Raw genomic sequence first — 55,979 nt, 5'->3', positions numbered from 1 at the left:
CGCAATTGCCATCGGCAACGATGCCCAAGCAAACGCTATAGATGCGCTGGCCAATGGTAAAAACAGCCGCGCGCTCGGCGAACGCGCCACCGCAGTAGGCAATTCCGCACAGGCGCAAAAAGCTGACAGCATTGCCGTAGGTAATGGCGCACAAGCCGCCGCCACATTCGCTCTGGCTGCCGGAACAGGCTCCCGCGCCACTGCCGAAGGTACAGTAGCACTAGGTAACGATGCCCAAGCCAGTCAGGATGGTGCAGTTGCGCTGGGCAGGGCTTCTACAACCGATGCCGCCGTTGCCACCACCAGCGCCACCGTCGGCGGCATCACTTACAACGGCTTTGCCGGCACTACTCCCGATTCCACCGTCAGCGTCGGCAACGGCAGCCTGAAACGCACGATTACCAATGTTGCCGCCGGTCGCATTACCGCCACCAGCACCGATGCCATCAACGGCAGCCAGCTTTATGCCGTTGCCGACAAAATCGGGCAGCTGCAAGCTGGGCAAACCCATTACTACAGCGTGAAATCCGGACAAGCCGGCGTAGGCACCAACTACGCCAACGACGGCGCAACGGGCTCAGATTCATTGGCAGCAGGCGTGAAAGCCGTTGCCAGCGGCAATAACGCTGTGGCAGTAGGTAGCGATGTTACCGCTGCGGGTAACGAATCATTGGCTGTCGGCAACAATGTGAATATATCTGCTGGCGCTACTGGCGCAACCGCCATCGGCAACAACAGCAAAGCCACCGCCCAAGGTGCACAAGCATTTGGTCAAAGCTCCGAAGCCAAAGGTGTAAACTCTGCTGCTATTGGTCGTCTTTCTATTGCCGAGGCTGAGCGCTCAGCCGCATTCGGCGTAGGCAATACTGCTTCTGGCATCTCATCGCTATCTGTGGGCGATAGAAGCATCGCCAAAGAAGCCTATTCGGTTGCTATTGGTACGCAAGCCAATGCTACTGGCAAAAATTCCATTGCGGCAGGCTACAAAGCCAATGCCACTAATGACGGTGCGGTTGCCGTTGGTGCAAACAGCAGTGCCACCAACGCTTCTACCGCTCTGGGCGATGGTTCCAAAGCCACAGGTCTGAATGCCACCGCCTTGGGTTGGAACGCCAACGCCGCTGGTCGTGCCGATGTGTTTATCGGTAAGCAAGCGGGTGCAGGCACGGCTAACACCAGCAATTTCAGCAATATCGGTATTGGCGAAGGCGCGGTACGCAATGCGGGCAGCGCCACAAAAGATGTCAACAACATCATCGGCATTGGCACCGGCGCAGCAGAGGGCATTCAGGCCAACCACAATATCGCCATGGGCGCACACGCCAACGGCACAGGTGCAGGCGCGGCTGCCGTTAACACCACCAACAACGTTGCCATTGGCGAGCGCACCCGCGCCAGCGGCGGCAACTCCATTGCCGTCGGCAACCGCACCAAAGCCGAAGGCGTGGCAGCGATTGCCTTGGGCGTAGCCGCGAATGCCGCAGGACAAAACGGCTTTGCCGCAGGGCAAAATACCGTGGCAAGTGAGTCTGGCACGATTGCCATCGGCGGCGCACCCCAAGCAGCGAGTGCTGCCCAAGCAACAGGCGTTCAAGGTGTTGCCATCGGTCAGCAAAGCCAAGCCAGCCACACCGCATCGCTGGCCTTGGGCAAAGGCGCCAAAGCCAAGCACAACAACGCCGTAGCGCTTGGAGCGGATTCTGAAACCGAAACCGCCGTCGGCACCACCAGTGCCACCGTAAACGGCATTACTTACAGCGGTTTCGCGGGAACTGCTCCGACTTCAACCGTCAGCGTTGGCAACGGCAGCCTGAAACGCACCGTAACCAACGTTGCCGCCGGTCGTATCAACAAAACCAGCACCGATGCGATTAACGGCAGCCAGCTGTATCTCACCCAAGAGAAAATCGGCAACATCGGCAATACCACCAAAAACATCCTTGGCGGCAACGCGGCGATGGATGCCGATGGCAATCTGACCATGACCAATATCGGCGGTACCGGCAAAAACACCATCCACGAAGCGATTCAGGCTGCCAATAACAACGCCAATGCGGCTAATGCAGGCTTCAAAATCGCCGCCAACGGCGACGCTGCCGGCATCACCGCCGACAACAAAACCATCAAGCCCGATGAAACGCTGACCATTAAAGGCACCGGCACCGGCACGTTTAGCGATTACGACAGCGGCAATATCCAAACCCAAGTAAGCGCAGACGGCACCGTTACCGTCGGCTTGAAAAAGGATTTGACCGTCAACAGCGTTACCGCAGGCGACAGCAAACTGGACACCAACGGTCTGACCATCACAGGCGGCCCGAGCGTAACCAAAGCGGGTATTGACGCAGGCAGCAAGAAAATCACCAACGTGGCAGACGGCACCATCGGCGCCGGCAGCAAAGATGCGATTAACGGCGGACAACTGCACACCGCGTTGAGCAATATCAACAACAACATCGCCGCCGCCAAAACCGAAGTCAAATCCAGCGACGGCAGCGTGAGCGTAACTCCGGGCACCAACGCCGCGGGCGCAACCGTGTATGACTTGGCAGTCAAAACCGACGGCACCACCATCACCAAAGCCGCCGACGGCAGCCTGAAAGCCAATACCACCACGCTTGCCCCCGCCACCAACGGCAGCATCGCCGCGCCGGCCGCCACCGATGCAGGCAAACTGGTTACCGCTGGCGACATCGCCAACGCCATCAATGGTTCCGGCTTTACCCTGACCACCAGCGCTTCGGCCGGCGGCGCCGTTTCCGGCACCGCCAACGAGCTGGTCAATCCCGGCAAAACCGTTACCATCGACGCCGGCAAAAACATCAGCATCACCCAAAGCGGCGGCAAAGTCAGCATCGCCACCAAAGACCAGGTTGAGTTCAGCCAGGTAACGGTGAAAGACGCTGCCGGCAACCAAACCGTTACCAAGGGCAACGGCGTTACCATCACGCCGGCAAACGGCGGCAACGCGGTCAGCCTTACCGATAAAGGCCTGAACAACGGCGGCAACAAAATCACCAACGTCGCCGCCGGCACCGATGCCGACGATGCCGTCAATGTCAGCCAGCTGCAGGCGCTGGAAAACCGGCTCGGCAATATCAACCAGGCCAACAACCAGTACATCCAGCAGCTGGACGACAAAATCGGTAAAGTCGGCGACAAAGCCAATGCCGGCGTAGCGGGCGCCATCGCCCAGGGCTCGATTCCGCAGGTTACCCGCCCCAGCGCCTTCGGTCTGGGTGTCGGCACCGGCTATTACGGCGGCCAATCGGCGATTGCCGTTGGCGCCTCGGCGATGACCGACGGCGGCAACTGGATTTTCAAAGGCAACTTCTCAGTCAATACCAAAGGCCGCGTCGGTGCCGGCGCCGGTGCGCTGTATCAGTGGTAAACGCCGCTTAAAGCCGCCTGCGGCAGCCTGAAAACCGTTTCAGGCTGCCTGCAAAGAGCAAAAAGGCAGGCTTGAACGACAGGCAGCCTGAAACGCAGATCCCACCGTGTTTCAGACTGCTTTTTTACTTTGGCGCGCGGCAAAAAGCGCGGCCGCTGGGTTACAATACCGTCTTTTTTCAGGCTGCTTTCAGGCTGCCCGAATGCTTTGATACCAAGGAAACCGCGATGACTTCCCCGATTACCCGTTTGGGCGCCGGTGCGCGCCTGTCTGAAGCCGTATGCGCCAAAGGTTTGGTGTTTCTCTCCGGCATGGTGCCGGAAAACGAAACCGCCGGCGCGCAAGCGCAAACCGCCGACGTGCTGCGCCAAATCGACCACTGGCTCGCCCAATGCGGCTCGGACAAACGGCATATTCTCGAAGCCACCATCTATCTGGCCGATATGGCCGACTACGCGGCAATGAACGCGGCGTGGGACGCATGGGTCGATCCCGCCGCCACGCCCGCCCGCGCCTGCGTCGAAGCGCGTTTGGCCAAGAGCGAATGGAAGGTGGAAATCAAAGTATCGGCGCTGCAAACCGAAGCGGCAGCCTGAAAATTCCCAGCCCGATAGTGCCCCCAAACAACCGCCCGCGCCGCTGGCGGCGCGCGGCAACAAAAACCGCTGCCGATTCAAAGGCGGCGCATCAAAACCATACCCGCCGCATAAGGCTTAAGCTACAATCGCCGCCTTTTGCGCTCGCGTTCGCGCCAGGGCAAAAAGCAGCCTGAAAACGGCGCGGCGCTGCCCTGATGCGCCAGGCATCCGCCGCCGGATAGGCAGCCTGAAAACTCCAATAACACACCCCGCCGCAGGCAGTCTGCACGAGCGCCGCTCTTTTCAGGCTGCCTGCCGCACCCAACCGATTACCGCATCCATCATGCCCTTTTTATCTATCGAATTTGCGCTGTTTTTTCTGCTGTTTCTGCCGCTTTATTGGCTGTGCCGGCCGTCGCCGCGCCTGCAAAACCTGCTGCTGCTGGCCGCCGGCTTGGGCTGGCTGGTTTATATCGCCCCGCTGGCGGCGCTGGCGCTGGCGGCGTTTTCGCTGGCCGTTTCGCTGCTGGCGCAGCTGCTGACCCGCAGCCGCTCGACCGCCGCCCGCCGCTGGTGGCTGGGCACGGGCGTGGTGCTGGCGCTGGCCAATCTGGTATTTTTCAAATTCTCCGACTTTTTCCGCCCGCTGCTGCAGCAGCACAGCGGCAGCACGCTGCCGGACATCCTGATGCCGCTGGGCATCTCTTACTACACCTTTCAGGGCATCGCCTATCTCGTCGCACTCTATCGCGGCGAGAGTCCGCGGCTGGGCACCCTGCAGCAGCTGCTGCACTTCGGCTTCTTTCCCACCATCACTTCCGGCCCGATTATCCGCGCCGCCGCCTTCAAAGGCAGCGGCGGCCGCCTGGAAGCGGGCATGGCCGAGCAAATCTGCACCGCCGCGCCGCGCGATATGGTGAAACCGGCGCTGGCGGTATCGCTGATTGTGCTGGGCATTGCCAAAAAATGGTGGCTGGCCGGCACGCTGGGCGAAAGCTGGGTCGATCCGGTTTTTGAAAACCCGCTGCAATACGACGCGCCCTCGGTGCTGGCGGCGGTGTACGGCTACACCGTGCAGCTGTTTATGGACTTTTCCGGCTACAGCGACCTGGTAATCGGCATGGCGATGCTGCTCGGTTTCAGGCTGCCTGAAAACTTCAATATGCCGCTGCGCGCCTACAATATCCGCGATTTTTGGGACCGCTGGCACATCACCCTGTCCACCTGGATACGCGACTACATCTACATTCCGCTGGGCGGCAGCCGCCACGGCTTCACCCGCACCCAGATCAACCTGATGCTGGCGATGCTGCTCTCGGGCATCTGGCACGGCCAGGGCTGGAACTTTTTGCTGTGGGGCGCGCTGCACGGCGCGGCGCTGGTGCTGCTCAATATCGGCGACAAAATCGGCGGCCGCCGCGAAATCCTTGCCGCCAGCCGCATCGCTCGTCTGATCGGCATCCTGTTTACCCTGCATTTCGTCTGCTTCAGCTTTGTGGTGTTCCGCACCGCCAGCCTTAGCGATGCCGCGCTGGTATTCCAATCGCTGGCCGGACAAGGCGCCGGCTGGCGGATGCCCGAGCTGCCGGTGGCGGCGCTGCTGGTGCTGTTTGCCGCAGCGCTTGCCGCCTACGGCCTACTGGCACGCGTTTTCCGATGCGCCGCCGCCGCGCTGGAAAAACTGCCGGTATGGCTGTGGTGGCTGCCGCTGACCGCGGCGATGGTCTTACTGATGGTGCTGGCGCCGTCCGGCATTCCGGGATTTATTTATGCAAACTTCTGATCCGCAAAACGGCAAGCAGCCTGAAAACCAAAAGCAGCCTGAACAGCAGCCCGAAAAGCAGCCTGAACAAGCCGCGGCGCCCGCCGGCTTTCAGGCTGCCCGCCGCTTCCGTTTCCTACCGCTTTACTGCAGCCTGCTGGCCGCCGCCGTGCTGACCCTGTGGTTCAGCCAACAGTCGGTCAATGCCTACTGGCAGCAGACTTTCCACCGCAGCAGCCCGCTGGAAAAACTCGACGCCTACCCGTGGTGGCAGCGCGGCGCGCAGCTGCAGAACGAAGCCAACGACGGCTACCGCGGCATGCTCGAATGGATCGACAGCCAAAACGGCCGCTGGCAGCAGCAGTTCCCCGCCGCCGACAACACGCCCCTTGCCGATGCCGGCAGCGACGCGCCGCCGCAGTATCCGTCCGCCTTCCCGCCGCTTGACGACGATGCCGCCTCCGGCCTGCCCGCGGTCATACGCAAAACCGAAACGGCCGGACAGTCTGCTTCTGCCCCGCAGGCGCAAGAGCAGAAGCAAAGCGAAAAGCAGCCTGAAGACCCGCAGTCCGCCACCGTAACCCTCAAGCCCGGCGACAAAGTCTTTTTCGCCGGCGACTCGCTGATGCAGGGCGTGGCACCGCATGTGCGCAAATCGCTGCACGCGCGCTACGGCGTCGAGTCGATCGACTTGAGCAAACAAAGCACCGGCCTCTCCTACCCCGGCTTTTTCGATTGGCCGGCGGTAATCGAAAAGAATTTAAAAGAACAGCCGGACATCCGCCTGTTGGTGGTATTCTTGGGCCCCAACGACCCGTGGGACTTCCCCGACCCCGAGAAAAAACGCAGCGGCTACCTGCGTTTCAAAAGCCCCGAATGGGAAGCCGTGTACCGCAGCCGCATCCGCCGCATCGCCGATGCTGCCGAAGAACGCCACGTGCGCCTGATTTGGCTGGGCATTCCGCTGATGAAGCCCAACAAGCTCAACGACCAGACCCGCTATCTCGACCGCGTGCTGGCCAGCGAACTCTCCGGCCGCGCCCTGTGGCTGCCCACCGACGAGCTGCTCGGCGGGCGCAGCGCCTACCGCGACAGCATCAGCCTCGACGGACGCAACGTGCGCATGCGCAGCAAAGACGGCATCCACTTCACCATTCCCGGCCAACAGCGTCTGGCCGCCTACATCGAGCGCCACATCGCCTTTACCGGCAACAACGGCGCCCAACCCTGACCCGCAATGTTTTCAGGCAGCCTGAAAGCCTTTCAGGCTGCCTGAAAACAGCGGCAGTATCCGATTATGAAAGCATCGAAAAACCTTTTCCCGCACTCCTCGCTCTTTTTGCTGCTGGCCGCGCTGCAGCTGAGCGCCTGCCACAAAGGCGAAGCCGCCGCCCAAGCGGCCGACACCCCCGCCACCATCGTCAATTACCATCCCGCCGCCCGCGCCAAAAAACCGCAGGATGCCGCGGCCAAATCCGCCGCACCCGCGCGCAGCAAAAGCGCCCCCGCCTACAGCGACCGCCAGCACTGGCTGGAAAAATGGCACAAGCTCGACCAGGGCGCCAAAGTCAAATTCCGCATCATCCAGCTGGGCGACTCCCACACCGCCGGCGACTACTTCAGCCACGAAGTCCGCAGCCGCCTGCAGCAGCGCTGGGGCGACGGCGGCATCGGCTGGGTGTTCCCCAATAATCTCAACGGCCAGCGCAGCGCCCTGGTCAGCTATCAGGGCGGCGGCTGGCAAACGCTCAGCAGCCGCAAAGAACAGGCCGACTTCCCGCTCGGCGGCGCCTTGGTGCGCTCCAACGGCCAGGGCAGCCTGACCCTGTCCGAACGCACCCCGAGCGGCGGCGAACAGGACATTACCCTGATGATCAAACCGCTACTGGCCGACAACCCGCTGTCGGTTACCACCGGCAGCGGCCGCACCGAAGCCGTTTCCCCGCTTTCAGGCAGCCCGATCTGGCAATACAGCAACTTCAGCGCCAGCCTGCCGCTCACCCTCAGCGCCGGCGGCAGCGATTTGTGGGAAATCGGCCTGATCGGCATCGAAAACCGCCAGCCGGGCATCGTCTATTCCGCGCTCGGCATCAACGGCTCGCAGCTGGCACAAAGCAGCCGCTGGCGCGCCGGCTGGGAGCAGGATCTCGCCGCCACCCGCGCCGATCTGGTGGTTCTCGCCTACGGCACCAACGAAGCCTTCAACCCCAAACTCGATCTCGCCCAAACCGAGCAGCAGTGGCACGACATCATTGCCCGCATCCGCAAAACCCTGCCCAATGCCGGCATTATGGTGATCGGCGCGCCCGAATCGCTCAAAAGCACCGCCGGCAGCTGCGGCCAGCGCCCGGCCATGCTCGACCAGGTGCAGCAGATGCAGCAGCGCATTGCCGAAAGCGAAGGCCTGCTGTATTGGTCGTGGCAGACCGCAATGGGCGGCAACTGCAGCATGAAAAACTGGATGGGGCAGAATCTCGGCGCACGCGACGGCGTCCACTTCTCCGCCCAGGGCTACCGCCAAGCCGGCGCCGCGCTGGCCGACGACATCATCCGCATGGTTCAGGAACGCTGAATCCCTTTTCAGGCTGCTTTGGAAACCCGTTTTCAGGCAGCCTGAAAACTTTTCCGCGCCCCAAACCGCCTATCCCGCCCCTTTCGCTTTCAGGCTGCCTGCCGCGTCCGGCCGGCAGCCGTGCTAGAATCGCCGCCTTTTCCCAACTTCCGTCCAAGCACCATGAACAGCCGTCTTAACCTGCTCCAAGCCTATCCCTTCGCCCGCCTGCGCCAGGCGGTGGCCGGCATCACGCCGCCGGCAGATCTCAGCGAAATCCCGCTGTATATCGGCGAACCCAAACATCCCGCACCACCCTTTGTGCTCGAAGCGCTCAGCCGCTCGCTCGACGGGCTGTCCAAATACCCGCTTACCGCCGGCCTGCCCGAGCTGCGCCAGGCCTGCGCCGACTGGCTCGCGCGCCGCTACGACGGCTTGGCCGTCAGCCCCGACAGCGAAATCCTGCCGGTACTCGGCAGCCGCGAAGCGCTGTTTTCCTTTGTGCAGTCGCTGCTCGAGCCGGCGGCGGACGAAAAACCGGTGGTGGTGTCGCCCAATCCCTTCTATCAGATTTACGAAGGGGCGACGCTCTTGGCCGGCGGCGAAATCGTTTACGCCAACAACCGCGCGCCCGATTTTCTGCCCGACTGGGACAGCGTATCGGAAGAGCAATGGCGCCGCTGCAAGCTGGTGTTCGTCTGCTCGCCCGACAACCCCAGCGGCAGCGTGATGCAGCACGAAGACTGGCTCGCACTCTTTGAGCGGCAGGCGCGCTACGGCTTTGTAATCGCCGCCGACGAGTGTTATTCGGAAATCTATTTCGACGGCAAAAAACCCGTCGGCTGCCTGCAGGCCGCCGCCGAAGCGGGGCGCGGTTTCGACAACTTAATAACCTTTACCAGCCTGTCCAAACGCTCCAACCTGCCCGGCCTGCGCTCGGGTTTCGTTGCCGGTGACGCCAAACTGATCGCGCCCTTTCTGCTCTACCGCACCTACCACGGCAGCGCCATGAGCCTGCCGGTGCAGCACGCCAGCATCGTCGCGTGGAGCGACGAAGAACACGTTGCCGCCAACCGCCGTCTGTACCGCGAAAAATTCGACCGCGTGCTGCCGGTGCTGCGCCGGCAGTTTGAAGTTTCCCTGCCGCAGGCTTCGTTTTACATCTGGCTGCGCATCCCCGGCGGCGACGATTTGGCCTTCACGCAAAACCTGTACCGTGACACCGGCGTGCTGGTGCTACCCGGTCGCTTTTTCGCCCGCGACACGCCGCAGGGCAACCCGGGTGCCGGCTATGTGCGCATCGCGCTGGTTGATGAAATCGAGCGCTGCGTCGAAGCCGCCGAGCGCATCGTTGCCTGGTACGGCAGTCAAAAACACCCGGCCTGAAGCAGGCAGCCTGAAAGCGTGCTGCTCCCCAAAAAAACCACAAAGGCAGCCTGAAAACGTTTTTCAGGCTGCTTTGCCGGCAATCCGATGAAAATTCTGAAAGACAGCCTGATTTATCTGGCGGGCGAGCTGTTTGCCAAAGCGCTGCCCTTTATGCTGATTCCCTACCTGACCCGACGTCTCGGGCCGGCGGGTTTCGGCGAGCTGTCGTATTGGCTGACGATATTCTCGCTGCTGCTGATTGCTTCCAGCATGAGCCAGGACGGCGCGGTTACCCGTTATTTCTACCTTTACGGCCGTCGCAACCTGCCCAATGTGGTGGCGGCCGGCTACTGCTACACCGCCGCCGCCACGCTGGTCGGGCTGGCGGCGGCATGGCTGTGGCATTCGCCGATACTGGCCTTTACCGTGCTGGCCGCCGGCGCGCAAACCCTGCTCTCCACCCAGATGAGCCTGCGCCAGTGCCGCAAGCAGCCTTTGGCCTATACCGCGCTGCAGCTGGCTGCCGGCGTGCTGGTGGCGGCGCTGACGGTGCTGTTGCTCGAAATCTCCACCGCCTTTGCGGTGGAAAAACGCTTTGCCGCCATCGCGCTGGGCTGCTCAATAGTATCGCTGTCCGGCTGGCTGCTGTTTCGCCGCGACAACCGTCGCCGTTTCAGCCTGCGCCGGCTGCGGCAGGGCTTGGGCTATATTTTGTCCTTCGGCCTGCCGCTGGTGCTGCACCACGCCGGCAACTACATCAAAGGCCAGGCCGACCGCTTTTGGATCTACCAAAGCCATCCGGCGGCGCTGCTGGGCGTGTATTCCGCCGGCTACCAAACCGCATCGGTGCTGGGGCTGCTGTTGATGGCGCTCAACAAAGCCACCGTGCCCTACTACTATCAGGCGCTCAAAAGCGGCCGCATCAGCGCTGCCGACGTCTGCCGTTGGGCGCTGTGGACGCTGCCCGCCGCCGCGCTGCCGGCGCTGGCCGCCTACTGTGTGCCTGAGACGTGGTTTGTCTGGCTGCTGGGTGCCGGCTACGAAGGCATTCGCCGCTATGTGTGCCTGTTTTTAGTCGGTTTTGCGCTCACCCTGCCCTATTACCTGCTGGTCAATTATCTGTTTTACCACGCGCAAAACCGCCGCATCGCCACCGTTTCCCTGCTTTCGGCCGGCGTGTATCTGCTGGTGCTGCTCGCCGCCGATACCCGCGGCATCCAATGGATGCCGCTGGCGATGATCAGCGGCAACGCCGCCGTATTGCCCATCCTTTATTACTGCGTGAAAAAACACGCCCAAGGCAGCCTGAAATGAATCCGGCCAAGCTGATAATCTGCATGACCCCGCTGCAGGCACTGATTGCCCGCCACCTGATCCGCCGGCGGCCGCACGAGTCTTTCGATCTCTTGATGCTCTGCTACAAAGAAGCCGACAACGCCAAATTCCACCATTATTTTCAGGCTGCCGCCGCCCATTGCCGCCGCGCCCGCTATGTGCTGATTCCCCCGCAAAAATGGCGGCGCGAGTTGGCCATGCCGCGCCTGACCGACGGTTTTGACAAACACTACCGCACCGTTTTCGCCGCCAGCATCGACAACCCCCACGTCCAATACCCGCTGAACAAACTCGCCTTCGATACGCTCGAAACCTTCGACGACGGCAGCGGCAACCTGATCCCCAGCAGCATTCTCTACCACAACAGCCGCAACCCGCAGCGGCGCCTGTTCAACTTCCTGCGCCGCATCCGCCTGCAAACCGAAGAGCTGCGCCGTCTCTCCTGCCGCCACCACACTCTCTACCCCGGCCTGCCCAATATCGCCGCCCCCACCGTGCCCCTTGATTTGTGGCAAAGCGCCGACGGCTTCAGGCAGCCTGAAACCCCCGCCGGCAGCAGCCAAACCATCCGCATCCTGCTCGGCCAGCCCACCTTTGCCGACGCCGCTGCCAATATCACTCTCGCCGACACCCTGCTGCGCCGCTTTAATATCGGCCGCTACTTCCCCCACCCGCGCGAACACTACCGCGTCAGCGGCGCCGACTACATCGACAGCCCGCTGATTTTCGAAGACTACCTGCTGCAGGAATTGGCCGCGCAACCCGAAAACCGTTTTGAAATCTACCACCTGGCCAGCAGCGCCGCGCTTAACGTCCACGCCTTCCCGCGCACCCGCATCACCGCCATCCGCCCCACCCTGCCCCCCTTTGACGGCGAAAACTACCGCACCCTCTACCGGCTGATGGCACAGATGGGCATGGAAATCGCCGAACTGCCGGCCGAAAGTATCAAAGCAGCCTGAAAGCCCAAAGCAGCCTGAAAGCCCAAAGCAGCCTGAAAGCCCAAAGCAGCCTGAAAGCCCAAAGCAGCCTGAAAGCCCAAAGCAGCCTGAAAGTCCAAAGCAGCCTGAAAACCAAAGCAGCCTGAAAACCAAAGCAGCCTGAAAACCAAAGCAGCCTGAAAACCAAAGCAGCCTGAAAACCAAAGCAGCCTGAAAATATTTTCAGGCTGCCTTGCGCTATAATCGCGCGGTTTTTGCGGCGGTTTGAACGTTTTGCAAACCGCCGTTTTCCCGTCCGCCGCCGTTTTCAGGCTGCTTTTTTCTGCCAAGGCAGTCTGAAAGCCCGGCCGGACTGTTTTCCACCGGACGGCTTCCGGCCGTCCACCGATACTAAGGAACGATTATGTGCGGTATCGTCGGCGCCCTGCGCGCCCATCACAATGTCGTCGATTTTCTTACCGACGGCCTCAAACGCCTCGAATACCGGGGTTACGATTCATCCGGCATCGCTGTCAACGACGGCGGCAAAATCCGGCGCGTGCGCCGCGTCGGCCGCGTGCAGCAGATGGAAAACGCGGCGCGCGAAAAGGGCGTCTGCGGCCATATCGGCATCGGCCACACCCGCTGGGCGACCCACGGCGGCGTAACCGAGCCGAACGCCCATCCGCATATTTCCGGCGGCCGCATCGCTGTGGTGCACAACGGCATTATCGAAAACTTCGAAACCGAGCGCGAGCGTCTGCAGGGTTTGGGCTATGCTTTTGAATCGCAAACCGATACCGAAGTCATCGCCCACAGCGTCAATCACGAATACGCGCAAAACGGCGGCAGTCTGTTCGACGCCGTTCAGGCCGCCTGCCGCCGCCTGCACGGGGCGTATGCGATTGCGGTGATGGCGCAGGACAACGAGCGCGAAATGGTGGTCGCCCGCATGGGCTGCCCGCTTTTGGTGGCCTTCGGCGACGAAGAAACTTTTATCGCTTCGGACGTGTCGGCGGTTATCGCCTTCACCCGCCGCATCACTTATCTGGAAGACGGCGACATCGCGCTCTTGAGCACGCGCGGCATCGAAAAGCTGTGCGACAAAAACGGCGCGCCGGCCACCCGCAGCGTCAAAACCTCCGAGCTGTCGCTGGCCTCGCTGGAACTGGGGCCCTACAGCCACTTTATGCAGAAGGAAATCCACGAGCAGCCGCGCGCGATTGCCGACACCGCCGAAATCTTTTTGGACGGCGGCTTCGAGCCGGAAAACTTCGGCGCCGCCGCCCGCGATGTTTTCCAAAAGATTTCCGGCATCAAGATTCTGGCCTGCGGCACTTCCTACTACGCCGCACTCACCGGCAAATACTGGCTCGAATCGGTCGCCCGCATCCGTGCCGATGTGGAAATCGCCAGCGAATACCGCTACCGCGACGCCATTGCCGATCCCGACGAACTCGTCATCACCATTTCCCAGTCCGGCGAAACGCTGGACACCATGGAAGCGCTCAAATACGCCCAAACGCTCGGCCACAAGCACAGCCTGTCGGTGTGCAACGTGATGGAATCCGCCCTGCCCCGCGCCAGCGAACTGGCGCTCTACACCCGCGCCGGCGCTGAAATCGGCGTGGCTTCCACCAAAGCCTTCACCACCCAGCTGGTGGTGCTGTTCGGCCTGGCGGTAACGCTCGGCCGCCTGCGCGGCACCGTTTCCGCCGCACAAGCCGCCGCCTACGCCGACGAATTGCGCCAACTGCCCGGCAGCGTGCAGCACGCGCTTAATCTGGAGCCGCAGATTGCCGCCTGGGCGCAGAAGTTCGCCAAAAAAACCAGCGCCCTGTTTTTGGGACGCGGCATCCACTACCCCATCGCCCTCGAAGGCGCGCTCAAACTCAAAGAAATCACCTACATCCACGCCGAAGCCTATCCGGCGGGCGAACTGAAACACGGCCCACTGGCGCTGGTGGACGAAAACATGCCGGTGGTCGTGATCGCCCCCAACGACAGCCTGCTGGACAAAGTCAAAGCCAATATGCAGGAAGTGGGCGCGCGCGGCGGCGAGCTGTTTGTGTTTGCCGATCTGGACAGCAACTTCCACGCCACCGACGGCGTGCACGTTATCCGCACCCCGCGCCACGCCGGCGTGCTCTCGCCCATCGTCCACACCATCCCCGTGCAGCTTCTGTCCTACCACGCCGCCCTCGCCCGCGGCACCGACGTGGACAAACCGCGCAACCTGGCCAAATCGGTAACGGTGGAATAAACCGGCACGTAGAAACAGGCAGCCTGAAAGGCCGTCCGACGGTTTCAGGCTGCCTTGCGATTCAAACAAAAAGCAGCCTGAAAACCCCGAAAGCACGGTTTTCAGGCTGCTTTTATTTGGGCGGCCGCCCGAATTATGAGCGGGCGCCAAAAGCGCTCTGCCGCGCTTGGGCGAAATCGCGGGTGCGGCGGCACAGGGTTTGGGCGGCTGCGGCGGCATCGTTTTCGGCAATGCCCAATCCGCACAGGTTGCGGGGCAGGAAGGCGGGGACGGCTGCATCACCGGCATCGGCCTGCGCCGCCTGTCCGGCACCGTCGTACCAGGTGGCGGTGCCGATGTCGTAGGCCAGTATGCGCTTTGCGCCGCAGAACACCGCTACGCGGGCGCTGGCGGGGACGGTTTGAAAATGGAAGGTATAGTCGAAAATGGAAAACTGCATGGGGAAACTCCTGATTTAGCGATTGGAAAACGGGGCTGCAAGTCGGAATAAATCGCCCCGGGTCGGATAACAAGGCATAAAAAAGCCCGCACTTCGTGTGCGGGTGTCGTGAATTGCCGTTACCGGCCGCATCGCGCCGTACTGCTTTGGCGCGTCCACCTTACCTTGCGGCAGGTTGGCATGGATTTCACAAACCCAACTCGAAATGCGGGACGGATTGTGGCAAACGGCGGCGGACGTGTCAAGCGGCAGGCAGCCTGAAAACGGGAAACCGGGCTTTCAGGCTGCTTTGCCGTCTGCCGCATCAGTCCGACAGCAGCGCATCCAGCGCACAGGCCACCGCCTGCTGTGTATAGGCGTGCGCCGTCGGCTGTACCGAGCCGCGCGGGCCGCCGATGTTGAGCACGCGCACGGCGTGGCGGCTCGCGAAACGGTCAATGCGCTCACCCGCGCGTTCGGCGGCCAGCTCTTCGGCGTCGATCAGCAAAAACGGTTTTTGCTGTTTCAGGCAGCCTGAAACCGCCGTTTCCGTTTTTCAGGCTGCCCAGGCACCCAATCATACCGCTTTCCGGAAAACCATTTTATAATCAGTCCGCCACATACCGGCAGACAACGAAAGGACAGACCATGGCCTCCCTGAACCCCCCCGCTTCTCCCCTTGCGCCGCTCCAAGAAAAACCGTCCGACCCCGGCCGCCTGCTGCCTGCGCATCTGGCAGAAGCCGGAACGGTGCATCTGCTGTTGCAGGCCGTTGTTAGCCTGCTGCTGCTGGCTTTGGCGCTGCTGATCGCGTTTTTGTTCGGCTCGAATTTATGGTCCGGCGCACCTGAAAAGCATTCGGATTCGGCAGCCGTACTGGTTTCGAGCCTGCCCTTGCTGGTGCTGTTTGCCGCCTACGGCATCGTCAGCCTGCACAATGTATGGCGGCGCTGGCGCAACCGCAGGCAGCGGCTGAACGGAGCGGTTTTTGCAGGCAGGCGCGCCGCGCCGCAGGGCAGCGCCGAAATCTGCCTGTTTTCACCGCTGCATGCTTTGGCGCGGATGGCGGCACAGGCGGCACAGGCGGCATGCTGCGCCGCAGCCTTTCTGTTGTTGCTTAACGATCCGGACAAGGGCGAATGGCTCTATGGACTGCTGTTTCTGCTTTTCCTGATCCCAGTGCAAAATCCGTCCGAACGCAGCCGTTCCCTGCTGCGAACGCTGTTCGGCGTGCCGCAAAAAACCGTCTACCGCGCCGACACCGACCGTTTCATCTTCTACGGCTATACCCTGCGCGGCGGTTGGCAGGTGCTGGCCGAATACCCCGCTTCGGATTTCATCGGCATTTACTGCCAGCCTGAACAGAACGCGCCGGCAAACGGCAACAGTATCACCCTGTGGCTGGCCGGACGCGAAGGCGGGCGCGACGTATCCGCAGGCAGCACGCAGCGCTGGTTTTCCGACAACACGGCCGCCGCCGAAAACGCCCTCGAAGCCCTCTGCAGCGCCAGCGGCCTGCCGCCTTTGGCCGTACCGCCGAAAACGGATGCCGCCACCAAAGCGCAGGCAGCCTGAAAACCGTATCGGGCAGCTTTCAGGCTGCCTTTTGGATTCCTGCTCCAATGGCAGGTTCAAACAAGTAGCGCCGCCATTCCGTTTGCCGTCCGGCAAAACACAAACAGGCAGCCTGAAAAACGGAAAACCTGCTTTCAGGCTGCTTTTTAGGCTGATTAAAGCAGCCTGAAAACCGAACCCCAAGCCGCAGCCGCGCCCGATACCCCCGCCGCCGCCGTGCTGCGCGGCCTGCTGCCCGCCGCCAAACCGTCCAAGCCCGCCAAAACCGCGTCGCCGCAAACCGTCTTCCACGACACCGCCCTCAAACTCGCCGTGATTGACGAACTGATGTACCGCCGCGACGCCCTCGCGCCCCGCCTCGACTTCGACCGTTTCGCCGCAGACTGCGAAACGCGCGTTATCAGCCGCGGCACCGACGGCTACGCCCCCGTGCCCGAAATTCTCGATTATTTTATGCAGCTCGACATCCCGCCCGAGATGCTCGCCACGGTTGAAGAACTCGACATCGAAGACGGCTTTTCCCCGCTCTACGCCGAACTGTGGCCGTATTACGACCCCGGCTGCGACCAAATGATTGCCGTCACCCACGCCGCCATCGCAGACCTTGAGCACCTGCCCAAACTCAAACGCATCATCGGCCTCGAAAGCCTCAACCCGCCCACCGGATTGCTAACCGAGCTGGAAAAGCGCGGTATCGAAGTGCTGACGCAGGAAGAGCGAGACGAAAAGGCATCCGGCCTTTAACGCGCAAAAGCAGCCTGAAAAAAAACCGCGAATGCGGTTTTTTTTCAGGCTGCCCTTTTCAGGCTGCCCTTTTCAGGCTGCCCTTTTCAGGCTGCCCTTTTCAGGCTGCCCTTTTCAGGCTGCCCTTTTCAGGCTGCCCTTTTCAGGCTGCCCTTTTCAGGCTGCCTGCCGGATGCCAACACATCGCCCCAATAAAAACGCCTGCCGGCAAATGCAGCAGGCGTTTGTGATGTGCGCGGGCTTAGACTTCGGCCATCGCCATCAGGCTGGCGTTGCCGCCGGCGGCGGTGGTGTTGACGCTGCAGCTGATTTCTTCAAACAGTTGCAGGACATCAACGCCGTTTTGCGCATCGACGATGCGAACCAGCGGGCCGCTGCGTTTGGCCAGCGCGGTTTTGGTGTCGGCGCTGGGGGCGTCAAGGGCAACCAGATGGCTGATGCCGGCGGCGGTTTCAGGGGCGTCCTGCACCAGCAGCAAGCCGTCGAGCTGGCTTTGCAGCTGTGCCAGCGGGTGGCTGCTGCTGACGATGGTTTGGATGCCGGCAGCGGCGATGCGGATCAGGCCGGCGAAGGCGCGTTCGAAATCGCCGCCGTCGAGCCATACCTGCTTGGGCGCGCGCCAAGTCAGGGTGTTGTCTTCGCCGGTGGGGCCGGTGAGCTCGGCGCGGGCTTGGCGTAGGGTGAAGATGCGGGCTTCGCCCATCACGCCGGCAAGACGCAGCTTGGCTTCCTGGTCGAAATCCAAACCGTGCAGCACGCTTTCGAGCTTGGCCAGCGCGGCATTGTCGGCGCTGCCCGGGGTGGTGAGTTTGGGCAGCTGCCATGCGGCGCCGCGGCTCAAACGCTGCAGGTAGAAGGGACCGCCGGCTTTGGGGCCGGTGCCGGACAGGCCGTGGCCGCCGAAGGGCTGCACGCCGACGACGGCACCGACGATATTGCGGTTGACATAGATATTGCCGGCTTCGATGTTGTCTTGGATAAACTCGACGGTGCGATCGATGCGGCTGTGGATACCGTTGGTAAGCGCATAGCCTTTGCTGTTGATCTGCTGGAGCAGGTCGCCCAGGCCGTCGGCGGGATAGCGGATCACGTGCAGCACGGGGCCGAATACTTCGCGCTGGAGCTGGTCGAGATTGTCCAGTTCAAACAAAGTCGGGGCGACATAGGTAGCGTTGTCGGCATTGGCCGGCAGCTTAATCTGGTGGCTGACTTTGGCAACACCTTTCATTTTGTCGATGTGCTTGAGCAGGTTGCCCTGGGCTTCGGCGTCGATAACCGGGCCGATGTCGGTGTTGATCAAGGTGGGGTTGCCGACGGTCAGCTCGTTCATCGCGCCTTTGATCATGGCGAGCATGTGGTCGGCCACGTCTTCCTGCAGGCAGAGAATGCGCAGGGCGGAGCAACGCTGGCCGGCGCTGTCGAAGGCGGAGTTGAGCACGTCCACGCATACCTGCTCGGACAGGGCTGTGGAATCGACGATCATGGCGTTCTGGCCGCCGGTTTCGGCAATCAGCACCGGCAGGTCGTCGCGTTTGCTCAGGGCTTCGTTAATCAGTTTGGCCACTTCGGTGGAGCCGGTGAAGATCACGCCGTTGATGCGCTCGTCGCGGGTCAGCGCGGCGCCGACGTCGCCGGCACCGAGTACCAACTGGACGGCGTCGGCCGGTGCGCCGGCTTCATGCAGCAGCTCGACAGCGCGGTAGGCGATCAGGCTGGTCTGCTCGGCAGGCTTGGCCAATACGGTGTTGCCGGTAACCAGCGCGGCCACCACTTCGCCGACGAAAATCGCTAGCGGGAAGTTCCACGGGCTGATGGCAACAATGGTGCCGACCGGTTTGCGCTCGCCGCAGGTGTGCTCGGCTTCGTCGGCATAGTAGCGGCAGAAATCGACGGCTTCGCGCACTTCGGCGATGGCGTTGTTCAGGGTTTTGCCGGCTTCGCGCACCGCCAGCATCATCAGTTCGGCGGTGTGCTCTTCCATCAGGTCGGCGAAACGGCGCAGTACGGCGGCGCGTTCGGCGGCGGGTGTGGCGCCCCAAGTGCTTTCGGCGGCTTTGGCGGCGGTGATGATTTCGGGCACGGCTTCGGCTTCGACAAAGGCGGCGGTGCCTACCACGTCATTGTGGTCGGCAGGGTTGCGCACTTCGTGGGCAGCCTGAACGGCGGCTTTCTTAACGGCCAGCAGGGGTTTGGCTTCCCAAGTTTTGCCGGCGGCAGCGTTCATCTGCGCCTGCAGGCTTTCGAGCACGTCTTCATTACTGAAGTCCAGACCGCTGGAGTTGAGACGGTCTTTGCCGTAGAGATTGCGCGGCAGCGGCAGCGCGGCGTGCATGGTGCCCTGGGTTTGCGGGGCTTCATCCAGCGGAGATTTCACCAGGCTGTCGATGCTGATGCTTTCGTCAACGATTTGGTTGACGAAAGAAGAGTTGGCGCCGTTTTCCAGTAGGCGGCGCACCAGATAGGCCAGCAGGGTTTCGTGGGTGCCGACCGGTGCGTAAATGCGCACGCGGCGGCCGAGATTTTGCGGGCCGACCACTTGGTCGTACAGGGTTTCGCCCATGCCGTGCAGGCATTGGTGTTCAAATTCCTTGCCTTCGCCCATCTGGTAGATGGCGCCCAGGGTGTAGGCGTTGTGGGTGGCAAACTGCGGGAAGATGGCGTCTTGCGCGGACAGGAGTTTGCGTGCACAGGCCAAGTAAGAGACGTCGGTGTGGACTTTGCGGGTGTAAACCGGATAACCGTTCAGGCCGTCCACCTGCGCCCATTTGATTTCGCTGTCCCAATACGCGCCTTTTACCAGGCGGATCATCAGTTTTTGCTTGTTGCGGCGGGCAAGGTCGATCAGGTAGTCGATAACGAAGGGGCAGCGTTTTTGGTAAGCCTGAACCACGAAACCGATGCCGTTGAAACCGGCCAGATCGGGATCGGAAACCAGCGCTTCCATCAAGTCTAAAGAAAGTTCGAGACGGTTGGCTTCTTCGGCGTCGATGTTCAGGCCGATGTTGTACTGTTTGGCCAGGATAAAGAGCTGTTTCAGCTTCGGCAGCAGCTCGGTCATCACACGTTCGTGCTGGGCGCGGGAATAGCGCGGATGGATGGCGGAAAGTTTTACCGAAATGCCGTTGCCGTCGTACACGCCGGCGCTGCCGGCATCTTTGCCGATGGCGTGGATGGCGTTGACGTAGTCTTGGTAATAGCGTTCGGCGTCGGCCTGGGTCATTGCCGCTTCGCCGAGCATATCGAAGGAATAGCGGTAGCCGAGTTTTTCGCGCTCTTTACCGTTTTTCAGTGCTTCTTCGATGGTTTGGCCGGTAACGAACTGTTTGCCGAGCATGCGCATGGCGTAGTTGACGCCCTGGCGGATCAGCGGCGCGCCGCCTTTGCCCAGCAGGCGGGTCAACGAAGCGCCCATGCTTTCGCTGTCGGTCGGTTCTTTGGTCAGTTTGCCGGTAATCAGCAGACCCCAAGCCGCGGCATTAACGAACAGCGACGGGCTATTGCCCAGATGGCTTTTCCAGTTGCCGTCGGAGAGTTTGTCCTGAATCAGCTTGTTGCGGGTTTCCGCGTCGGGAATGCGCAGCAGGGCTTCGGCCAGACACATCAGCGCCACGCCTTCCTGGCTCGACAGGCTGAATTCGTGCATCAGGGCATCGACGCCGCTGGCTTTGGTGCGGTCGCTGCGCACCTGGGTTACCAGGCGGCGGGCCAGCGCTTCGGCGGCGGTTTTTTCCGCATCGCTCATCTGCGCCTGCGCGAGCATATCGGCAACGGCTTCGGCTTCGTCGCGGCGGTAGGCTTTGGTAATGGCTTGGCGCAGGGGATTGGTCTGGGTTTGTGCAAAATCAAACATCGTATTTTCCTAAGTTTGAGGTCGGATGATTGTGTAAAAAGCGGTAAAAATAACCTATATATGTTAATGGAAAACGGCCTAAAAGGCGAACGAATTTTACAGATTGTTTGCTGCCGTACGGCCGCAGGCGTTTTTCAGGCTGCCTGCCCGCGTGCAAGGCAGCCTGAAAACTCAGCGCGGCTCTGTGGTGCAGGCGCTGGCAGCACCCTGCCGGCTCAAACCGAACGCCGCTTCAGGCAGCAGGACATTTTGCGGCGAGCGCTCGGGCAGTATCGGGGCGGCCACCCGCTTCGACAACACCAACGCATACACCGCCGCCGCATGCGGCCACCAGCGGTCGCCCGCCGCTTCCATAAAACGCCAAAACCGCAGGGCGCGTTCGGAGCGCAGCGACGGCAGATAATTGAGAAAACGGCCGCTCTCGATATGCCAGCCGGTTTCAGCAAGACGGGATTTCAATACCGGCAGCGGCAGGCAGCCTGAAACATCCGGCACGCGCTTGCGGCACCTATCCAGCCGCCACAGCGAATACGGGTTGAAGCCGGTCAGCAGCAAGCAGCCCTGCGGGCGGATAATGCGGTGCATTTCGGCTAGGAAAACGGCAGCCTGATCCGCCTCCCAAGACGGATGGGCGGCCAGCACGCAGTCGAAAAAAACATCCGGCCACGGCGTTTTCAGGCTGCCTGCCAGCACATCCGCCGGCGGCTGCGCATCCTGATGCACGGTAAGGCCGGAGAGCGGCGGCAGGGCAAACAGCCGGCCGAGAGAACCGAGCAGCAGCAGGTTTTCAGGCTGCCTGTCGGTTAAGGCAGCCTGAAAAAAGAGGTTTTCCTGCGCGCGCAGATAACGCCCTAAAGAGTTTTGCGCAAGCCACGCGGGCAAAATCCGGGGGTCCGCCATCGGCTTTCCTAGGTGTCTGTAAATTTTGGCATTTGATTTGCTTGCAGATTGACAGCATTGGGGCGCTGCCCTTACGATATACTCTGAAAATACGGCTTTTAACGGAAGCATTTTAAAGTTATGAAATCCATCAAGTCCATCACTTTGGCCGTCAGCGGTCTTTTTCTTTTGCCGGCGCTGGCCTGTGCCGACAACGGCACCACCGATAAAACCGCATCGGCGCTGATGCAGCTGAACACTTCCGTTTTCACGCTGGCCGATCTGCCCAAACACGGCGGCGATCTGTGGGCGGTGCTGCGGCAGGACTTCCGCATGAACGAAGTCAACCAGTCGCTGGTGCGCAGCCACGAGAGCAAATTCTCTTCGGGAAAAGCCTATTTCAACCGTACCATCCAGCGCAGCAAGCCGTATATGTACCACATCGCCACCGAGGTGAAAAAACGCGGCATGCCGGCCGAAATTGCCCTGCTGCCGTTTATCGAAAGTGCCTATGTAACCAAGGCCAAATCGCATGTCGGTGCTTCCGGTTTGTGGCAGTTTATGCCCGCCACCGGCCGCCATTTCGGCTTGGAACAGACCCCGCTGTACGACGGCCGCCACGACGTTTACGCCGCCACCGATGCCGCGCTCAACTATCTGCAGTATCTGCACGGCCTGTTCGGCGACTGGTCTTTGGCGCTGGCCGCCTACAACTGGGGCGAGGGCAATATGAGCCGCGCCATCCGCCGCGCCCAAGCCGCCGGCCTGCCGCCGACCTACGAAAACCTGAAAATGCCCAACGAAACGCGCAACTACGTGCCCAAACTGCTGGCCGTGCGCAATCTGGTCAACAACCCGCAGGCATTCGGCCTGACCCTGCCCGAAATGAAGCACGAGCCTTATTTCCGCACGGTAACCGTCAACGGCCCGCTCGACATTATGGCCGCCGCCCATCTGGCCAATATTTCCGAAAACGAATTTCTGGCACTCAATCCGGCTTTCAAAACCCCGGTCTTCATTCCCAAAGGCAACCGCAAAATGCTGCTGCCGGTAGCCGCCGCACAAACCTTTGAGCGCAACTACCGCGAATCCGACAGCAAAAACCTGCTGTCGTGGGACATCTACACCGCACAAAGCTCAACCGCGCTGGCCGATCTGGCGAATATGACCGGCATGTCGGTCAGCGAACTCAAACGCCTAAACGGCATCAGCGGTACCCATATCGCCGCCGGCCGCAGCCTGCTGGTCAGCAAAAACAGCACGAAAAACGGGCTCAACAGCTTTGCCAAAGCCGATTTTGATCCCGTACCCGACAAATACAACGAGCAGGCACCGGTGCTGACCGCACAGCAAACCGTGCGCACCCCGCCGCCCGCACCGGTATCCGTCGGCACGCCTTTCTTGGCCGACGCTGCCAAAGCCCAAGACAAACCGCACGTAGCACTTGCGCCACCTGCAAACGTAATAGCCGCCGCGGTCCTGGCCAAGCAGCCTGAAAAAACTGCGCCGCCCGTTACCACCCTTGCTGCCGCCCAAACCGACAAAACCGCCAGTCCGGCAGCTGTAACCGCTTTCAGGCAGCCTGAAAAACCGGCGGTAAACGCTAACGCGGTTGCAGCGCTTGCCGACAAACAACCTGCCGCGCTGACGCAGAGTTTTGCTACTGCAGCATCCGCCGTCAAACAGCCAAGCGAACCGGCTGGCGTCCAAACCGCGCAAACCCGTCCGCAAGCTGCTGCAGAGCAGCCTGAAAAAACTGCTGCGACCGCCAGAGAAACACCTGCCGATACCGTTTCCGGCAGGCAGCCTGAAACCGCCCACACCGCCGCGAATCAGAGCAACACTTTTGCCGCCGAAGATCCGACCGACGAGCTGATGGCGCTGGCGCTGGCATCGCAAGAGCGTCTGCGCCGCCAGCAAGAGCAGGCCGCGCAGGCGGTTCAGCAAACCGCTGCTGCCGCCGAAGCCAAAGAGCAGAAAGAACAAAGCGAACGGCGCATTGCCGAAGCCAAACAGCGCCAGCAGCAACAGCAGTTGGCCAAAGCCAAAGCGGCGCAGGAGGCGGAAAAAGCCAAAGCAGCCGAAACCAGCCGCTCTCTGGCGGCGAATACCGGCACGCATAAGGTCGGCAGCGGCGAAACCCTGTACAGCATCGCCAAACGCTACAACATGAGCGTGGCCGATTTGGCTGCCGCCAACCACATCAAAGGCGAGCACATCCAAGCCGGTCAAACCCTGAAAGTATCGTTGGCTGCCGCCAAAAACGCCGCACCTGCCGCCCAAGCCGTCAAAACCGTTGCCAAAGGCGGAAAAGCCGCCGAAGCCAAACCTTCCGTGCCGGCATCCTATACCGTGCGCAAAGGCGATACTCTGCATGCCATTGCGGCACGCTATAATCTGAAATTAAGCGAAATTAAAAAGCTCAACCACGGCAACGACAACATCAAAGCCGGCCAGACCATCCGTCTGACAGCGAGCTGAGCGCCAAACCGATGCCGACGCCAAGTTTCCCCCGAAGCTTGGCGGTTTGGCTTTTTAGCGGCAATCCATTTGAACAAAAACCGTTTTCAGGCAGCCTGAAAACCATACCGACACCATAATAATCGAGAATGCGGACACGCTTATGCGATGGAACATACCCATATTGCTGACTTGGCTGAGAATCCTGCTGATTCCGGTGTTTACAGCGCTGTTTTACCTGCCGCAAGGCTGGCTCGATGCGCAAACGGTCAATTATCTGGCCGCCCTGATTTTCGCCGCCGCCGGCATCACCGACTGGCTGGACGGCTTTCTCGCCCGCCATTGGCATCAAACTTCCGATTTCGGTGCCTTTCTCGATCCGGTTGCCGACAAACTAATGGTGGCGGTGGCCTTGATACTGCTGGTCAAACTCGACCGCACCGCCGCCGTTTACGCGATGGTCATTATCGGCCGCGAAATCACCATTTCCGCCCTGCGCGAATGGATGGCGCAACTGGGACGGCGCAGCAGCGTCGCCGTTGCCCATATCGGCAAATTCAAAACCGCCGCGCAAATGGCCGCGATTTTCGCCCTGCTGATTTACCAAAACGACTTTCTCGGCCTGAATCTGCCGCAAATCGGTAACATACTGATGTTTATCGCATCGGTGCTGACCATCTGGTCGATGTTCTATTATCTGAAAATGGCGTGGCAGGAATTTAAGTAGTCCGCACACAAAAAGTGCTTGCAATTTTCGCGGCCAGTCTGCATAATCCGCGACTTCGTTAGCACGACAAAGCGGGAATAGCTCAGTTGGTAGAGCGCAACCTTGCCAAGGTTGAGGTCGCGAGTTCGAGACTCGTTTCCCGCTCCATTTTATTGTTGTCGGAATCCCAAGCGGGAATAGCTCAGTTGGTAGAGCGCAACCTTGCCAAGGTTGAGGTCGCGAGTTCGAGACTCGTTTCCCGCTCCACTCGGATTTTCCGGCAATGCCCAGATACGCGGGAATAGCTCAGTTGGTAGAGCGCAACCTTGCCAAGGTTGAGGTCGCGAGTTCGAGACTCGTTTCCCGCTCCATAATTTTTCGCTTTCGCAGCGGATAATTTTTGGCGGAATGGCAGAGTGGTTATGCAGCGGCCTGCAAAGCCGTGTACGCCGGTTCGATTCCGACTTCCGCCTCCAAATCTTCTACGGCGGGGTGGCAGAGTGTTTATGCTGCGGGAGGTGAACTTCCGTATACGCCGGTTTGATTCCGTGCCCCCGCCTCCAAATCTTAGATTCGACTAATCGGCCCGAGTGGTGGAATTGGTAGACACAACGGACTTAAAATCCGTCGCCTCTAATACGGGCGTACCGGTTCGATTCCGGTCTCGGGCACCAGAATTCAAAAATGACCGCTTCGGCGGTCATTTCTCTTTTTTGTTCCTTTTGTCAAAATTATCAGCACAATGCGGCAAGCAGCCTGAAAACAAAGGGCCGCTTTTCCTGCCAAGAAAAAGGACTTTCCGTTTAAATTTCGGAAAGTCCTTTTTTTGAAAACTGGCACGCCCACGGGGATTCGAACCCCGGTTGCCGCCGTGAAAGGGCAGTGTCCTAGGCCTCTAGACGATGGGCGCGTGAAAGGGCGCGGATTATAGTGTTTTTCGGCGCCCTGTCAATACTGCTTTAGGGAAACTTGCTGCCGTGCGGTATGCCGCAGCAAGCGGCCGGCGGCCGGTTTGAATCCGCGCCCGGCTTTTCAGGCTGCCTCGTCGATCCAAGCCTGCTGGATGGCTTCGAGGATTTTTTCGCCGCAGCGTGCCGGATCGTCGTCAAAGTCGGGCAGCGCCAGCACCAGGTCGCGCAGCTGGGTGAAGCGCAGGGTGTGGGGGTCGATGCTTTCACCGTGGGTGTCGAACAGTTCTTCGGCGATGCGGTGGGTGTCGATCCATTTCATGGTCGGTATCCTTTTCGGGTGTTCGGGCTGCGGATTATAGCGGATGACAGCTGCGGCGGAATATCGGTTCGGCCGGCATTCGGGCATTGAAAGGCAGCCTGAAAAGGCGCAGAATGCCGTTTTTTCAGGCTGTCTGCGCGTTTTTCCGTAATCAGCGCCGGCAGCGCGACCGACACAATACAAAGGAAGGCCTTATGGCACAAAGAAAACTGCATCCGCAAACCTTAGCGATCCGCGGCGGCAAAGAGCAGACCGGATACAAAGAACACCACCAGGCGCTGTTTCTGACCAGCAGCTTTATGTACGACAGTGCCGCCGAAAGCGCGGCGGTATTTGCCAAGCAGCAGCCGGGCTATACCTACAGCCGCACCAACAATCCCACCGTCAGCGCCTACCAGACGCGGATTGCCAATCTGGAAGGCGCAGAAGCCGGCATCGCCACCGCCACCGGCATGGCGGCGATTCAGGCTGCCCTGCTCACGTTTTTAAACGCGGGCGACCATCTGGTGAGCAGCCGCAGCCTGTTCGGCACCACGGCGGGCTTTATCGGCGGCCATGTTACCCGTTTCGGCATCGACGTGAGCTTCGTGCCGCAAACCGATTTGGATGCCTGGCGTGCGGCGATACGGCCGAACACCAAAATGCTGTTTTTGGAAACGCCGTCCAACCCGCTGGGCGAAGTGGCGGACTTGGAAGCGCTGGCGGCGCTTGCCCACGAACACGGCGCCCTGCTGGTAGTGGACAACTGCTTTTGTTCGCCGGTGGTGCAGCAGCCTTTGCGTTTCGGCGCCGATTTGTCGGTGCAGTCCGCCACCAAAGCCATCGACGGTCACGGCCGCACGTTGGGCGGCATCGTCTGTGGCCGCTCCGAACTGATCAACCAGATTGCGCTGTACGTCAATTCCGCCGGCCTGAGCATTTCGCCGTTTAATGCCTGGATGCAGCTGGGCGGCGCGGAAACTCTGTTTCTGCGCACGGCGCAGCAGGGCGAGAACGCTTTGAAAATCGCCAACTGGCTGCGCACGCAGCCGAAAATCGGCAAAGTGTTCTACACCGGCCTGAGCGACCATCCGCAGGCAAAACTGGTTGCCAAGCAGCAAAGCGGCGGCGGTCAGGTCTTGGCCTTTGAAGTGGTCGGCGGCACCGAAGCGGCGTGGAAAGTAATCGACGCCGTCGAGATTTTCTCGAAAACCGCCAACTTCGGCGACGTGCGCTCCACCATCACCCACCCGTGGACGACCACCCACGGCCGCATGAGCGCGGAAGACAAAACTGCCGCCGGCATCAGCGAAGGGCTGATCCGCATTTCCGTGGGCCTGGAGTACGTTGATGATTTGATTGCCGACTTGGAACAGGCGCTGGCGCAGCTGTAAGCACAAAAACCATCCGCCAAAGCAGCCTGAAAGCCCACCGCTGCGGTTTTCAGGCTGCCTTTACGGACAACAGACACTTCACACACATCGAAAGGAAAGCCGTATGAGCGAAGCCGAATTCTCCGCGCTGGCGCTGAAAATCTGCGTCGGCGGGCTGGTGATTTTTTTGGGGTTCATTATCTGGAATCTCGGCAAAGAGTCCAAAGTGGGCAAGCTGGGAATGTTTATCCTGTTTCTCGTGCTGGGTTTGGGCATTGCCGGATTCCTGTTTAAAAACCTGCTGGTCGAACTGATGATGTAGCCGGCCGCCGGCGAAAGCTGCACGAAGCGGGCAAAGGCTGTATGATGCGCCCTTTTGCCCTTGCCGACACCTGCCCATGAAAGCACTCAGCGACCTTATCGCCGTCATTTTGTTCTTTGCGATTTACCTGTTCAGCAAAAACATGGTGGCCGCCACCGCCGTGGCCGTCGCCGTAGGCGTGCTTCAGGCTGCCTATACGCTGTACAAACACCGCCGCATGAGCGTGATGCAGTGGATCGGGCTGATTACCATCGTGGTATTCGGCGGCGCAACCATCCTGCTGAACGACCGCATGTTCTTTATGCTCAAAACCACCATACTCACCTGGCTTTCCGCGCTGGTGATGCTGGCCAGCCAGCTGATGGGCAAAAACGGCCTGAAGCTGATGCTCGGCCAGGAATTGCAGCTGCCCGAAACGGTATGGAACCGGCTGGGCTGGGCGTGGGTGGTGTTTTTTATCGTGCTGGGCGCCGTCAATCTGGCGGTGGCCTACCCTTTCAGCGCCGAACGCGAAGCGCTGTGGGTCAATTTCAAAGTGTACGGCTACCTGCCGCTGACCATTGCTTTTGCCATCGGCCAAGGCATCTATCTTGCCCGCCATCTGCCCAAAGAGGAATCCTAACCATGCTGTATATGCTGCTGGCCACCGACGCCGAAGACGTACAAGAAGCCCGCGCCCAAGCCCGCCCCGCCCATCTGGCGCGCCTGCAGAAGCTGGCCGACGAAGGCCGCCTGCTGGTGTCCGGCCCTACCCCGCTGCCCGATGATCCCGAGCGCGTTTCAGGCAGCCTGATTATTGCCGAGTTCGACAGTTTGGACGCCGCCGAAGAATGGGCGGGCGCCGACCCCTACGTCGATGCTGGCGTGTATGCCGAACTGCTGATCCGCCCGTTCAACAAGGTGCTGCCGCAATGAGCCTGATGCGCGAGCGCATGGCGCGGCTGCTCGATCCGATCGCGCCCGAGGTTTTCGATTTTGAAGACCAAAGCCACCTGCACGCCGGCCATGCCGGCAACCGCGGCGGCGGCCATTTCGCCGTATTGGTGGTCAGCCCGCATTTCGAAGGCATGAGCCGCATCGCCCGCCAGCGCAAAGTGCAGGAGCTGTTTGCCGAACTGTTTGCCGAAAAGGCCATCCACGCGCTGAGCATTATTGCCAAAACCCCGGCCGAATATTTCCATTAACCCGTCTTCCGAAAGGACAAGCCCATGAAAACCACCCGCATCGCCGCCGCACTTTCCCTGCTGGCCGTATCCGGCAGCCTGCTGGCGCAAACCATCGTTACCGTAAACGGCAGCAAAATCGACAGCAGCGACTTAGAGCGCCAAGTACAGACCATCGTTGCCGAAAGCCAGGGCCAGGTTCAGGACAGCCCCCAGCTGCGCCAGAGCATTCTCAACGACATGGTGGTGGAAACCGTTATCGTGCAGGAAGCCCGCCGCCTGAAAATCGACAAAAGCAAAGAAGTGCAAACCGCCGAAGCCGAAGCGCTCAAAGAAGCCAAAAAACAAGGCGCCGACAAAAAAGCCGGTTTCAAACAGCAATGGGCCGATTACCAGTCGCGCATCATCGCTCTCGTTTACATGAACGATCTGGCGAAAAAACAGCAGGTGTCCGAAGCCGACATCAAAAAACGCTACGACGAAGTCAATGCCCGCTACAAAGGCGGCAGCGAAGTGCAGATCGGCCTGATCGTTACCGAAAAAGCCGAACAGGCGCAGGCAGCGATTAAAGAGCTGGCGGCGAAAAAATCCTTTACCGACGTCGCCAAAAAATACAGCGTCGATCCCAACGCCCAAACCACCGGCGGCCTGTCCAACGGCTACATCCCGCTGCTCGATCTGCAAAACAACAGCCCCGAAATCTACCAGGCCGTTTCCGGCCTGAGCAAAGGCGGCTACAGCAAAACCCCGATCAGCGGCGACAAAATCAACGTCGTCGTCTATCTGCACGACAAACGCCCGGTAACCATCCCCGCCTTTGCCGAGCAGAAAGACAACATCGGCAAAATCCTGCTCAACGAACGCATCGACAGCCACATCGACGGCCTGCTGAAAAAAGCCACCATCGTTCCGGCGAAATAAACGCCCGACGGCAGTTGAAAAAAGGCAGCCTGAAAAGCAGCCTGAAACCGCAAAAGCAGCCTGAAAACCAGATTATCGGTTTTCAGGCTGCTCTTTTAGGCTGCTGCCGCCCGCTTATTCCAGCATCCCGTGCGTTTGCAGGTATTCCCGCGCAACGCTTTCGGCGCTCTCGCCTTGGGCTTTGACGCGATAGTTCATGTCCTGCATTTCTTCGGCGCTGATTTTGCCGGCGAGGCGGTTGAGGGCGGCGGCAAGCTCGGGGTATTGCTCCAGCGTTTCCTGCCGCATCAGCGGGGCGCCCTGGTAGGGTGGAAACAGGCGGCGGTTGTCTTCGAGTACGGTCAAGCCGTATTGGCGCAGCTCGCTGTCGGTGGAGTAGGCGTCGGTGATTTGGATGCTGTTTTCGCGGATGGCCTGATGGCGCAGGGCGGGCTCGAGGGTTTTGACTTTGAGGCGCAGGCCGTAGCGTTGCTGCAGGCCGAGGTTGCCGTCTTCTCGGTCGTTGAATTCAAGGGTAAAGCCTGCGGTGGCGCCGTGCTGGATTTTTTGCAAGTCGCCGATGGTGCGCAGGCCGTTTTTCTCGGCGAAACTGCGTGTGACGGCAACAGCGTAGGTGTTTTGATAGGCCATCGGCGGCAGCAGGGCGAGGCGGTCTTGCGCGAGGATGCCGTCGCGGGCGGCGCGGTACACGGTGTCGGGGTTGGTGGAAGCGGGCGGCGGGTTGTTGAGCAGGCTGGCGGTAATCGTGCCGGTGAACTCGGGATAAATGTCGATTTTGCCTGCTTTGAGGGCTTCGTAGAGAAAACCGGTTTTGCCGAAATTGGGCTTGGTTTCTACGGCCAGGTCGGTGTGCGTTTCAATCAGGATTTTGTACATCTGGATCAGGATTTCAGGCTCGGAACCGAGTTTTCCCGCCACAATCAGGGTGGCTTTGGGGCTTTCAGGCTGCCTTTGCGGCGCAAACGAGGCGGCAAGGGCGGCAATCAGCGCGGCCAGCACCCACACGCTGTGGCGCAGGCGGATGGTTTCGAGCTTTTTGAGCAGATAGTTGAACGCGAGGGCAAGGGCGGCGGAAGAAACGGCGCCGATGAGAATCAGGCTGCTGTCGTTGCGGTCGATGCCCAGCAGGATAAAGCTGCCGAGCCCGCCCGCGCCGATCAGGGCGGCCAGCGTGGCCGTGCCGATAATCATCACGGCGGCGGTGCGGATGCCCGACATAATCACAGGCAGCGCCAGCGCCAGCTCGAATTTTTTCAGCCGCTCCCAGCGCGTCATGCCGAATGCGGCGGCGGCTTCGCGCAGATTGGGGTCGATTTGGTTTAAGCCCGTCACCGTGTTTTGCAAAATCGGAAACAGCGCGTACACCACCAGCGCCGCCACGGCAGGCGGCGTGCCGATGCCCATCAGCGGAATCAGCAGCCCCAATACCGCCAGCGAGGGCAGGGTTTGGAACACGCCTGCCGCCTGCAAGACCCATTCGGCCGCCCGTTTGTGCCGCTGCACGGCCACCGCCAGCGGCAGCGCAATAGCCATCGCCGCCAGCAGCGCCGAGAGTGAAAGCTGCAAATGCTGCCACAGCGCGGTGTACCAGTCGCCGCTGCGGGCAAGCCAGGTGTGCCAGATGTCAGCCATGTTCGCCCTCCCCCGCAAACAAATCCGCCACCAGCGCGTTTTCAGGCTGACGCATAATCCCCTCTGGCGTGTCGGTGCGCACCACTTTGCCCTGGTTCAAAATACAAATCCGGTCGGCCAGATGCAGCGCCTCTTTCATGTCGTGGGTAACAAATACCACCGTCAGCGCCAGCTTTTGGTGCAGCTCTTTAATCAAATCCTGCAGCTGCCGCCGCGAAATCGGGTCGAGCGCGGAAAAAGGCTCGTCCATCAGCAACACCTGCGGCTCGGCGGCAATGGCGCGCAAAATCCCCACACGCTGCTGCTCGCCGCCCGACAGTTCGCGCGGATAGCGGCACAGGTATTTTTCAGACGGCAAGCCCACCTGTTCGAGCAATTCCCGCACACGCTGCCGCCGCGCCTCTTTGCCCCAGCCCTTCATCTCGGGAATCAGGCCGATGTTTTCCTCTACCGTCATATTGGGAAACAGCGCAATCTGCTGCAACACATAGCCCGTAGAAAGCCGCAGCGTGCGCAAATCCTGCGCCGCAATGTCCCCACCGCGCAGCAAAATCCGCCCGCAGTCGGGCTCAATCAGGCGGTTGAGCATTTTCAACAGCGTGCTTTTGCCGCTGCCGCTGGGGCCGACCAGCACAAAAAATTCGCCGCAGCCGATGGAAAGCGACACATTGTCCAATACGCGGTTGGCGCCGTATTGTTTGCCGATGTTTTGCAGATCAATCATCGGTTTTCCTATTTATCAACCAGTTAGCATTGCGGCCATTATAAATGGATTCGCCGCACGGCTGGGCAAACGTGCCGTTTGAAAAAGACAATCTGCCGGCAGCAGGGCAAAAAGGCAGCCTGAAAAGCATATTTCGGCTTTCAGGCTGCCTTTTGTGCTTATTGCCGCCATGCGGTTTAAGCCGCCGACAGCACAAACAGCGTCGGCCGTTTTTTCAGATCGGGCAGCGCTTTCATGGCGCGCCAGCGGGCGATGTTTTGGCTGATAACGGTTTGCGTGGGCAGGGTCAGGTCGCAGGCGGCGCACAAGCGGGTGTCGGGAGAGAGCGTGGCCAGCGCGTCGGCGAGCAGGGCGTTGTTACGGTAGGGCGTTTCGATAAACAGCTGGGTTTCGTTTTCCTGGCGCGAACGGCATTCCAGCTTTTTCAGGCTGCTTTTGCGGCCTTCGGCATCGGCGGGCAGATAGCCTTTGAAGGCGAAACTCTGGCCGTTGGCACCGGATGCCATCAGCGCCAGCAGGATGCTGGACGGGCCGATGAGCGGGCGCACTTCAAAACCTTCGCGGTGCGCCAGCGCCACCAGCGTCGCGCCGGGGTCGGCCACCGCCGGGCAGCCGGCTTCGCTGAGCAGCCCCATGCTGCGGCCTTCGCGCAGCGGGCGCAGCAGCTCGGGCAGCTCGGCATCGGCGGTGTGTTCGTTGATTTCGCGCAGGTTCAAATCGCGTATCGGCGTACTCACGCCCAGATGCTTGAGATGGGCGCGCGCGGTTTTGGCGGCTTCAACGGCAAAATCGGTCAGGCCGGTAATCTGCGCCTGCTCGTGCGGCAGCAGGCAGGGGGTATCGGCGGCGCCCAGCGGCGTGGGGATCAGGTAGAGAACGGGTCGGGTCATGGCAATATCCGCGGCGGGGAAACGCGGCTTTCAAGCTGCCTGAAAGCCGCTTGGCAAGTTGGGAAAACCATCGGGCGGCTACAGCAGCGGCACGCCTTCGGCCAGCAGAAAATCGGCCAGCCGGAATATCGGCAGGCCGATCAGGGCGTTGGGATCGCTGCTGTCGATGCGCTCGATCAGCAGGGCGCCCAAACCTTCGCTTTTGGCGGCACCGGCGCAGTAAAGCGCGTCGGGTTCGCGCTCGAGATAACGGTCGATCTGCGCGGCAGTCAGACTGCGCATCTGCACCATGGTGGTATCGACGTGGCGGTGCAGGCAGCCTGAAACGGTGTTGAGCAGGCACAGGGCGCTGAAAAACTCGATGCGCCGGCCGGAGAGTTCGGCCAACATGGTGCGGGCGCGCTCAATCGTGAGCGGTTTGCCGAGCTGGCGGCCGTTGCAAAAAGCCACTTGGTCGGCGCCGATAATCAGATGGGCGGGATAGGCGGCAGAAAGCGAGCGGGCTTTGCCTTCGGCCAGCCGCAGCGCGGTTTGGGCGGCGCTTTCGCCGGCAGCGGGCGTTTCGTCGCAATCGGGCGCGGCGGCGCTAAAGGGCAGGCCGAGCGTTTCGAGCTGGGCGCGGCGAAAAGGCGAAGTCGAAGCCAGCACCAAAGGCGGAAAAGGGGTGTCCATACAGTAAAAATATTGACTTGGAAGCGGCGAAATTATATCATGCTCCGTTTTTATGTCAGACCGTATTTCGATTGATGCCGAAGCGTTTGCCGCCTCAGGGCAAACGCTGCAAGGCAAGGTTTCCCTGCAGGATTTGGACGCGCGATCGCACTCGCCGGACATTGCAGATTTGGCCGCCGAAGTTTCTTACTCGCTGGCCGCCGGCAGGGACGATTGGGACAGAATCCGCCTAAGCCTGCGCCTTGCAGGCAGCCTGAAACTCTGTTGCCAGCGCTGCCTGCAGCCCTTTGATTTCGAGCTGGACGAAACCGCGCAGGTGGTTTTGTTTGCCGACGAAGAAGCGCTGGATCAGGCCGTGCAGGACGACGATACGCTGGAAGGCATGGTTTGCGGCAGGGAGTTGGACGTTTATTCCCTGCTGGAAGACCAGATTCTGATGGCGCTGCCGTTTTCGCCCAAGCACGAAAACTGCGGCAGCGGCGAAACCGCAGTGCAGTCGGACAAACCCAATCCGTTTGCCGCGCTGGCGGGTCTGAAAAAACCGGATTAACTTTATTTCTTTGTCAGGAGTTCAAACATGGCCGTTCAACAAAACAAAAAATCCCCTTCCCGCCGCGGTATGCACCGCTCGCACGACGCGCTGAGCGCGCCGGCTCTGTCGGTTGACAGCGCCACCGGCGAAGTACACCGTCCGCACCACATTTCCCCCAACGGCATGTACCGCGGCCGCAAAGTCGTAAAAGACAAGCTGTAAGCATTACCCGTATGACTGCGAAAGCCGGTTACTGTGCGCCCTGCGCTCGGCCGGCTTTTTGCCGTATCTGCCGCACTTTCTCCTTTCAGGCTGCCTGAAAGCGGCAAGCGCCACGCACAGGCAGCCTGAAAACCGAAAACCGCGGCTTCGCAAGGCACGAACATGACAAAAAAAGTTTGGTACACCTACGACGACATCCATAAAACCGTCAAACAAATCGCCACCCGCATCCAAGAAGCCGGCGAGCGCTACGACGCGATGATCGCCATCGGCGGCGGCGGCTTTATCCCCGCGCGCATGCTGCGCTGCTTTCTCGACATCCCGATTTACGCCGTTACCACCGCCTATTATCTGAGCGAAAGCAGCGGCGAAACCGCCGAAACGGTACGCAAAATCCAATGGCTCGACCCGCTGCCCGAACCCTTGCGCGGCAAAAACGTGCTGGTGGTGGACGAAGTGGATGACAGCCGCACCACCCTGGCTTTCTGCCTGCGCGAGCTGCAAAGCGAAGACTTGGGCCATATCGGCGTGGCGGTACTGCACAACAAACTCAAGCCCAAATGCGACACCCTGCCGGCAGGCATCAGCTATTACAGCGGCATCGAAGTGGAAGACTGGTGGATCAACTACCCGTGGGACGCCAACGATATCGACGCCCACAACCGCAAAGCCGAAACCGCCCGCGAAGAGCAGGCGCAGCAGTAGCGGCAGACGTTTTCAGGCAGCCTGAAAGCAGGTGTTGCGCCGTGAATCCCCACCGGTTTGCCAATGCCCCGCATTTGGTGCAAAACCTTTGCCAAGCAGCCTGAAAACCGCCGCCCTGCCCTTTTCAGGCTGCCTGCGCCGTCTGTTTTACCAGGCATTCAGGCAGCTCAAACTGCCTACTTTTCGATGCTCAGGCAGCCTGAAAGCAGGCGCCGAAAACCAAACATCAAAAGGAAGACACACCCTATGATTACCCTGTCCGTCGATGCGATGGGCGGCGACGTCGGCCTTGACGTTACCGTGCCTGCGGCGGTGCGCTTTCTGGCGCGCCGTCCCGAAGCCCGCCTGATTATGGTCGGCGACGAGAGCCGTCTGCATGCGGCGCTGGCTGCGGCGCAGGCGCCGCTGGACAAAATCACCGTCCGCCACGCCACGCAGGTGGTGGAAATGGACGAAGCGCCGCAGTCGGCGCTGAAAAACAAAAAAGACTCGTCCATGCGCGTCGCCATCGAGCAGGTGAAAGCCGGCGAAGCGCAGGCCGCAGTATCCGCCGGCAACACCGGCGCGCTGATGGCCACCGCCCGTTTCGTGCTCAAAACCCTGCCCGGCATCGAGCGCCCCGCCATCGCCAAATTCCTGCCCGGCGAAAACGGCCACCTTACGCTGGCGCTGGATTTGGGCGCCAATATCGACTGCAGCGCCGCGCAAATCGTCCAATTCGCCGCGATGGGCAGCGAGCTGGTCAAAGCACTCGGCCTGAATGCCAATCCGCGCGTCGGCCTGCTCAATATCGGCACCGAAGAAATCAAGGGCACCGAAGTGGTCAAGCAAACCTTCGCCCTGCTGCGCCAAAGCAGTCTGAATTTCGTCGGCAACGTTGAAGCCGACAGCCTGTTCAGCGGCGCAGCCGACGTGATTGCCGCCGACGGTTTTGTCGGCAACATCGTGCTCAAAACCATCGAAAGCTCGGTCAAATTTATGGGCGCTTCCATCCGCGAAGAGTTCAACCGCAGCCTGCTCAACAAACTCGGCGGCCTGGCGGCCAAACCCGCGCTCAACGGCGTGCGCGATCGCTTCGACCCCCGCCGCTACAACGGCGCGATTTTTCTCGGCCTGCGCGGCGTGGTGATCAAAAGCCACGGCGGCACCGATGCCACCGGCTTCGCTTTCGCGCTGGAAGAAGCCTACCACGAAGCCGAAGCGGCCAGCATCGAGAAAATCAGCCAAGGCGTGGCCGACAGCCTTGCCGCGCTGGCGGCGGTGCAGGCCGAGCAGGCGGCGGGCGAAGTCTGATTTGCCGCTTTCAGGCTGCCTGCCGCCACAGGGCAAAGCAGCCTGAAAACGCCCGTGCAGTCCAGTCCCTGCCCTTTCAGGCAGCCTGAAAGCGAAAACGCGATGAAATACACCGTTCTGATTCCCGCCGCCGGCAGCGGCAGCCGCTTCGGCGGCGAGCGCCCCAAGCAGTATGCGCTGCTGGCCGGCAAGCCGGTGCTGCAGCATACGCTGGATGCCCTGGCCGCCAATGCCCGCATCGGCCGCATCGCCGTGGTGCTGTCGCCGCAGGATCGGGATTTCGACGGCCTGATCCGGCCGGGCGCGCAGACCGTGGCGTACCGCGTTGGCGGTGCCAGCCGCGCCGAAACGGTGGCCAACGGCCTGAACGCCCTGCTGGCAGACGGTTTGGACGAAAACGAAGTGCTGCTGGTGCACGATGCCGCCCGCTGCTGTCTGCCGCAAAGCGCGCTCAACCGCCTGCTCGATGCCGCCGGCCATCCCGACGGCGCGATTTTGGCGGTGCCGGTGGCCGATACGCTCAAACGCGCCGACAATGGCGGCGCAGTTGCCGCCACCGTCTGCCGCGACGGATTGTGGCAGGCGCAGACGCCGCAGCTTTTTCAGGCTGCCCTGCTGCGGCGGGCGCTGGCCGCGGCCGATTTGTCGCAAGTAACCGACGAAGCCTCGGCCGTCGAAATGCTCGGCCGGCGCCCGCTGCTGGTCGAAGGTGACAGCCGCAACCTGAAGTTGACCCGCCCCGCCGATGCCGCGCTGGCCGCCTGGCTGCTGGCGCAAAACGGATAAAGCAGGCAGCCTGAAACGTCTAACCAAAGGAAAACCATGATTCTTTACCATAACCCCCGCTGCAGCAAATCCCGCGCCGCCCTCGAATGGCTGCAAGGGCGCGACGGCCTTGAAGTGCGCGACTACCAAAACCAACCCTTGGACGAAGCCGGCCTGCGCGCGCTGGCCGCCAAGCTCGGCCTGTCTTCGCCGCGCGGCATGATGCGGGTGAACGACGAATTGTTCCGCGAGCTCAAACTCGACACCGCCAACGACGACCAACTGTACGCCGCACTGGCCGCCCATCCCAAGCTGCTGGAGCGGCCGATACTCGAGTTGGCCGACCGCGCCGCCATCGGCCGTCCGCTGGAAAACATCCAGGCGCTGCTCGGGAGCTGAAACATGAAAGCCGCCGCCCCACGCTCCGGACTGCGCCGCTACTTGCGGCGCGGCTTCTGGCTGAGCGTGGTGCTGGTGCTGGCGATGCAGGGCTGGTGCTGCTGGCAGGTCTATCATTACGCGCAAACGCCGCAAACCACGCCCGAACACGCCGATGCCGCCATCGTGCTCGGCGCCGCCGCCTGGGGCGAAAAACCCTCGCCGGTATTCCGCGAGCGCATCAACCACGCGCTCACCCTGTACCAAAACGAACGGGTGGAAAAACTGATTTTCACCGGCGGCACGCCCAAAAGCGGCTACAGCACCGAAGGCGCCGTCGCCCGCCGTTTCGCCCTGCGCCAAGGCGTGCCGCCGCAGGACATTCTGTTTGAAACCACTTCCAAAGACACCTATCAGAACCTTGCCAACGCCCGCTGGCTGATGCGCAAAAACGGTCTGAAAACCGTAATTATCGTCAGCGACCCCTACCACATGGCGCGCGCGATGGCGATGGCCGAAGACCTCGGCATCCGCGCCTACCCCTCGCCCACGCCCACCAGCCGCTACAAGGACAGCGACAGCCGCACCCAATGGAAATTCTTCGCTGAAGAAAGCGCCCACCTGATGGCCTACCGCCTGCTCTATATCGGCCGCCGCATCGGCAAACTGTTCGGCAGTTGGACAGGCGCCTAAATCAAGGGCACCGCAGCCCAAGCAGCCTGAAAAACACAAAAAAGCAGCCTGAAAACCGCAAATCCGGTTTTCAGGCTGCTTTTGCTTTGGCTTGGCGTTGTGGCGGCAGTCATTTTCAGACTGCCTTTACCGTTCACTCGTAACACGACACATAGCCCGTTTTGCCCACCAATTCCTGCCCCCTGCGGCGTATGTCCATGCCCACAGGATCCGCCACGCTAATCAGCAAGCCTGACAGCATCAGCAGCAGAAACCCTGCCGATACCCACAGCGGCACGCCAAGCAGGGACAGCACGATAAAGCCGATAAAACTGCCGGCCGACACACTGCCATCCCGAGGGTAAAGAAAACGTGAAACCATGCACTGCGCTTCATAGCGGTTCCTTGTTTGGCATTGGGATGGGAATGGGGATGATATAGAAGCAGCCTGAAAGCAAAACCCAAAGGCAGCCTGAAAATATGTTTACGGCTTGGATTGATCAGGCTCGCGCTGTCCGCGATAGCTTTGGGCTTCACGCAGGATTTCGGGTTTGATAATCCCGCGCAGTTCGGCAAGCCCGATGCGGACGAAGGGTTTGCCGGTATCGTAGCCGCCCAGTTGGTAGGCTTGGAATTGGAAGACCAGGCTGTCGCGGTTGAAATGCCAGTTGTTGCTGGGGCGGAACGGGCTGTAATGCAGGTGTTCGCGGATTTGTTCGTCTGTCATCGGGTAGCCGTCGTAGCTGCCGGTTTTCATGGTGCGTATCCACGCTTGTTTTTGCAGACGGTACAGCCGCGCCAAGCGCCCTTTGATAACAATATCGCGCAGCCAAAGCGGTTTGCCTGTGCTGCGGTGGATCACGTGGTAATCCAGCCGCCCGTAGTCGTGCATGGTGTTGCAGGTAAAGTAGCTGCTGGCATGGCGAATAACGGCGTAGTGCGTGGTTTCGCCATACAGCGTGGTGCTGCCGTTGAGATATTGCACGTATTCGGGGTCGTCCGGGTCGGCGTTTTTGCGCAGCCATGCGCGAATGCTGCGGCGGTCCAGCGCGGGAATTTCCCAAACTTTTTTAAGGAAATTGTCTGCCCAGCGGTTGAGCTTGGGGTTGTCGGTATTCAGGCGTTCCAGCGTTATTTCTTGGCACGCGTCTTGGTTGAAGCAGCGTGATACTTTGGTGGTGTAGGACTGGGGGCGCGGGGTGGCAAGGGCTGTGGGGAGAAGCAGGCTGGCGGCGAGCAGGAGGCTGAGGCGGCTGGGTAACATGGCTGGGCTTTCTGTTGCGGGCGGACTGGGGCAGCCTGAAAACCGAATTATTGGTTTCAGGCTGCCTTGTGTTGTTTGAACACATGGCGGACGCTGCGGCGTGCGGTAGCTTGCCCCGCCTGTGGCAGGCAGCAAAACGCCTACGCGGGTAAAAGATTAGAGACAGGCAGCCTGAAAACGGGATTATTGGTTTTCAGGCTGCCTTCACCACAAGTTCCAAGCCCGACTCAAATCTGCCGTGCTGCGGAATTCCCGCCCTGCCCGCTCTGATAAAGCAGCTCCGGCGGCACATCATACAGATTGCGCTGCAACTCGTTTACCGCATTTTGATACTGCCCCATGCCGCCAAAAAGCCGGATGATTTTTTTCGGTGTGCCGATGTCGCTGAAGGGGGCGATGTTGAGCACCGATGTTTCTTCCAGCGAAATGCCTTCGTTCATGTATTTGTCGAGCAGCGCGCTGAGCACTTGGCGGCACTCTGCGCTGTATGCCTGCAAAAAGCCGTCTTTTTGCAAACGGCGGGCGCGTTCGCTACGGGTCATGGCGGGGCGGTTGTAGGCAAGGTGCAAAATCAGGTCGAACGGGTCCAAATCGGCGGCGTTGCCGTGGGCTTCCTGCAGCACTTCCAGCGGCAGGCCCTGTTCTTCCAGCGCGTCGAGCACCGCCTGTTTTTTGTCGGCGCCGTTCCACGCCTGCAAAAAGGTATCGAGCGTGGCGTATTGGTTCAGGATATTGCGCTTGCTGTAATCGGTCAGGCTTTCGGTAATCAAATCGCCGTTTTCGTCCAAGATTTGCACCTGTTCGCTTAACACGCGGATTTCTACGCCGCGCACGCGGATTTTTTTCTTCACTTTGCCGTCAACGGGCGGGACAAAGCCGCCGCCGTTTTCAGGCAGCCCGCTGCCGTCTGAATTATCCGTATCAGACGGCGTATCGGGGTTTTCAGGCTGCCCTTCGCCGTTGTCCGTTCCGTTGTCGTCGATGATGGACACGGGTTCGCCGTCAAAATCGGGGTCGGCAAACAGGTTGGTTACATTGCGAAAATCCATAATGGTGAAAAACTGCTTGCCGTAAGCGTCGTTGATGCGTGTGCCGCGGCCGATGATTTGCTTGAACTCGGTCATCGATTTGATTTCGTTATCGAGCACAATCAGCTTGCAGGTTTTGCAGTCCACGCCCGTGGTCATCAGCTTGGATGTGGTAACGATGGCGGGGTATTTTTCGTTGGGGTCGATAAAATTATCCAGCTGGGCTTTGCCTTCGGCGTTGTCGCCCGTAATACGCATAATGTATCTGTGGTTTGCTGCCACCCGTTCGCTGTTTTCCTTGATTAGGGCTTGGCGCATGCGCTCGGCGTGGTCGATGTCCACGCAAAAGACGATGGTTTTGGCAAAGGGGTCGTTGTCGTTCAGCCATTGGGTTACGCGGCGGGCGACGGCTGTCGTGCGCTCGTCGATAATCAGATGTTTTTCAAACTCCTCGCGTGCAAAAACCTTGTCTTCAATCAAATCGCCGTCGGTATCGGTTTTGCCCTTGGGCGGCCGCCAGCCGAGCAAGTCCTTGTCCAGCCCCACGCGGATAACCTTATACGGCGCAAGAAAACCGTCTTCGATGCCCTGTTTTAAAGAATAGGTGTACACCGGCTCGCCGAAATAGCCGATATTGCTCACTTCCGTGCTTTCTTTGGGCGTAGCGGTCAAGCCCAAATGGGTGGCAGAGCTGAAATAATCCAACACCCGCCGCCACAGCGATTCTTCGCGCGCGCTGCCGCGATGGCATTCGTCCACCACAATCAAATCAAAAAACTCGGGTTTAAACTGGCGAAACGGCTCGCATCCTTCTTCGCCCGCCAGCTGCTGATACAGGCTCATATAGATTTCATACGAGCTGTCGAGCGTTTTGTTTTCCACTTTGGTGATGACTTTTTCAAAGGGGCGAAAATCGTTTTGAATGGTTTGATCGATCAAAATATTGCGGTCGGCGAGATACAGCACGCGTTTTTTCAGCCCGCTTTTCATCAGCCGCCAGATGATTTGAAACGCCGTGTAAGTCTTGCCCGTGCCCGTTGCCATCACCAAAAGCACGCGGTTTTGCCCGCCGCTTATCGCTTTTATTGTGCGGTCGATGGCGATGCGCTGGTAATAGCGCGGGGCAATGGGCTTGTTGCCGTCAAAATGGTAGTCGGACAACAGCGCGGCCTGCTGGCCGTCTGAAAGAGCGTTTGTGCCCGAAAACCTTGCCCACAGCTCGTCATAGCGCGGAAATTCGTTTAAAGCCAGCTCGCGGATTTTGCCCGTCAGGCGGTCGTGTTCCAAAAAGCCCCTGCCGTTGGACGTATAGACAAAGGGAATGTCCAAAATTTCGGCGTATTCCAAAGCCTGCTCCATGCCGTCGCCCAAGAGTTTGTCGCCGCGTTTGGCTTCCACAATCGCCAGCGGCGTGCGGCCGTTGGGGGCGGTGAGGATATAGTCCGCCTTTTTCTGCCTGCCGCGACGGGCGGTTTTGCCGTGCACCGACACTTTGCCGGCGGTGAACAGATATTCCATAAAAATCTGATGTTTCGCCCAGCCCGCCGCTTCAATCGCGGGGGTGATGCGGCGCAGTTTGACATCTTCTTCGGTGGGCTGCGGGGATTGGCTCATGGGCTTCTCCTGTTTTGGGGCGTTGGGTTTAGGCGTTTTCCAGCGCGTCGATTTCGGCGAGCAGGCGGTTTAGTTTTTCCACAATGGCTTGTTGTTCGGATAGGGGGGGAAGGGGGATAGGTAAATCTTTAATAAATTGAAAATGTCGGCTGTATCCCCTATCAATCATATTGATAGTTAATGCTTTTAAAGCAAGCTCTACATATTGGGGATTAGCTTTTATAGGTTTTAGCAGTTTTGTGCCATCTGCACCAACAACAAATTCAAAATCAATCAGCTTAATCACTCTCGTGTGGTCGCCAAAAATAATAACGGGTACGTCAGAAAAAATTTTGTCTCTTTCATTGGAATAGCCATCGATCAAATTTTTTGATTGGGACACGACGGGATAATCTCCTGTTATTTGTGTTTCCTTATGCAAAATTTGATAAGGTTTTGACGGTATTGAGTAACAGAAATCGCTTAACCTCACCCAAACCCAATTCTCGGGAATCTCAAACGGCACTTCGTCCGCCGTAACGGGGGCGGGGGCTTTGGTTTTTTTCAGGCTGCCTTTTGCCTGCAAAGCCTGTTTTTCGTTTTGGATGCGCAAAAGCAGGTCGCGGGCGTGCTCTTGCGAGCGTTCATTCAAATCCCCCCTAACCGCAGCGGCAAGCACGGACGCGCGCAGCGTTTGCGGATAGGCTTTTTGCAGCGATGCGAGCGACTGTTCTTCGGCTTTCAGGCGGTCGATTTCGGCAAGCAGGGCGGACAGTTTTTCCACAATGGCTTGTTGTTCGGATAGGGGGGGAAGGGGGATAGGTAAATCTTTAATAAATTGAAAATGTCGGCTGTATCCCCTATCAATCATATTGATAGTTAATGCTTTTAAAGCAAGCTCTACATATTGGGGATTAGCTTTTATAGGTTTTAGCAGTTTTGTGCCATCTGCACCAACAACAAATTCAAAATCAATCAGCTTAATCACTCTCGTGTGGTCGCCAAAAATAATAACGGGTACGTCAGAAAAAATTTTGTCTCTTTCATTGGAATAGCCATCGATCAAATTTTTTGATTGGGACACGACGGGATAATCTCCTGTTATTTGTGTTTCCTTATGCAAAATTTGATAAGGTTTTGACGGTATTGAGTAACAGAAATCGCTTAACCTCACCCAAACCCAATTCTCGGGAATGTCAAACGGCACTTCGTCCGCCGTAACGGGGGTGGGGGCTTTGGTTTTTTTCAGGCTGCCTTTTGCCTGCAAAGCCTGTTTTTCGTTTTGGATGCGCAAAAGCAGGTCGCGGGCGTTTTCAGACGACCTTTCAGTAAGTTCGCCCTTTATCGCGGCCTGTAAGACGGCGGCGCGCAGGGAATCGGCAAGCTGCGGGGTGTTCATTTATTCGCTCTCCGTTTCAGACGGCATGCCCATCAGCGTGCGGATTTTTTCCAGTTGGGCATCGATTTTGGCGTTTAAATTATCGCGGGCGGACTGATAGGCCAAAATGGTTTCCATCGGGCTTAATACTTCGGTTTCTTGGTTGGGATAACCGCATAAATCGAGATTGACGCCGCCTGCCAAAATCTCGGCTTTGTCAAAGGCGCGGGCTTTAAAGCTGCCTTCTTGCTCGTCTTTGATTTCTTCGCGTTTGTGCCACCAGTTTAGGCAGTCTGAAAAGTGTTCGAGCTGCATGGGCTTGGTTTTGGAAAAGGCTTTGCGGTCGCTTGGAATATCGACGCGGTAAAACCAGAGTTTTTCAGACGGCCGCTGCCCGCTTTGGAGTTTGTTAAAAAACAAAATATTGGTGGTGATAGGGGTGTAGGGCGCAAACACGCTTTTGGGCAGGCGCACGATGGTGTGCAGGTCAAAATCGGTGAGCAGGCGGGTTTTGAGCGCGGTTTTCGCGCCGTCGTTGCCGAAGAGGAAGCCGTCGGGAATGATGATGGCGGTGCGGCCACCCGCTTTGAGGCGATAGAAGGCAAGGGCGATAAACAAGTCATAAGTCTCGCTACTGCGCAGTTCGGCGGGGAAGTTCTGCTGGATGATGTTCAGTTCGGTGCCGCCGTAGGGCGGGTTCATCAGGATGATGTCGTGCAAATCCTGCGGCTGCACGTCGCGCACGTTTTGTTCCAGGGCGTTGCCGTGACGGATTTGCGGGCTGTCGATGTCGTGCAAAATCAGGTTGGTGATGCCCAAAAGGTGCGGCAGCGGTTTTTTTTCGATGCCGTACAGGCTTTGGTTGAGCGTTTCGCGGTCTTGCGGGGTTTTCACCTGCGGCTCGAGTGCGTTTAGGGCGGAAACGAGAAAGCCGCCGGTGCCTGCGGCAAAATCAGCCACGGTTTCGCCGAGTTTGGGCGCAATCACTTGAACCATAAAATCGGTTACGGCACGCGGGGTGTAAAACTCGCCGGCGTTGCCCGCGCTTTGCAGGCTTTTGAGGATGGTTTCATAAATCTCGCCAAAGGCGTGGCGCTCTTTGGTGTCGTCGAAGTCGATTTCGTCGATGGCGTTGATGAGCTGGCGAAGGAGTACGCCGTTTTTCATAAAGTTTTTGGCGTCAAGAAATATATCGCGCACGATGCGCTGCTTTAAGGGGGTGTGTTCGCTGACGCGCAGGTTTTTGAGCGCGGGAAAGAGCTCGCGGTCGATAAAATCCAGCAGGGCTTCGCCGGTGAGCGCGTTGCCGTCTTTGTTGTCCGTTGCCCAGTTTTGCCACTGGAAACGCGGCTCGATGATGGATTGGTAGGCGGGATCGACAATCGCCCAGTTTTCTTCTTTGTTGCCGTAGATTTTTAGGAACAAGAGCCAGGTGAGCTGCTCAATGCGCTGGGCGTCGCCGTTGATGCCGGCGTCGGAGCGCATGATGTCTTGGATGGATTTGGTGAAGGTGGTCATGGACATGGGGAATGCCTTTTTTTTGGGGGTGTTGGTTGGGGCGGGTGTCGGGCATAAATGCCCGACCTACGGCGGCGGGGGTTTAACTTTGTTGAAGCCTGCGGCTTTCAGGCTGCCTTTTATCGTTTACTTCGCATCCCTAAACCCGCGTTTCAAATGCACCATCAGCAGCGCGACGGCGGCGGGGGTTACGCCGGAAATGCGCGATGCCTGCCCCAGTGTTTCGGGCTGGTGCTGGTTGAGTTTCTGCTGCACTTCGGCGGACAAGCCTTTGACTTTGGCGTAATCGATATTTTCAGGCAGGCGCAGGGTTTCGATGTCGCGGCGGTTGTTGATTTCTTCCTGCTGGCGGTCGATGTAGCCCTGGTATTTGACTTGGATTTCCACCTGTTCCACCACGTTTTCAGGCAGCGTGGCGGGCGGCCCTGCGTCGGGCAGGGTCATCAGGGTGGCGTAGTCGAGATTGGGGCGGCGCAACAGGTCGTGCAGGTTGGCTTCGCGGCTTAATTTTTGCCCGAACACGCGCATTTGTTCGGCTTCGGGCAGCTTTTGCGGCGTGTACCAAGTGGTTTTGAGCCGTTGGATTTCGCGCTCGACGGCGTCGCGTTTTTCGTTGAACGCGCGCCATTGGGCTTCGCCGATTAGGCCGATTTTGTAACCGTCTTCGGTTAAGCGCATATCGGCGTTGTCTTCGCGCAGCTGCAGGCGGTATTCGGCGCGGCTGGTGAACATGCGGTAGGGCTCGTTCACGCCTTTGGTAATCAAATCATCGACTAATACGCCCAGATACGCCTGTTCGCGGCGCAGAATCAGCGGCGCTTGTTCGCGCACATACTGCACGGCGTTTGCGCCTGCCAATAAGCCTTGCGCGGCGGCTTCTTCGTAGCCCGTTGTGCCGTTGATTTGCCCAGCGAAAAACAGGCCGCCGATGGTTTTGGTTTCCAAGCTGGCTTTGAGGTTGCGCGGATCGAAGTAGTCGTATTCGATGGCGTAACCGGGGCGCAGGATGTGGGCGTTTTCCAAGCCTTTCATCGAGCGCACAAGGGCGAGTTGAATATCAAACGGCAAGCTGGTGGAGATGCCGTTGGGGTAGTATTCGTGGGTAGTCAGGCCTTCGGGCTCTAGGAAAATCTGGTGGCTGTCTTTGTCGGCGAAGCGGTTGATTTTGTCTTCGATAGACGGGCAGTAGCGCGGGCCGACGCCTTCGATTTTGCCGGTAAACATCGGGCTGCGGTCGAAGCCGGTGCGGATAATTTCGTGTGTTTTCAAGTTGGTGTGGGTAATCCAGCACGACACTTGGCGCGGGTGCAGCGCCGCGTTGCCACGCACGGACATCACGGGTATCGGCGTATCGCCCGGCTGCTCTTCCAACACGGAAAAATCAATCGTGCGCCCGTCGATGCGCGGCGGCGTGCCGGTTTTCAGACGGCCTTGCGGCAGGTTCAGCTCTTTCAGGCAGCCTGAAAGCGATTGGGCGGCAGGGTCGCCCGCACGTCCCCCCGAATAATTTTCCAAGCCGATGTGGATTTTGCCGGCGAGAAACGTGCCTGCGGTTAAAACCACGGCGCGGGCTTTAAACTCAACATTCATCGCGGTTTTCACGCCCGATACACGGTTGCCGTCCAAAGTAATATCGTCCACCGCCTGCTGGAACAAATCCAAATTCGGCTGGTTTTCCAGCATCTCGCGGATGGCGGCTTTGTAGAGAATGCGGTCGGCCTGGGCGCGGGTGGCGCGTACCGCCGCGCCTTTGCTGGCGTTGAGTCGGCGAAACTGGATGCCCGACATATCGGTTGCCAACGCCATCGCGCCGCCGAGCGCATCCACTTCGCGTACAAGATGGCCTTTGCCGATGCCGCCGATCGACGGGTTGCAGGACATCTGCCCGAGCGTTTCGATATTGTGGGTGAGCAGCAGCGTTTGCGCGCCCATGCGTGCGGCAGCCAGCGCGGCTTCCGTACCTGCGTGGCCGCCGCCGACGATAATGACGTCGTAGGTTTTGGGGTAGGTGATGGGTGTGGTCATATTGTGCTTTCGGTTGGGTTTCAGGCTGCCTGAATTTATGGTTGGAAGACAACCGGCACAGATCGGTGCGGCATCTTTGGCTTTTTGATGTAGGCGCGGATGCTACATATTTTCAGGCTGCCTGAAACAAGGCAGCCTGAAAGGGAAAACGCTAACAAGGACAAACTTATTGGCCGGCCTGGCCTTCGGCTTCGCGCAGTTTTTCTTCGTTGGCTTTTTGCGCCGCATCAATGGCGTCTCTGGTTTGCTGCACGGCCTTATCGCGCGTTTCCAAAACCTGCTCGGAAGGTTTCTTCTCGCCGCAGGCGGCAAGCAGCAGGGCGGCGGTGGCAGCGGTCAGCAGGATTTTTTTCATGGCGGACTCCTTAAATTAAAGATAAAAAACAGCCGCGATTGTACGCGCTTTTGCGGCGGGGATACAGCCAAAGGCAGCCTGAAAACTTTTCAGGCTGCCTTTGGCTCAATATGCCGCCGCATAGAACCGCCCTGCCGCATTCAGGCAGCCTGAAAAACCCTTGCCGCAGGCGCCGCAAGCGGGCGGCTGTGCTAGAATCCGCCGGCCGGTGCCGGGCGCCGGCGGCACACACTTCAAGCAGCCTGAAACAGGCAGCCATCCAATATAAAAAACCGCGCGGCCGTGCGCATCAACCAAACCCAACGGCCGCCCCTGTCCGCAGAAAACCCCTATGGAAGAAAAACTCAATATCCTGTTTTTGGTGATGGCGCTGCTGCTGTTTGTCAGCGTGGTGGCCAGCCGGCTGTCGGCGCGGCTGGGGATGCCGCTGCTGCTGGTGTTTCTCGGCGTGGGGATGCTGGCGGGCGAAGAAGGCGTGGGCAAAATCGCGTTTGACAATTTCGTCGGCGCGGCGCTGGTGAGCCAGCTGGCGCTGGCGCTGATTCTGCTCGACGGCGGCCTGCGCACGCCGTTTTCGGTGTTCCGCATCGCGCTCAAGCCGGCGGCGGTGCTGGCCAGCTGGGGCGTGCTCGCCAGCGTCGGCCTGCTGGGAGTGTTTGCCACTTTCCTACTCGATATTCCGTGGCAGCTGGGGCTGCTGATGGCGGCGATCGTCGGCTCGACCGACGCGGCGGCGGTGTTTTCGCTGCTGCGCAACAGCGGCGTGCGCCTGCACGAACGTATCCGCGCCACGCTGGAATTGGAAAGCGGCGTCAACGACCCGATGGCGATTTTGCTGGTGGGCGTGCTGATCGACCTGATTCTGAATCCGGCGCAAACCACTTGGGCGGGCACGCTGTGGATTCTGGTCAAACAGCTGGGGCTGGGCGTGCTGATCGGCGTGGCCGCCGGCAAGATTCTGGCGCTGCTGCTGGCGAAAATCCGGCTGGCCGAAGGGCTGTACGCGCTGCTGATCGCTTCGGGCGGGCTGCTGGTGTTTGCGCTGGGCAATCTGCTGGGCGGCAGCGGTTTTCTCACCGTGTATCTGGTCGGCGTGATGGTGGGCAACCGCCGCAACAGCGCCACCGAGCATGTTTTAAACGTAATGGACGGCCTGGCCTGGCTGGCGCAGGCGGTGATGTTTTTGGTGCTGGGGCTGCTGGTTACGCCCTCGCGGCTGCTCGATCACGGCTGGCAGGCGCTGGTGATTGCCGCCTTTCTGATTCTGGTGGCGCGGCCGCTGGCGGTGTTTTCGTCCATCCGCTGGTTCCGCTTTACCCGCCGCGAAACTGCCTACATCAGCTGGGTCGGTCTGCGCGGCGCGGTGCCGGTAACGCTGGCGATTATCCCGCTGATGCGCGGCGTGCCCGATGCGCGATTATTGTTTGACGTGGCTTTTGCGGTGGTGATTTTGTCGCTGCTGATTCAAGGCACCACCATTCCCTTTTTCGCCCGCAAGCTCGGCATGGTGCTGCCGCCCAAGCCCGAGCCGCTGGACAGCCGCGATATCTGGCTCGACCGCAAGCTGCAGCTGACCATGCAGTCTTTCCGCGTCGGCGCCGGCTCGGAAGCGGAAAACAGCCACCCCTACGCCATGACCCGCGACCCGCGTTTTGCCGGCAGCCGCCTGTTTGCGCTGGTGCGCGGCGGCGAAACGGTAAACGTGCACATCGGCACCCAGATGCGCGCCGGCGACATTGCATGGTATGTGCTGGCGGAAAACCTCGGCGAAGCCTTTGCCGAGCAGTTTGACGACGGCAGCGGCCAGAGCCAGGCCTTTTACGGCGAATTTGAAATCCGCCCCGACATCCGCGCCGGCGAGCTGGCCGCCGCCTACGGCATCCGCGCCGACGAAGCCGACCGCGAAAAAACGCTCGCCGCAATGTTCGACGAGCGCTTCGACGTCCCCGTGGCCGGCGACAGCCTGCTGCTGGACGGCTTTCGCCTCACCGTTAAAGAGCTGGACGACACCAGCCGCATCAAAACGCTGGGTCTGAAAATGCCCAAAACCGCCGGCAAGGCAGCCTGAAAAACCTTTCAGGCTGCCTTGCCGGCGACCCAAACATCTGCAACAGCAAGAACCTGAAACCAAAAAAACCCGCCTGGTCATGGTGGTAAACCCACGCAAAAAGCAGCCTGAAAGGTTTTTCAGGCTGCTTTTTGGTTTTACGAAAGCGGCTGTAGCGCCGCGTTTACCCCTTATTCTTCGGCGCGGCAGGATCTGGGCAGGTAAAGGGAATCGTCAAAATTGACGTCCTGATTGCCGGCGCTGCCTTCAGGGCGGACAAACTGGCATATCCAGCGGGCGCTGCTGTTGTTGTGATCCGGCATCACGGTGTAGCGGATGGTTTTGCCCCACACGGCTGTCGGTACCGGCGGCTGGGCTTTCAGGCGGGCATGCAAAGTATGGTCTTTCCACTCCACGCTCTCCCAATACTCCCCCATGCCGGCAGTCGGCGCAAGCAGCGAAGCCGGCGGTTCGGACTCAAAAGCCTGATCGGGATCGGCAATAATCCATTCGACCAAGCGGGTGCGGATGGGTTCGATGCGGCTGTCGGCCTCGGTAATTTTGGTGCGGGCGACATAGGCCTGATAGGCCGGAATGGCGATTGCCGAAAATACAATGGTGATAAATAAAAACAGCACGATATTCACATAGCCCAAAATCAAGCCGGCCAGCGCCATTCCGCCGCCAAGCTGCCCCATTCCGTCCTCGGCCTGCTCGGAGCGGCGGATCTGGCCGCGGGCGATGTGGCCGGTAACCACGGCAACCAAACTGCCGATCAGGGGCAGGATAATCCAGCTGAGAATGCTGAATATCAGGCTGGTTACCGCCAGCGGGTTGGTGCTGCCGCCGGGCTGCCGGCGCTGCGGGTTGCTGTTCAAACGGATGCGGTTTTTCGGCGCGGGATCAAATTGGTTCATTGTCTCTTCCGGTTAAGAAATGAAAATGCCTGCGATTATAAGTAAGGGCAAAGCAGCCTGAAAGGTTTTTCAGGCTGCTTTGCCCTTTGCCGCGCCCGTTCAGGCGTGGGAAAAATGTAATCCTTTGTAATCGGAAGTAAACGCTATAATCGCGTTTTTCCAACACAACACATCCGATTATGTCCCAATCCGCTTCCCTGCTCGAGCGCCTTTTTGGCCTGTCGCAGCACAAAACTTCCGTCCGCACCGAGATTCTGGCCGGTTTCACCACCTTTCTCACCATGTGCTACATCGTCATCATCAACCCGCTCACCCTGTCGAAAACCGGCATGGATTTCGGCGCGGTGTTTGTTGCCACCTGCATTTCGGCGGCCATCGGCTGCCTGATTATGGGGCTGCTGGCCAACTACCCGATCGCGCTGGCGCCGGGCATGGGGCTGAACGCCTATTTCACCTTTTCGGTGGTGATGGGCATGCCGGGTGTTACCTGGCAGATTGCGCTGGCGGCGGTGTTTGTATCAGGCGTGATTTTTATTTTGTTCAGTTTTTTCAAGGTGCGCGAATTGCTGGTGAACGCGCTGCCAATGAGTTTGAAAATGGCGATTGCCGCCGGCATCGGCCTGTTTTTGGCGCTGATTGCGCTGAAAAACGCCGGCGTGATTGTCGGCAGCGACGCCACTTTGCTGAAAATGGCCAATTTCTATGTGGAAGAAAACGGCACCAAAGCGCCGAACTGGCCGGTGCTGCTGGCGATGCTCGGCTTTGTGCTGACCGTGGCGCTGGACTATTTCCGCGTGCGCGGCGCAATCATTATCGGCATTCTGAGCATCACCCTGATTTCGGTGGCCATGGGTTTGAGCGAGTTTCACGGCGTGGTGTCGGAGATTCCCAGCCTGGCGCCGACGCTGATGCAGATGGATTTCTCCGGCCTGCTGAACGGCAGCATGATTGCAGTGGTATTCGTATTTTTCCTGGTCGATTTGTTTGACAGCACCGGCACGCTGGTGGGCGTAACCCACCGCGCGGGGCTCCTAGAAGACGGCAAACTGCCGCGCCTGAAAAAAGCGCTGTTTGCCGACTCGGTGGCGATTGTCGCCGGTGCCGCGCTGGGCACGTCGTCCACCACGCCCTATGTGGAAAGCGCTTCGGGCGTGGCGGCGGGCGGGCGCACCGGCCTGACGGCGGTTACCGTCGGCGTGCTGATGCTTGCCTGCCTGTGGTTCTCGCCGCTGGCGCAGTCGGTGCCCGCATTCGCCACCGCACCGGCGCTGCTGTATATCGGCATCCATATGCTGCGCAGCGCCACCGAAATCGAGTGGAACGACATCACCGAAGCGGCGCCGGCTTTCCTGACCATCGCCTTTATGCCCTTCACCTATTCGATTGCCGACGGCATCGCCGTGGGCTTTATCAGCTACGCCGCCATCAAGCTGGTTTGCGGCCGCGCCAAAGACGTGCCGGTAATGGTGTGGTTCGTGGCCGTGGCGTGGATGGCGAAGTTTTGGTTTTTGGGTTCGTAGGGCGTTTACCCATTCAGGCAGCCTGAAAGCGTTTTTCAGGCTACTTTTGCTGTTTTTACCGTTTGCATACAAGGCACAAACAATATTTTCGCCCACCGCCGTAAGAAAAGCGCGGCGGCGGCGACTAAATCCGCATAAGGCAAGCACACACTCAGAAAGGACACACCATGCCCCGCACCTCGGCCAAAAAGCAGCCTGAAAAAATCTACGCCCAAATCGGCGAAGCCGTCGGCCTGCTCGGCCTGCGCCTGCTCTTGGCCTACGAGTTTTTCGATGCCGGCCTGGAAAAGCTGCACGGCAAAAACTGGTTCGACAGCATCCAAGACCAATTCCCCTTCCCCTTTTCGCAGTTTTCCGCCGATCTCAACTGGAATCTGGCAATGTATGCCGAGCTGGTGTTTCCGGTGCTGCTGCTGGTCGGGCTGCTGACACGGCTCTCGGCGCTGGCGCTGATTGTGCTGACTGCCGTGGCGTGGTACGCCGTGCATGCCGGCTACGGCTACACCATCAGCGAAGGCGGCTACAAACTCGCGCTGATGTTTATCGTGATGCTGCTGCCGCTACTCGGACAAGGCGCCGGCAAACTCTCGCTGGACTATCTGTGGCAGCGCTATCGCGGCAAAGCGTAACGCGCCCCGCACAAGCATAAACCGACTTTTTTACGCCCAAGGAGCCGGGCGCCTGCAGGCTCCGTTTTAACCACTTAATTGGAGAGAAACCATGAAACAATCTTCCCTGATCGCTTTGGCCGGTGCCCTGACTCTGGCGCTGGGCGTGCAAGCCACCGCCGCTGCCGCGCCCGCTGCCAAAAAAGAAGCGCCCGCGATGAAAAAAACCATGAAAACCAAAGCCAAAACCAAAGCCGCCGAAGGCAAATGCGGCGAAGGCAAATGCGGCGGTGCCGCTGCCGACCCGAGCAAAGCCGCCGAAGGCAAGTGCGGCGAAGGCAAATGCGGTTCGCACTAATCGGTAATCGCTGAACCGGTTTTCAGGCTGCCTTTACCGTTTCAGGCAGCCTGAAAACCACCCCGCCGCCCTTTGGCGCAAAGCAGTATCCGTGCTGCTTTACGCGAAACGGCAGTCTGAAAACAGCAAACCGCTACAAGGAAAAAAGGATATGGACACCACCCTGCACGGCGCCGGGCTCGGCTACCGCCGCGATCTGGCCGAGAACTTTCTCGATCTGCCCGCCACCAGCCCCATCGACTTTATCGAAGCCGCGCCCGAAAACTGGATCCGCATGGGCGGCGCCGCACGCAAGCGCTTCGATGCCGCCGCCGAGCGCCTGCCGCTGGCGCTGCACGGCCTGTCGCTGTCGCTCGGCGGCCAAGCCCCGCTCGATATGGAGCTCTTGGCCGGCATCAAAGCGATGATGCGCCAATACCGCTGCGGTTTCTTTTCCGACCACCTGAGCTACTGCCAAGACCTGGGCGGCCACCTTTACGACCTGCTGCCGCTGCCCTTCACCGCCGAAAGCGTGCGCCACACCGCCGAACGCATCCGCCGCGTGCAGGACTTTCTCGGCTGCCGCATCTCCATCGAAAACACGTCCTACTACCTGCACAGCCCGCTGGCCGAAATGAACGAAGCCGAGTTTCTCAACGCCGTGGCGCAGGAAGCCGACTGCGGCATCCATCTGGACATCAACAATATCTACGTCAACAGCGTCAACCACGGCCTGCTCGAACCGCAGCGTTTTCTCGACACCGTCGAAATGGCGCGGGTGAACTACATCCACATCGCCGGCCACGACGACGAAAACCCGCAGGTGCTGATCGACACCCACGGCGCGCCGGTGAAAGACAACGTTTGGGATCTGCTCGCCGCCGCCTACCGCCGCATGGCGCACATCCCGCCCACCCTGCTTGAGCGCGATTTCAACTTCCCCGCCTTTGCCGAACTCAGCGCCGAAGTGCAGAAAATCGCCGACATCCAAGCCGCAGCCGCCATCAAGGAGCAGCCCCATGCAGCCTGAAACCGCCGCCGGCGCTTCCGCCGCCTTCCAAGAACAGCTCGCCCGCGCCGTGCGCCGCGCCGATGCCGCCGAAATCGACGGTCTCGCCCCCGAGCGTCTCGCCGTTTATGCCCGCCTGGTGCGCAACAACGTCCACAGCTTTATCCGCCGCTGCTACCCCGAAACCGCCCGCCACTGCCCGCCCGAACAATGGGCGGCCGCGCAGGAAGGCTTTATAGCCGACGGCCGCGCCCACTCGCCCTATTTCCAAGACATCCCCGGCGAATTTCTCGCCTACTGCCGCGAAGTTTTCAGGCTGCCCGAACACCTGCTCGAACTGATGCGCTTCGAGCACAGCCAGCTCTTGGCCGAAACCGCGCCCACCCCGCCCGACAACAGCTTCGAGTGGGACGAAGACACCCTGTTCCGTCTCTCCCCCGCCGCCCTGCTCGCCGACTATCCTTTCGACCCCAGCGCCGAAACACCCGATTTTCAGGCCGATCCCGCCACCCTGCTGGTTTGGCAGGACAACGAAGGCAGCGTCTACCACAGCCGTCTCGATCCCGTTGATGCCGTGCTGCTTGCCGCTGCCGCCACCCCGCTGAGCCAAACACAGATCTGCAGTCGTCTTGCCGCCGTTGCCGACACCGACGACAGCCAATGGCAGCCTGAAATCGCCCGCCGCTGGCAGCAATGGGTCGATGCCGACGTGCTGCTGCCGGAGCCGCAGGCATGAGTGCCAGCCACAGCTGGGACGACGCCGAGCTTATCGGGCTGCAGCGCGATTTGCTGCGCTTTGCCCGCATCCAAACCGGCAACGCCGACGCCGCTGAAGACATCACCCAGGAAGCCCTGCTCTGTGCCCTGCGCCACCGCGAGCGCTTTGAAGGCCGCGCCCAGCTCAAAACCTGGCTGTTTGCCATTTTGAAAAACAAAATCACCGACTACCTGCGCCAAAAGCAGCGCGAGAACAAAGTCTTCGCCGACACCCCCGCCGAAACCGAGCTCGACGAACTCTACGAAGCCCAGTTCGACAGCAGCGGCCACTGGCACGAGGGCGGCATCGACTTCAACCCGCGCACCCCCGAGCAGGATTTGGAAGGCCGCCAGTTCCAAAGCGTTTTCCAAGCCTGCCTGTACGGCCTGCCCGAAAACACCGCCCGCGTCTTTATGCTGCGCGAAGTCATGGGCTGGGACGCCGACGAAATCCAAAGCCACTGCGCCATCAGCGCCGCCAACTACTACACCATCATGCACCGCGCCCGCGAAGGGCTGCGCCAATGCCTGCAGATCAAATGGTTCAACCACCGGTAACCGCCATGAAAAAGTGCCGCCAAATCACCGAACTGATTTCCCACAAGGCCGACCGCCCGCTCACCGGCGGCGAACGTCTCGCCCTGCGCCTGCACCTGCTGATCTGCCCGCAGTGCCGCGAATACGCCCGCCAGATCGAGCTGGTACAGCAGGCGGTGAAAAAGTTCAAACTGTAAAACTGCTTCGGCAGAGCACACACATCATCCCTGCCGCCGCCGACCATACCAAGCAGCCTTATATATTCCGCCCCGTCTAAGGGGCACTTGACAACTTGAGAAATTTCCAAACCCCTTAGATTGACTAACGTTAATTTAAGGGGTTTTTAACATGGTTGATTCAAATAGATTTATTGATGTTCCAGCTAAATTTATTGTTTTTGAAGCGCGTTTTAAAAGAAGTACGGAAGCTTATTTTGTTTTTCCTTTTAATAGACCGTTAGAAGCTTTTTTAGGTGAGTTTGAAACTCTTGAAGATGTTCAAGACGTATTAGATAGGGAAGTTTTGGATAGGGATCTGTTTTTGATTATTAGGTTGGATGAATCTTTATTGATGGTTTATTTGAGAGAGTCTGGAAAATGGATGTGTTTTTTGGCAGCCTGAAATTGTTTAAAGGCATCCGCCGACAGGCGGACAGCCGCGTAAGCGGCGGCCGGCAGGCGGCGGATGCCCCCCTAGGCTAATAGGGGGGGAGCAAGAAAAAAGCCCCTAAGTACCAAAACGGGGGAGCAGTTTAGGTTTATCCGAATAACTTTTTAATCACGATTTAAAACATCTATGAATGTGGATTTTCAAA

General features: G+C 59.7%; 51 protein-coding genes, 7 tRNA genes, 1 pseudogene and 1 riboswitch (1 of these 60 running past the window's edge). Of the genes and pseudogenes, 41 read left to right on the top strand and 18 right to left on the bottom strand.

Annotation, left to right across the window (positions count from 1 at the left end; genetic code table 11):
- From OP500_RS05450 to glmS, 9 genes are all read left to right on the top strand, one after another.
- A protein-coding gene (locus OP500_RS05450) for an ESPR-type extended signal peptide-containing protein (RefSeq protein ID WP_274070411.1) crosses the window boundary here: on the top strand, positions 1-3,391 show its 3' portion. Its footprint begins 1,133 nt before the window's first position; 3,391 of the gene's 4,524 nt are visible here — the last part of the coding sequence; its start codon lies off the left edge, out of view; its stop codon occupies positions 3,389-3,391.
- Positions 3,392-3,618: 227 nt separating this feature from the next.
- Positions 3,619-3,987, top strand: a complete 369-nt coding sequence (locus tag OP500_RS05445) for a RidA family protein (protein WP_274070410.1) — start codon at positions 3,619-3,621, stop codon at positions 3,985-3,987.
- A gap of 325 nt (positions 3,988-4,312) precedes the next feature.
- A complete protein-coding gene (locus tag OP500_RS05440; RefSeq protein WP_238746502.1) occupies positions 4,313-5,752 on the top strand; it encodes an MBOAT family O-acyltransferase in 1,440 nt (479 codons plus the stop codon).
- Positions 5,739-6,962 (top strand): SGNH/GDSL hydrolase family protein, encoded by a 1,224-nt coding sequence (locus tag OP500_RS05435; RefSeq protein WP_274070409.1) that lies wholly within the window; start codon positions 5,739-5,741, stop codon positions 6,960-6,962. The genes OP500_RS05440 and OP500_RS05435 overlap by 14 nt, the downstream gene beginning before the upstream one ends.
- Positions 6,963-7,028: 66 nt before the next feature.
- Positions 7,029-8,303 (top strand): SGNH/GDSL hydrolase family protein, encoded by a 1,275-nt coding sequence (locus OP500_RS05430; protein ID WP_238746499.1) that lies wholly within the window; start codon positions 7,029-7,031, stop codon positions 8,301-8,303.
- Between the two features lie 162 nt (positions 8,304-8,465).
- Complete coding sequence (dapC, locus tag OP500_RS05425) at positions 8,466-9,668, top strand: succinyldiaminopimelate transaminase (RefSeq protein ID WP_238746498.1); 1,203 nt, start codon at positions 8,466-8,468, stop codon at positions 9,666-9,668.
- 87 nt (positions 9,669-9,755) lie between these two features.
- Positions 9,756-10,964: a lipopolysaccharide biosynthesis protein gene (locus OP500_RS05420; protein ID WP_238746497.1), complete on the top strand. Its 1,209-nt coding sequence runs from the start codon at positions 9,756-9,758 to the stop codon at positions 10,962-10,964.
- A complete protein-coding gene (locus OP500_RS05415; protein WP_274070408.1) occupies positions 10,961-11,947 on the top strand; it encodes a glycosyltransferase family 52 in 987 nt (328 codons plus the stop codon). The genes OP500_RS05420 and OP500_RS05415 overlap by 4 nt, the downstream gene beginning before the upstream one ends.
- Positions 11,948-12,329: 382 nt before the next feature.
- Positions 12,330-14,168, top strand: coding sequence for a glutamine--fructose-6-phosphate transaminase (isomerizing) (gene glmS / locus OP500_RS05410; RefSeq protein ID WP_274070407.1), 1,839 nt, complete (start codon positions 12,330-12,332; stop codon positions 14,166-14,168).
- Positions 14,169-14,301: 133 nt separating this feature from the next.
- On the opposite strand, the gene OP500_RS05405 is transcribed toward glmS, so the two are convergent.
- Both OP500_RS05405 and OP500_RS05400 read right to left on the bottom strand, forming a co-directional pair.
- The gene (locus OP500_RS05405) at positions 14,302-14,607 is read right to left on the bottom strand and encodes a hypothetical protein (RefSeq protein WP_274070406.1); all 306 of its coding nucleotides are present in this window, start codon (positions 14,605-14,607) and stop codon (positions 14,302-14,304) included.
- Between the two features lie 99 nt (positions 14,608-14,706).
- Positions 14,707-14,821, bottom strand: a riboswitch (SAM-I-IV-variant riboswitch).
- A gap of 90 nt (positions 14,822-14,911) precedes the next feature.
- Positions 14,912-15,127: pseudogene (locus OP500_RS05400) on the bottom strand (YpsA SLOG family protein); the annotation flags it as partial.
- A gap of 107 nt (positions 15,128-15,234) precedes the next feature.
- Here OP500_RS05400 and OP500_RS05395 point away from each other — a divergent pair.
- Both OP500_RS05395 and OP500_RS05390 read left to right on the top strand, forming a co-directional pair.
- The gene (locus OP500_RS05395; protein ID WP_274070405.1) at positions 15,235-16,161 is read left to right on the top strand and encodes a hypothetical protein; all 927 of its coding nucleotides are present in this window, start codon (positions 15,235-15,237) and stop codon (positions 16,159-16,161) included.
- Between the two features lie 216 nt (positions 16,162-16,377).
- Positions 16,378-16,905, top strand: coding sequence for a DUF6892 domain-containing protein (locus OP500_RS05390; protein ID WP_238745183.1), 528 nt, complete (start codon positions 16,378-16,380; stop codon positions 16,903-16,905).
- 241 nt (positions 16,906-17,146) lie between these two features.
- Here the strand turns inward: OP500_RS05390 and putA are convergent, their stop codons facing one another.
- Both putA and OP500_RS05380 read right to left on the bottom strand, forming a co-directional pair.
- A complete protein-coding gene (gene putA, locus OP500_RS05385; RefSeq protein WP_274070404.1) occupies positions 17,147-20,755 on the bottom strand; it encodes a bifunctional proline dehydrogenase/L-glutamate gamma-semialdehyde dehydrogenase PutA in 3,609 nt (1,202 codons plus the stop codon).
- Between the two features lie 171 nt (positions 20,756-20,926).
- Positions 20,927-21,655 carry a class I SAM-dependent methyltransferase gene (locus OP500_RS05380; protein ID WP_238745633.1) on the bottom strand — a complete coding sequence of 243 codons (729 nt, stop codon included), beginning with the start codon at positions 21,653-21,655 and terminating at the stop codon, positions 20,927-20,929.
- A gap of 120 nt (positions 21,656-21,775) precedes the next feature.
- Here OP500_RS05380 and OP500_RS05375 point away from each other — a divergent pair, with 120 nt between their 5' ends.
- The 8 genes from OP500_RS05375 to OP500_RS05340 all read left to right on the top strand — a co-directional run bounded on the left by OP500_RS05375 (position 21,776) and on the right by OP500_RS05340 (position 25,474).
- The gene (locus tag OP500_RS05375) at positions 21,776-24,115 is read left to right on the top strand and encodes a LysM peptidoglycan-binding domain-containing protein (RefSeq protein WP_238745631.1); all 2,340 of its coding nucleotides are present in this window, start codon (positions 21,776-21,778) and stop codon (positions 24,113-24,115) included.
- Positions 24,116-24,257: 142 nt separating this feature from the next.
- Positions 24,258-24,821 (top strand): CDP-diacylglycerol--glycerol-3-phosphate 3-phosphatidyltransferase, encoded by a 564-nt coding sequence (gene pgsA / locus OP500_RS05370; RefSeq protein ID WP_238745629.1) that lies wholly within the window; start codon positions 24,258-24,260, stop codon positions 24,819-24,821.
- A 71-nt stretch (positions 24,822-24,892) separates the two neighbouring features.
- Positions 24,893-24,968 (top strand) — tRNA-Gly (locus OP500_RS05365).
- Positions 24,969-24,991: 23 nt separating this feature from the next.
- Positions 24,992-25,067, top strand: a tRNA-Gly gene (locus OP500_RS05360).
- A 28-nt stretch (positions 25,068-25,095) separates the two neighbouring features.
- A tRNA-Gly gene (locus tag OP500_RS05355) sits at positions 25,096-25,171 on the top strand.
- 31 nt (positions 25,172-25,202) lie between these two features.
- Positions 25,203-25,276, top strand: a tRNA-Cys gene (locus OP500_RS05350).
- 10 nt (positions 25,277-25,286) lie between these two features.
- Positions 25,287-25,363 (top strand) — tRNA-His (locus OP500_RS05345).
- Between the two features lie 21 nt (positions 25,364-25,384).
- Positions 25,385-25,474 (top strand) — tRNA-Leu (locus OP500_RS05340).
- 160 nt (positions 25,475-25,634) lie between these two features.
- Here OP500_RS05340 and OP500_RS05335 read toward each other — a convergent pair.
- Together OP500_RS05335 and iscX are read right to left on the bottom strand one after the other, a co-directional pair.
- A tRNA-Glu gene (locus OP500_RS05335) sits at positions 25,635-25,710 on the bottom strand.
- A 122-nt stretch (positions 25,711-25,832) separates the two neighbouring features.
- On the bottom strand, positions 25,833-26,030 hold the full coding sequence (gene iscX / locus OP500_RS05330) for a Fe-S cluster assembly protein IscX (RefSeq protein WP_274070403.1): 198 nt from the start codon (positions 26,028-26,030) through the stop codon (positions 25,833-25,835).
- A 194-nt stretch (positions 26,031-26,224) separates the two neighbouring features.
- Between iscX and metZ the strand changes: the two genes are divergently transcribed.
- The 6 genes from metZ (at position 26,225) to OP500_RS05300 (ending at position 29,788) form a co-directional block, all read left to right on the top strand.
- Entirely contained in the window at positions 26,225-27,403 is a 1,179-nt protein-coding gene (metZ, locus tag OP500_RS05325; RefSeq protein WP_274070402.1) for an O-succinylhomoserine sulfhydrylase, read from the top strand.
- A 103-nt stretch (positions 27,404-27,506) separates the two neighbouring features.
- Entirely contained in the window at positions 27,507-27,704 is a 198-nt protein-coding gene (locus OP500_RS05320) for a DUF2788 domain-containing protein (protein WP_238745626.1), read from the top strand.
- Positions 27,705-27,780: 76 nt separating this feature from the next.
- The gene (locus OP500_RS05315) at positions 27,781-28,326 is read left to right on the top strand and encodes a septation protein A (RefSeq protein ID WP_274070401.1); all 546 of its coding nucleotides are present in this window, start codon (positions 27,781-27,783) and stop codon (positions 28,324-28,326) included.
- A gap of 2 nt (positions 28,327-28,328) precedes the next feature.
- The gene (locus tag OP500_RS05310) at positions 28,329-28,619 is read left to right on the top strand and encodes a YciI family protein (protein ID WP_274070400.1); all 291 of its coding nucleotides are present in this window, start codon (positions 28,329-28,331) and stop codon (positions 28,617-28,619) included.
- Entirely contained in the window at positions 28,616-28,888 is a 273-nt protein-coding gene (locus OP500_RS05305; protein WP_238745623.1) for a BolA family protein, read from the top strand. Before OP500_RS05310 ends, OP500_RS05305 begins: the two co-directional genes overlap by 4 nt.
- A gap of 24 nt (positions 28,889-28,912) precedes the next feature.
- On the top strand, positions 28,913-29,788 hold the full coding sequence (locus tag OP500_RS05300; RefSeq protein ID WP_238745621.1) for a peptidyl-prolyl cis-trans isomerase: 876 nt from the start codon (positions 28,913-28,915) through the stop codon (positions 29,786-29,788).
- 114 nt (positions 29,789-29,902) lie between these two features.
- On the opposite strand, the gene OP500_RS05295 is transcribed toward OP500_RS05300, so the two are convergent.
- The 4 genes from OP500_RS05295 to OP500_RS05280 form a co-directional block, all read right to left on the bottom strand.
- Positions 29,903-31,420, bottom strand: a complete 1,518-nt coding sequence (locus OP500_RS05295; protein WP_274070399.1) for an ABC transporter permease/substrate-binding protein — start codon at positions 31,418-31,420, stop codon at positions 29,903-29,905.
- Positions 31,413-32,144, bottom strand: coding sequence for an ABC transporter ATP-binding protein (locus OP500_RS05290; protein WP_274070398.1), 732 nt, complete (start codon positions 32,142-32,144; stop codon positions 31,413-31,415). Before OP500_RS05290 ends, OP500_RS05295 begins: the two co-directional genes overlap by 8 nt.
- A gap of 176 nt (positions 32,145-32,320) precedes the next feature.
- Positions 32,321-33,034 (bottom strand): SAM-dependent methyltransferase, encoded by a 714-nt coding sequence (locus tag OP500_RS05285; protein WP_274070397.1) that lies wholly within the window; start codon positions 33,032-33,034, stop codon positions 32,321-32,323.
- Positions 33,035-33,112: 78 nt separating this feature from the next.
- Entirely contained in the window at positions 33,113-33,706 is a 594-nt protein-coding gene (locus OP500_RS05280) for a Maf family protein (protein WP_274070396.1), read from the bottom strand.
- Between the two features lie 52 nt (positions 33,707-33,758).
- Here OP500_RS05280 and OP500_RS05275 point away from each other — a divergent pair, with 52 nt between their 5' ends.
- The 7 genes from OP500_RS05275 (at position 33,759) to OP500_RS05245 (ending at position 38,294) form a co-directional block, all read left to right on the top strand.
- Complete coding sequence (locus OP500_RS05275; protein WP_274070395.1) at positions 33,759-34,256, top strand: YceD family protein; 498 nt, start codon at positions 33,759-33,761, stop codon at positions 34,254-34,256.
- Positions 34,257-34,283: 27 nt separating this feature from the next.
- Positions 34,284-34,460, top strand: coding sequence for a 50S ribosomal protein L32 (gene rpmF, locus OP500_RS05270; RefSeq protein ID WP_238745610.1), 177 nt, complete (start codon positions 34,284-34,286; stop codon positions 34,458-34,460).
- A 162-nt stretch (positions 34,461-34,622) separates the two neighbouring features.
- The gene (locus tag OP500_RS05265; RefSeq protein ID WP_238745608.1) at positions 34,623-35,165 is read left to right on the top strand and encodes a phosphoribosyltransferase; all 543 of its coding nucleotides are present in this window, start codon (positions 34,623-34,625) and stop codon (positions 35,163-35,165) included.
- 246 nt (positions 35,166-35,411) lie between these two features.
- The gene (gene plsX, locus OP500_RS05260; RefSeq protein WP_274070394.1) at positions 35,412-36,458 is read left to right on the top strand and encodes a phosphate acyltransferase PlsX; all 1,047 of its coding nucleotides are present in this window, start codon (positions 35,412-35,414) and stop codon (positions 36,456-36,458) included.
- 102 nt (positions 36,459-36,560) lie between these two features.
- Positions 36,561-37,244: a 2-C-methyl-D-erythritol 4-phosphate cytidylyltransferase gene (gene ispD, locus OP500_RS05255; protein WP_274070472.1), complete on the top strand. Its 684-nt coding sequence runs from the start codon at positions 36,561-36,563 to the stop codon at positions 37,242-37,244.
- A gap of 36 nt (positions 37,245-37,280) precedes the next feature.
- Complete coding sequence (gene arsC, locus OP500_RS05250; protein ID WP_274070393.1) at positions 37,281-37,622, top strand: arsenate reductase (glutaredoxin); 342 nt, start codon at positions 37,281-37,283, stop codon at positions 37,620-37,622.
- 3 nt (positions 37,623-37,625) lie between these two features.
- On the top strand, positions 37,626-38,294 hold the full coding sequence (locus OP500_RS05245) for a YdcF family protein (protein ID WP_274070392.1): 669 nt from the start codon (positions 37,626-37,628) through the stop codon (positions 38,292-38,294).
- 133 nt (positions 38,295-38,427) lie between these two features.
- Here OP500_RS05245 and OP500_RS05240 read toward each other — a convergent pair whose 3' ends face one another.
- The 7 genes from OP500_RS05240 to OP500_RS05210 all read right to left on the bottom strand — a co-directional run bounded on the left by OP500_RS05240 (position 38,428) and on the right by OP500_RS05210 (position 47,434).
- The gene (locus OP500_RS05240; RefSeq protein ID WP_274070391.1) at positions 38,428-38,619 is read right to left on the bottom strand and encodes a hypothetical protein; all 192 of its coding nucleotides are present in this window, start codon (positions 38,617-38,619) and stop codon (positions 38,428-38,430) included.
- Positions 38,620-38,757: 138 nt separating this feature from the next.
- Positions 38,758-39,537 carry a DUF3298 domain-containing protein gene (locus OP500_RS05235; RefSeq protein WP_274070390.1) on the bottom strand — a complete coding sequence of 260 codons (780 nt, stop codon included), beginning with the start codon at positions 39,535-39,537 and terminating at the stop codon, positions 38,758-38,760.
- Positions 39,538-39,764: 227 nt separating this feature from the next.
- Complete coding sequence (gene hsdR, locus OP500_RS05230; protein WP_238745595.1) at positions 39,765-42,179, bottom strand: EcoAI/FtnUII family type I restriction enzme subunit R; 2,415 nt, start codon at positions 42,177-42,179, stop codon at positions 39,765-39,767.
- A gap of 28 nt (positions 42,180-42,207) precedes the next feature.
- A complete protein-coding gene (locus OP500_RS05225) occupies positions 42,208-43,557 on the bottom strand; it encodes a restriction endonuclease subunit S (RefSeq protein WP_274070389.1) in 1,350 nt (449 codons plus the stop codon).
- Entirely contained in the window at positions 43,558-45,060 is a 1,503-nt protein-coding gene (locus tag OP500_RS05220; RefSeq protein WP_238745955.1) for a class I SAM-dependent DNA methyltransferase, read from the bottom strand.
- 120 nt (positions 45,061-45,180) lie between these two features.
- Positions 45,181-47,079 (bottom strand): tRNA uridine-5-carboxymethylaminomethyl(34) synthesis enzyme MnmG, encoded by a 1,899-nt coding sequence (gene mnmG, locus OP500_RS05215; protein WP_274070388.1) that lies wholly within the window; start codon positions 47,077-47,079, stop codon positions 45,181-45,183.
- A gap of 166 nt (positions 47,080-47,245) precedes the next feature.
- A complete protein-coding gene (locus tag OP500_RS05210; RefSeq protein ID WP_274070387.1) occupies positions 47,246-47,434 on the bottom strand; it encodes a hypothetical protein in 189 nt (62 codons plus the stop codon).
- A 331-nt stretch (positions 47,435-47,765) separates the two neighbouring features.
- Here OP500_RS05210 and OP500_RS05205 point away from each other — a divergent pair, with 331 nt between their 5' ends.
- Complete coding sequence (locus tag OP500_RS05205; RefSeq protein ID WP_274070386.1) at positions 47,766-49,502, top strand: potassium/proton antiporter; 1,737 nt, start codon at positions 47,766-47,768, stop codon at positions 49,500-49,502.
- A gap of 170 nt (positions 49,503-49,672) precedes the next feature.
- Here OP500_RS05205 and OP500_RS05200 read toward each other — a convergent pair whose 3' ends face one another.
- Positions 49,673-50,398: a DUF4190 domain-containing protein gene (locus tag OP500_RS05200; RefSeq protein WP_238745966.1), complete on the bottom strand. Its 726-nt coding sequence runs from the start codon at positions 50,396-50,398 to the stop codon at positions 49,673-49,675.
- A gap of 179 nt (positions 50,399-50,577) precedes the next feature.
- Between OP500_RS05200 and OP500_RS05195 the strand changes: the two genes are divergently transcribed.
- The 8 genes from OP500_RS05195 (at position 50,578) to OP500_RS05160 (ending at position 55,786) form a co-directional block, all read left to right on the top strand.
- Complete coding sequence (locus OP500_RS05195) at positions 50,578-51,918, top strand: NCS2 family permease (protein WP_274070385.1); 1,341 nt, start codon at positions 50,578-50,580, stop codon at positions 51,916-51,918.
- A 167-nt stretch (positions 51,919-52,085) separates the two neighbouring features.
- Entirely contained in the window at positions 52,086-52,547 is a 462-nt protein-coding gene (locus OP500_RS05190) for an HvfX family Cu-binding RiPP maturation protein (protein WP_238745969.1), read from the top strand.
- A gap of 91 nt (positions 52,548-52,638) precedes the next feature.
- Positions 52,639-52,884, top strand: coding sequence for an HvfA family oxazolone/thioamide-modified RiPP metallophore (locus tag OP500_RS05185; protein ID WP_238745971.1), 246 nt, complete (start codon positions 52,639-52,641; stop codon positions 52,882-52,884).
- 151 nt (positions 52,885-53,035) lie between these two features.
- Complete coding sequence (locus OP500_RS05180) at positions 53,036-53,893, top strand: HvfB family MNIO-type RiPP peptide maturase (RefSeq protein WP_274070384.1); 858 nt, start codon at positions 53,036-53,038, stop codon at positions 53,891-53,893.
- Positions 53,883-54,608 carry an HvfC family RiPP maturation protein gene (locus tag OP500_RS05175; RefSeq protein ID WP_274070383.1) on the top strand — a complete coding sequence of 242 codons (726 nt, stop codon included), beginning with the start codon at positions 53,883-53,885 and terminating at the stop codon, positions 54,606-54,608. Before OP500_RS05180 ends, OP500_RS05175 begins: the two co-directional genes overlap by 11 nt.
- Entirely contained in the window at positions 54,605-55,186 is a 582-nt protein-coding gene (locus OP500_RS05170) for a sigma-70 family RNA polymerase sigma factor (protein ID WP_274070382.1), read from the top strand. The genes OP500_RS05175 and OP500_RS05170 overlap by 4 nt, the downstream gene beginning before the upstream one ends.
- Positions 55,187-55,191: 5 nt before the next feature.
- The gene (locus OP500_RS05165) at positions 55,192-55,362 is read left to right on the top strand and encodes a zf-HC2 domain-containing protein (RefSeq protein WP_274070381.1); all 171 of its coding nucleotides are present in this window, start codon (positions 55,192-55,194) and stop codon (positions 55,360-55,362) included.
- A 151-nt stretch (positions 55,363-55,513) separates the two neighbouring features.
- Complete coding sequence (locus OP500_RS05160; protein ID WP_274070380.1) at positions 55,514-55,786, top strand: hypothetical protein; 273 nt, start codon at positions 55,514-55,516, stop codon at positions 55,784-55,786.
- Positions 55,787-55,979: the final 193 nt, after the last annotated feature.

Source organism: Kingella sp. SNUBH-2017 (assembly GCF_028680565.1).
Classification (GTDB): domain Bacteria; phylum Pseudomonadota; class Gammaproteobacteria; order Burkholderiales; family Neisseriaceae; genus Kingella_D; species Kingella_D pumchi.
Note: the sequence above shows the minus strand (reverse complement) of the source record. Positions and strands in the feature narration are given on the sequence as shown.

What these genes read in the sequence shown, in the direction of transcription:
- OP500_RS05445 (WP_274070410.1), top strand. Translation starts at nt 3,619, where the DNA reads ATGACTTCCCCGATTACCCGTTTGGGCGCCGGTGCGCGCCTGTCTGAA.
- OP500_RS05440 (WP_238746502.1), top strand. Translation starts at nt 4,313, where the DNA reads ATGCCCTTTTTATCTATCGAATTTGCGCTGTTTTTTCTGCTGTTTCTG.
- OP500_RS05435 (WP_274070409.1), top strand. Translation starts at nt 5,739, where the DNA reads ATGCAAACTTCTGATCCGCAAAACGGCAAGCAGCCTGAAAACCAAAAG.
- OP500_RS05430 (WP_238746499.1), top strand. Translation starts at nt 7,029, where the DNA reads ATGAAAGCATCGAAAAACCTTTTCCCGCACTCCTCGCTCTTTTTGCTG.
- dapC (WP_238746498.1), top strand. Translation starts at nt 8,466, where the DNA reads ATGAACAGCCGTCTTAACCTGCTCCAAGCCTATCCCTTCGCCCGCCTG.
- OP500_RS05420 (WP_238746497.1), top strand. Translation starts at nt 9,756, where the DNA reads ATGAAAATTCTGAAAGACAGCCTGATTTATCTGGCGGGCGAGCTGTTT.
- OP500_RS05415 (WP_274070408.1), top strand. Translation starts at nt 10,961, where the DNA reads ATGAATCCGGCCAAGCTGATAATCTGCATGACCCCGCTGCAGGCACTG.
- glmS (WP_274070407.1), top strand. Translation starts at nt 12,330, where the DNA reads ATGTGCGGTATCGTCGGCGCCCTGCGCGCCCATCACAATGTCGTCGAT.
- OP500_RS05405 (WP_274070406.1), bottom strand. Translation starts at nt 14,607, where the DNA reads ATGCAGTTTTCCATTTTCGACTATACCTTCCATTTTCAAACCGTCCCC.
- OP500_RS05395 (WP_274070405.1), top strand. Translation starts at nt 15,235, where the DNA reads ATGGCCTCCCTGAACCCCCCCGCTTCTCCCCTTGCGCCGCTCCAAGAA.
- putA (WP_274070404.1), bottom strand. Translation starts at nt 20,755, where the DNA reads ATGTTTGATTTTGCACAAACCCAGACCAATCCCCTGCGCCAAGCCATT.
- OP500_RS05380 (WP_238745633.1), bottom strand. Translation starts at nt 21,655, where the DNA reads ATGGCGGACCCCCGGATTTTGCCCGCGTGGCTTGCGCAAAACTCTTTA.
- OP500_RS05375 (WP_238745631.1), top strand. Translation starts at nt 21,776, where the DNA reads ATGAAATCCATCAAGTCCATCACTTTGGCCGTCAGCGGTCTTTTTCTT.
- pgsA (WP_238745629.1), top strand. Translation starts at nt 24,258, where the DNA reads ATGCGATGGAACATACCCATATTGCTGACTTGGCTGAGAATCCTGCTG.
- iscX (WP_274070403.1), bottom strand. Translation starts at nt 26,030, where the DNA reads ATGAAATGGATCGACACCCACCGCATCGCCGAAGAACTGTTCGACACC.
- metZ (WP_274070402.1), top strand. Translation starts at nt 26,225, where the DNA reads ATGGCACAAAGAAAACTGCATCCGCAAACCTTAGCGATCCGCGGCGGC.
- OP500_RS05320 (WP_238745626.1), top strand. Translation starts at nt 27,507, where the DNA reads ATGAGCGAAGCCGAATTCTCCGCGCTGGCGCTGAAAATCTGCGTCGGC.
- OP500_RS05315 (WP_274070401.1), top strand. Translation starts at nt 27,781, where the DNA reads ATGAAAGCACTCAGCGACCTTATCGCCGTCATTTTGTTCTTTGCGATT.
- OP500_RS05310 (WP_274070400.1), top strand. Translation starts at nt 28,329, where the DNA reads ATGCTGTATATGCTGCTGGCCACCGACGCCGAAGACGTACAAGAAGCC.
- OP500_RS05305 (WP_238745623.1), top strand. Translation starts at nt 28,616, where the DNA reads ATGAGCCTGATGCGCGAGCGCATGGCGCGGCTGCTCGATCCGATCGCG.
- OP500_RS05300 (WP_238745621.1), top strand. Translation starts at nt 28,913, where the DNA reads ATGAAAACCACCCGCATCGCCGCCGCACTTTCCCTGCTGGCCGTATCC.
- OP500_RS05295 (WP_274070399.1), bottom strand. Translation starts at nt 31,420, where the DNA reads ATGGCTGACATCTGGCACACCTGGCTTGCCCGCAGCGGCGACTGGTAC.
- OP500_RS05290 (WP_274070398.1), bottom strand. Translation starts at nt 32,144, where the DNA reads ATGATTGATCTGCAAAACATCGGCAAACAATACGGCGCCAACCGCGTA.
- OP500_RS05285 (WP_274070397.1), bottom strand. Translation starts at nt 33,034, where the DNA reads ATGACCCGACCCGTTCTCTACCTGATCCCCACGCCGCTGGGCGCCGCC.
- OP500_RS05280 (WP_274070396.1), bottom strand. Translation starts at nt 33,706, where the DNA reads ATGGACACCCCTTTTCCGCCTTTGGTGCTGGCTTCGACTTCGCCTTTT.
- OP500_RS05275 (WP_274070395.1), top strand. Translation starts at nt 33,759, where the DNA reads ATGTCAGACCGTATTTCGATTGATGCCGAAGCGTTTGCCGCCTCAGGG.
- rpmF (WP_238745610.1), top strand. Translation starts at nt 34,284, where the DNA reads ATGGCCGTTCAACAAAACAAAAAATCCCCTTCCCGCCGCGGTATGCAC.
- OP500_RS05265 (WP_238745608.1), top strand. Translation starts at nt 34,623, where the DNA reads ATGACAAAAAAAGTTTGGTACACCTACGACGACATCCATAAAACCGTC.
- plsX (WP_274070394.1), top strand. Translation starts at nt 35,412, where the DNA reads ATGATTACCCTGTCCGTCGATGCGATGGGCGGCGACGTCGGCCTTGAC.
- ispD (WP_274070472.1), top strand. Translation starts at nt 36,561, where the DNA reads ATGAAATACACCGTTCTGATTCCCGCCGCCGGCAGCGGCAGCCGCTTC.
- arsC (WP_274070393.1), top strand. Translation starts at nt 37,281, where the DNA reads ATGATTCTTTACCATAACCCCCGCTGCAGCAAATCCCGCGCCGCCCTC.
- OP500_RS05245 (WP_274070392.1), top strand. Translation starts at nt 37,626, where the DNA reads ATGAAAGCCGCCGCCCCACGCTCCGGACTGCGCCGCTACTTGCGGCGC.
- OP500_RS05235 (WP_274070390.1), bottom strand. Translation starts at nt 39,537, where the DNA reads ATGTTACCCAGCCGCCTCAGCCTCCTGCTCGCCGCCAGCCTGCTTCTC.
- hsdR (WP_238745595.1), bottom strand. Translation starts at nt 42,179, where the DNA reads ATGAGCCAATCCCCGCAGCCCACCGAAGAAGATGTCAAACTGCGCCGC.
- OP500_RS05225 (WP_274070389.1), bottom strand. Translation starts at nt 43,557, where the DNA reads ATGAACACCCCGCAGCTTGCCGATTCCCTGCGCGCCGCCGTCTTACAG.
- OP500_RS05220 (WP_238745955.1), bottom strand. Translation starts at nt 45,060, where the DNA reads ATGTCCATGACCACCTTCACCAAATCCATCCAAGACATCATGCGCTCC.
- mnmG (WP_274070388.1), bottom strand. Translation starts at nt 47,079, where the DNA reads ATGACCACACCCATCACCTACCCCAAAACCTACGACGTCATTATCGTC.
- OP500_RS05210 (WP_274070387.1), bottom strand. Translation starts at nt 47,434, where the DNA reads ATGAAAAAAATCCTGCTGACCGCTGCCACCGCCGCCCTGCTGCTTGCC.
- OP500_RS05205 (WP_274070386.1), top strand. Translation starts at nt 47,766, where the DNA reads ATGGAAGAAAAACTCAATATCCTGTTTTTGGTGATGGCGCTGCTGCTG.
- OP500_RS05200 (WP_238745966.1), bottom strand. Translation starts at nt 50,398, where the DNA reads ATGAACCAATTTGATCCCGCGCCGAAAAACCGCATCCGTTTGAACAGC.
- OP500_RS05195 (WP_274070385.1), top strand. Translation starts at nt 50,578, where the DNA reads ATGTCCCAATCCGCTTCCCTGCTCGAGCGCCTTTTTGGCCTGTCGCAG.
- OP500_RS05190 (WP_238745969.1), top strand. Translation starts at nt 52,086, where the DNA reads ATGCCCCGCACCTCGGCCAAAAAGCAGCCTGAAAAAATCTACGCCCAA.
- OP500_RS05185 (WP_238745971.1), top strand. Translation starts at nt 52,639, where the DNA reads ATGAAACAATCTTCCCTGATCGCTTTGGCCGGTGCCCTGACTCTGGCG.
- OP500_RS05180 (WP_274070384.1), top strand. Translation starts at nt 53,036, where the DNA reads ATGGACACCACCCTGCACGGCGCCGGGCTCGGCTACCGCCGCGATCTG.
- OP500_RS05175 (WP_274070383.1), top strand. Translation starts at nt 53,883, where the DNA reads ATGCAGCCTGAAACCGCCGCCGGCGCTTCCGCCGCCTTCCAAGAACAG.
- OP500_RS05170 (WP_274070382.1), top strand. Translation starts at nt 54,605, where the DNA reads ATGAGTGCCAGCCACAGCTGGGACGACGCCGAGCTTATCGGGCTGCAG.
- OP500_RS05165 (WP_274070381.1), top strand. Translation starts at nt 55,192, where the DNA reads ATGAAAAAGTGCCGCCAAATCACCGAACTGATTTCCCACAAGGCCGAC.
- OP500_RS05160 (WP_274070380.1), top strand. Translation starts at nt 55,514, where the DNA reads ATGGTTGATTCAAATAGATTTATTGATGTTCCAGCTAAATTTATTGTT.